We start from the raw sequence: 56,040 nt of genomic DNA on the forward strand, positions 1-56,040 counted from the left end.
AGATGTGTATAAGAGACAGATGCAGCACGGTGCAGACTGGTATCAGGGGCTGTCTGGCGGGCTCAGTACAGATGGCGGCACCAAGCTTTACGGGGTATCCGGATTGGTTGAACGCCCCGGGCTCTGGGAGTTGCCTATTGGTACCAGCGGTCGGGAAATTCTCGAGCGCGCTGGCGGCATGCGCCAGGGCCACACTCTTAAGGCCTGGTTGCCCGGTGGCGGCAGTACCGGTTTCTTGCTGCCGGAGCACCTGGAGTTACCCGTGGATTTTGATGCCATTGGCAAACACGGCAGTCGCCTGGGCACTGGGTTGATGGCCGTTGTCAGCGAACGCCAGAGCATCGTGGCCCTGCTGCGCAATCTTGAACAGTTTTTTGCTCGGGAGTCTTGCGGTTGGTGCACACCCTGCCGCGATGGCCTGCCCTGGACCGCGAAGATCCTCCAGGCCCTGGAGCGAGGTGAGGGTAAGCCAGGATACGTCGAGATCCTCGAGCAGCATACCGTAGGACTGAACTCGCCACGTACCTTCTGCGCCCATGCGCCGGGGGCAATGATGCCGCTGGAATCGGCAATCCGCCACTTCCGGGCCGAGTTTGAAGCCGGCGTTGCGCAAGCGCAGCTTGAAGGGGTGAACTGATGGCGACGATCCACGTGGACGGCAAGGCATACGAGGTGAGCGGGGCAGATAACCTGCTGCACGCCTGTTTGTCGTTGGGGCTCGACATTCCCTATTTTTGCTGGCATCCGGCGATGGACAGCATCGGAGCCTGTCGTCAATGCGCGGTCAAGCAATACAAAGACAAAGACGACACCGAGGGCAAGCTGGTGATGTCGTGCATGACCCCTTCAACGGACAACAGCTGGATTTCGATCGCCGACGAGGAAGCCAAAACGTTTCGGGCAGGCGTGGTGGAGTGGTTGATGACCTATCATCCCCACGACTGTCCGGTGTGCGAAGAGGGCGGTCACTGCCATCTGCAGGATATGACGGTGATGACCGGCCACGACCGGCGCCGATATGACTTTCGCAAGCGCACCCATCGCAATCAGTACCTGGGCCCCTTCATCGCTCACGAGATGAACCGTTGTATCAACTGTTATCGCTGCGTGCGTTTCTATAACGACTACGCCGGTGGCACAGATCTTGGCGTTTTCGGCTCCAGCAACAACCTGTATTTCGGGCGCCACCAGGAAGGCGTTCTGGAGAGCCCGTTCTCTGGCAACCTGACCGAAGTGTGCCCCACCGGCGTGTTCACAGATCAGACGCACTCTGATCGCTATGTTCGCAAGTGGGATATGCAGTTCGCGCCCAGCGTTTGTCATCAGTGCGCGGTGGGCTGCAATATCAGCCCGGGAGAACGCTACGGCGAGATTCGCCGCATTGAGAATCGCTATAACGGTGATGTTAACCGCTATTTCCTGTGCGATCGCGGGCGCTTCGGCTACGGCTACGTCAATCGCACCGACCGGCCGCGCCAGCCAGAATGGCGCAGCGAGCAAAGGCATAGCGGTCGTAACGAGCGCACCGATGAGGCGGATGAGATCGTTATTCTGGAAGTGGACCCGGCGCTGGATCGCGGCGCTGATTTGTTGCGCAACGCCCGGCGAGTCATTGGTATTGGCTCGCCACGAGCAAGTCTTGAAAGCAATCATCAATTGATACAGCTCGTGGGCCGGGACAATTTCTCTACCGGTATTGCTGCCGCAGAGCAGGCGTGCCTTGAGCGTATGGCCGAACTGGAAAGCACCTGCGGCCTGCCGATTCCCACGCTGCGGGAGGTGGAAACCCACGACGCCGTGTTGGTGCTGGGCGAAGACCTGATGCACAGTGCCGCGCGGGTAGCGTTAGCGGTACGTCAGGCGGCGCTCGCCATGCGCGACGCGCTGGCGGAAGAGCGGGGCATCCCGACGTGGAACGCCGAAGCCGTTAAAACGTTGGCCCAGGACAGCCGGCACCCGGTGTACATCGCCTATCCCGAGGCTACCGAACTTGACGAAATCAGCGCCGACAATTGGCAACTGGCTCCGGCAGACATCGCCCGCCTGGGATTCGCCATTGCGCATATTATTGACAGTAACGCACCCGCGGTAGCGGGGCTTGATGCGGCTCTGGCCGCTTCGGCGCAGACGGTGGCCGAACAGTTGATGGCAGCCAACAGGCCGCTGGTGATCGCCGGCGGCTCGTTGGAATCTACCCAGGTACTTGACGCTGCGGGCAGCATTGCCCGGGCATTGTCGCGTCGCACCAAGCGCGCTGGCTTTATGTTAATACGCCGGGAAGCCAACAGCACCGGCCTTGCCATTCTGGGCGGCCAACCGCTGGAGTGGGCTCTGGATGAGGTTGTTGAAGGCCGCGCGGACGCTCTGGTGGTCATGGAAAACGATTTGTACACCCGGATTCCGGATGCGCGTGTTGATGCAGCGTTGGACGCTGCCACCACTCTGGTGGTTCTGGATCACCAGCGCACCCGAACCTGGCAGCGAGCCAAGCTCGGCCTGTCGGCGGCGAGTTTTACGGAGGCAGACGGCACTCTGGTCAATCTGGAAGGTCGCGCCCAGCGGTTCTTCCAGGTTTTCGACCCGAGTCATCTGCGCCCGGAGTGTCGCATTCACGAAAGTTGGCGCTGGCTGCACGCCTTGCGCGCCAGCCTGGTTCGCCACGAGAACAGCACCATCACTCTGGACGAGGCCACAGAGGCCTGCGTTCGGGATTATCCGGCACTGGCAGGCATGTCTGCCGCCTCCCGGGAAGCGGATTTCCGGGTTGAGGGCGTCAAGTTAGCCCGGGCACCGCACCGTTCCAGCGGGCGAACGTCGATGCGCGCCAACATCGCGGTAAGCGAACCACGCACGCCTCAAGACCCGGACACGCCTTTCACCTTTTCAATGGAAGGCTACAGCGGTTTTGATCAGCCTCGTAAAGAAGTTCCGTTCGCCTGGGCCCCGGGCTGGAACTCGCATCAGGCGTGGAACAAGTTTACCGATGAAGTAGGCGGGCATCTGCGTGCCGGCGACCCTGGCTTTCGCCTGGTTGCCCCACGCCCCGGCGGCTATGACTATGCCAATGATGTTCCGGCAGCTTTCGAGCCGCGCCAGGACAGCTGGCAGCTACTGGTGTTGCCGAGACTGTTTGGGGGTGAGGAAACCTCCGCCCGTGCGACGCCTATTGAAGAACGCGCGAACGTGCCGAGTCAAACACCCAGTATTGGGTTGTCCCGCGAGGATGCAGCTCGGCTGGGGTTTGAACAAGGCGCTGCGCTGACGCTGGAGACAGACTCAGCGCGCCTGACCCTGCCGCTGCGTTGTGATCAGGGCCTGCCGAGTGGGTTGGTGAGTCTCCCTGCAGGAGTTTCCAGCGACTTCCGCAGCGGCGACTGGGCTCGTTTCGACGTATCCGGCGCGGCGCCTGGCCATGAGGAGGTTCGCCAATGAGCTGGACGATCGAGAGCCTGCGCCCGGACTGGTTAACGCCAATGGTCATAGATGTCGCCGTAGCCATGTTACAGGCGCTGGCGATTTTGCTTGTGGCGGTGCTGGCAGGGGCAATTCTTACGGTGGTGGAACGACGTTTGCTGGGCTGGTGGCAGGATCGCTACGGCCCCAACCGGGTCGGGCCCTTTGGCTCCATGCAAGTGATGGCCGACATGATCAAGATTTTCTTCAAGGAAGACTGGATACCGCCCTTCGCCGATAAGACGATCTTCGTGCTGGCGCCGGCCATTGCCATGGCGTCGCTGTTGCTGTCGTTCATGATTATCCCCATTACGCCGGGCTGGGGCGTGGCGAACTGGAATATCGGCCTGCTGTTCTTCCTTGCCATGGGCGGAATCAACGTGTATTCCGTGCTGCTGGGGGGCTGGGCCAGCGCTAACAAGTACGCGCTGATCGGCGCCATGCGCTCGTCGGCTCAAACCATTTCCTACGAAGTGTTCATGGGCCTGTCGCTGATGGGGGTTGTTGCCATGGCCGGATCCTTCAATCTGCGTGAGATCGTCAACGCCCAGCAGGGTATGTGGTACATCGTGCCCCAATTTCTGGGCTTTTGTAACTTTCTTATTGCGGGCTTCGCGGTGGTGCACCGGCACCCCTTTGATCAGCCGGAAGCTGAGCAAGAGCTTGCAGACGGCTATCATATTGAATACTCCTCCATGAAATTCGGCATGTTTTTCATTGGCGAGTACGTGGGTATGCTGCTGATTTCGGCGTTGGTGGTGACACTGTTCTTCGGTGGCTGGAATGGGCCGCTGCTGCCACCTTTTGTCTGGTTTGTGCTCAAGACCAGTGTTTTTTTGGGGCTGTTCATTCTGGTGCGGGCCTCGCTGCCCCGACCGCGTTACGACCGGGTGATGACTTTCGGTTGGGTGGTTTGCCTGCCGCTGACGCTGATCAACCTGCTGGTAACCGGCGCGGCGATACTGCTGGCTGCGCCGGGTTGAGCGCATTCAAACGGATCATCAACGAGGAGCAACTGCCATGTACAAGGGGCTTTTAAAAGGTACCTGGTCGCAATTGCGCACACTGGGCATGGTTTTCATGCACGGCTTTCGCAAGCGCGAAACCCTTAACTACCCCGAAGAAGAGGTTTATCTGTCGCCGCGCTATCGCGGGCGCATCGTGCTGACGCGGGATCCCGACGGTGAAGAGCGCTGCGTGGCCTGTAACCTGTGCGCGGTGGCCTGTCCGGTAGCCTGCATCTCCCTGCAGAAGGGCGAAAAAGAAGATGGCCGCTGGTACCCGGAATTTTTCCGTATCAACTTTTCGCGTTGTATCTTTTGCGGCATGTGTGAGGAGGCCTGCCCAACCTCGGCGATCCAGCTAACGCCAGATTTCGAGATGGGCGAATTCAATCGCCAGGAACTGGTATACGAGAAGGAAGACTTGCTGATCAACGGTCCCGGCAAGGACCACAACTACAACTTCTATAAGGTTGCAGGCTTGGGCATCGCTGGCAAAGGCAAGGGTGAGGGTGTTGTCGAGGAAGAGCCTATCAATGTCACCACGCTGCTTCCCTGAAAGGCAAGGAAGAAAAAGAGAGGAAAGCAACATGGAATACGCATTTTACCTGAGCGGTCTGGTCGCGGTGCTGGCAACGTTCGGCGTTATCAGCAATACCAACCCGGTGCACGCGGTGCTGTATCTGGTGGTATCACTGCTGGCCGTGGCCATGGTGTTTTTTGCCCTGGGTGCGCCTTTTGCCGGGGCGCTCGAGATTATCGTTTACGCCGGGGCGATCATGGTGCTGTTCGTATTTGTGGTAATGATGCTGAACCTGGGCCAGGAGACGGTGGCTCAGGAACGTCTCTGGCTGCAGCCGCGCACGTGGCTTGGGCCATCGCTGCTTGCCGTTGTTTTGCTTCTGACTCTGATTGATACGCTGTGGCGCGGCGACGCAGGCATGATGATTCATGGGGATGTGCTGAGTGCCAAGCAGGTTGGCATCGTTCTATTTGGCCCCTGGGTGTTGGTGGTGGAGCTAAGCGGTTTGCTATTGCTGGCAGCGCTGGTCACCGCCTCTCACGTAGGGCGCCTGCGCCAGATACGATCCGGGTCAGATTCCGCAACACACAAGGAGGCGCCATGAACGGTGTGCCCATGGAGCACGGCCTGGTGCTGGCGGCCATTCTGTTTGCGTTAGGGCTGGCGGGGCTTATGTTCAGGCGCAACATGATCTTCGTGCTGATGAGCCTTGAGATCATGCTCAACGCTGCCGGTCTTGCCTTTATCGTTGCAGGCTCAGCCTGGCAGCAGCCGGAAGGTCAGGTTATGTTTCTGCTGGTCATTACCTTGGCGGCGGCCGAGGCCAGCGTGGGCCTGGCACTGTTGATTCAGCTGCATCAGCGCTTCAAGTCTCTGGATATTGATGCGGTCAGCAGGATGCGCGGATGATGGAACTCATGACCTTACTCCCTTCAACCGGGTTTTTGCTTCCGCTGACGTTCCTGTTGCCGTTGGCCGGAACAATCATTCTGGCGTTTTCCCGAGGTAAGTTTAGCCACGGTGCAGTGACGTTTGTGGGCGTTGGCAGCATAGGGCTGGCCGCGCTGGTTACGGCGTTGCTGGCGCTGGGCTTTCACAATAGCCCAACCCAGGCTGACCCGCAGATCGTTACGCTCTGGACCTGGATGTCCGTAGGGGAATTTCAGCCCAGTGTCGGATTGGCTCTGGATGGGCTCTCGTTGACCATGCTCAGTATCATCACCGGTGTGGGTTTTCTGATTCATCTGTTCGCCGCCTGGTACATGCGCGGTGATGAGGGCGTTACGCGCTTCTACGCCTACATGAACCTGTTCGTGTTCAGCATGGTGCTGCTGGTGCTGGGTGATAATCTCCTACTGCTCTTTCTGGGCTGGGAAGGGGTCGGCATGTGCAGCTACCTGCTGATCGGTTACTACTACCAGAACAGCGCCAACGGCTGGGCGGGTTTCAAGGCCTTTATCATTACCCGTATTGGCGATGTGTTCCTGGCCATCGGCATGTTTTTGCTGTTTGCCAGGCTCGGTACCCTGAACATTGCCGAGATTCTTTCTCTGGCGCCGCAAGTATGGCAAGCCGGCGATTCGACGGTCGAGTTAGCAGCCCTGTTATTATTGGGTGGAGCACTGGGCAAGTCTGCGCAATTGCCGCTGCATACCTGGCTTGCAGACGCCATGGCTGGCCCCACGCCTGTGTCTGCCCTGATTCATGCCGCGACCATGGTGACCGCCGGGGTCTATCTGATTGCGCGTATGCACGGGGTGTTTGAGCTGGCGCCTGACGCGCTGTACCTGACCGGTCTGATCGGTGCCGTTACGTTGCTGGTGGCCGGTTTTGCTGCCTTGGCCCAGACCGACATCAAACGAGTGCTCGCCTTCTCTACCATGAGCCAGATCGGCTACATGTTTTTGGCGCTGGGCGTTGGCGCTTTCGACGCGGCTGTGTTCCATCTGATGATCCATGCTTTCTTTAAAGCACTGCTGTTCCTCTCTGCCGGCGCGGTCATCATCAGTTGTCATCACGAACAGGACATAAATCGCCTGGGCGGTTTGTGGCGCAAGCTGCCGCTGGCGTATATGGGCTTTATTGTTGGCGGTGCGGCGTTGGTGGCTTTGCCGCTTGTGACCGCAGGTTTCTACAGCAAGGATGAGATTCTCTGGCAGGCACTGGCGGCAGATCGCCAAGGCCTGCTGATCGCCGGATTGGTGGGCGCTTTCCTGACGTCGCTCTACACCACGCGGCTAATTATTGGCATTTTCCACGGTGAGATGAAAAGCGACGGTGCGCGCCAAGCCAAGGCCGGGCGTGGCCTGGCCCACGGGTTGCCGCTGATCATCCTGGCGCTGCTATCCACATTGCTCGGCGCCTGGATTACACCGCCGCTCAGCGGGGTACTGCCTGCCGGCCCAGGCGAAGGCGTGGAAGCAGGGCATACAGCACTTGAGCTGATGGCGTCTGCCACAGCGTTGATTGGCGTTGGTTTTGGGGTCTGGCTGCTGGCGTTCAGGCGCCAGTGGCTTGGGCGTATCACGCGCCAGGGCATAGGTGCGGGATTGTGGACGTTGTGGCACAACGCCTGGGGCTTCGATATTATTTTTGACTGGCTGTTGGTACGGCCCTATCGCGGCTTGGTGCGCTTGCTGAAGGGCGATCTTTTCGACGCTTTCTTCCGTTTGGTTGCCCAGGTTTTGCGCGTTGCGCATCTAGGGCTTTCCCGAACCCAGACAGGCAAGTTACGCGGCTATGCGGCCACCATGGTGGTTGGTGCAGCGCTGATTCTATTGAGCCTGGCGCTAACGTTCTAGGGATTGTGAACAACCCCGATAAGGAGATGCAACGCTTATGATACTGGTGTGGTTAATCGTGATCCCCTTCATCGGGGGGCTCCTGTGTTGGCAGACAGAACGATTAGGTGATAAGCCGACGCGCTGGATCGCGCTTGCCACCATGCTTATCGAGCTGTTTATCTCGCTTTGGTTGTGGACACATTACGATTTTCACCTGCCGGCGCTGGACGGCTCGACCACCCAGTGGGCGTTGGAATTCCGAGTGCCCTGGATTGAACGTTTTGGCATTGATTTTCACCTCGCCATGGACGGTCTGTCGCTTGTGTTGATCGCCCTGACCAGCTTTCTCGGCGTGTTGGCGGTGTTGTGTTCGTGGAACGAAATTGTTCGCCGGATCGGTTTTTTCCATCTTAACTTACTGTGGATTCTCACTGGCGTTGTCGGGGTGTTTCTGGCCATCGACTTGTTCCTGTTCTTCTTCTTCTGGGAACTGATGTTGGTGCCGATGTATTTCCTGATTTCTCTTTGGGGTCATAGTGGCTCGAAGGGCCAGACGCGCATCGGTGCGGCGATCAAATTCTTCATCTATACCCAGGCCAGTGGGCTTTTGATGCTGGTCTCCATCCTTGGATTGGTGTTCGCTCATCACGCCAACACCGGAGAGTATTCGTTCAGCTATCAGGTGCTGCTGGAGACCACGTTGTCGCCCACACTTGCCACGTGGTTGATGTTGGGCTTCTTCATTGCCTTTGCGGTCAAGCTGCCTGTGGTGCCATTGCACGGTTGGCTGCCAGATGCCCATGCGCAGGCACCCACCGCCGGCAGCGTTGATCTGGCTGGAATACTGCTCAAAACTGCCGCCTACGGTATGCTGCGTTTCGCCTTGCCGCTGTTTCCCGAGGCCTCCCAGGCATTTGCGCCCATTGCTATGGGGCTTGGGCTGCTCGGCATTTACTACGGTGCGGTGCTCGCCTGCGGGCAACAGAACGTTAAGCGCTTCGTGGCGTACACCAGTGTCGCCCACATGGGGTTCGTGCTGATTGGCATTTATTCCGGTTCTCTGTTGGCTTTGCAGGGTGTGATCGTCCTGATGCTGGCTCACGCCTTTTCCGCCGCGGGACTCTTTATTCTCAGCGGGCAGCTATACGAGCGCCTGCGAACCCGGGAGATGAACAAGATGGGCGGTTTATGGGGGCGGCTTGGCACTTTGCCGGGATTCTGGCTGTTTTTTATTGCCGCGTCGCTGGGTATACCGGTCACAGCCAACTTTATCGGTGAATTCATGGTGCTGTTCGGCACTTTTCCCGCGGCACCCTGGGTGGTAGTGCTGGCCAGCGTTGGTCTGGTGCTGGCTGCTATCTACTCTCTTATCCTGATGCAACGGGTGCACTATGGTCCGCCACAAAGCAAAACGCCGTTGAAGGGGTTGGATGCCCGCGAATTTGCCATGATGCTCAGCATCGTTGTGCTGTTGATATGGCTTGGTATTTATCCCCAACCGCTGCTTGATACAACCGAGGCTTCAATGAGCGAAGTGCAACAGGTGTTCGAGCCTTCGGGAACCGCCTTGCGGGAAGCGCCTAACGGGCCCGGAATGCCCATCACGCTGATGTCGGAGACCCGCTGATGCCTTTTGCTGCTGCTATCGCTTATCTGCCCATGATTCTGGTGGCCGCGACGGCGATCACGGTGATGCTTGGCATCGCCTGGCGCCGCGATCACACCGTCACGGTAGCGGTCAGCGTATTAGGTTTGGCGCTGGCCTTGATTGCTCAGGCATTTGCGTGGCGGGTCATTCCCGTGCACACGCCACTGCTCGACTTTGATGGGCTTGCGCTATTGGCCGGGTTGTTGATTCTGGCGTCGACCCTCGCGTGCGCGATTCTGGCTCACGTTTACCTTGAGTCTTTTCACGGCGCCCGTGAAGAGTTCTATATTTTACTCCTGTGCGCAGCCGCAGGGGGTCTGGTGCTGGCGGCAAGTCGGCATCTTGCCAGTTTATTTACCGGCCTGGAGCTCTTGTCCATGCCGCTTTACGGAATGCTCGCCTATGCGTTCCATGAGAAGCGCTCCCTGGAAGCGGGGATCAAATACCTGGTTCTCTCTGCCGCCGCCAGCGCCTTTTTGTTGTTCGGCATGGCCTTGCTTTACGCCCAAACGGGGGAGTTGCGGATCGATATTCTGATGGCGAGCCTGGATCAGAACGCAGGCGTATGGGGCCTGACCGGCATCGGCCTGATGCTCGTGGGGTTGGGTTTCAAGCTTTCAGTCGTGCCTTTTCATCTTTGGACGCCGGATGTTTACGAAGGTGGCCCGGGGCCGGCGGCCACTTTTCTCGCCACTGCCAGCAAGGTAGCGGTCTTTGCGTTAATGATGCGTTTGATGCTGTCGACGCCTGTCTTGCAAGGAGAATGGTTGCGCATGGTGCTCACCGGCCTGGCTCTGGCCAGTATGCTGGTGGGCAATCTGCTGGCGCTGACGCAGTCCAACCTCAAGCGCATACTCGGCTATTCATCTATTGCGCACTTTGGCTATCTTCTGATCGTGCTTGTGGTCGCGGACGGCCTTGCGGCGGAAACCGGCGGTGTTTATCTCATTACCTACATACTGAGCACTCTGGCAGCGTTTGGTGTGGTTGTTTTGATATCCGGCACGACCGGTGGCGAAGACGCATCGGCGCTGCACTACTATCGAGGTCTGTTCTGGCGGCGACCTTACCTGACCGCTGTGCTTACGGTATCCATGCTTTCATTGGCCGGTATACCGGCGACCGTAGGCTTCATCGGCAAATTCTATGTCATCGCCCTGGGCGTCGAAGCCCATCGCTGGTGGCTGGTGGGCGGTATCCTCATTGGGAGTGCTATCGGGCTTTACTACTACCTGAGAGTTACAATCACCTTGTTCTTGCCACAACCGGGTATGCGACGTCGCGACGTGTCCGATGATTGGGGTTTGCGGGCCGGCGGGTTGGTAGTGCTGGCGATAGCGGGTTTGGTGATCCTGTTAGGGGTCTATCCAACACCCATGATTGAGCTTGCCCGAGCTCTTGGAGACGTCACAATTCGTCTGCCGTAACCACACATGCGAACCCGTTTTTAGCGGGTCTTGGTTGGGACAGGTTCCAGATTCCCAATGGCTACTTCGAGTACTGCCCCGAATACCATCTGCTTTTCTTTACCCCCTCCTATGACTCTCCCCGGTAATCGTTGAACGGGGAGAATTCCGAGCAATCAGTAACTTCTGAGAAAATCTGGGTTTCATCTCCATCTACTGACGAAATATTGACGGTTTTTTAACCAAATAAACGACAAGCATCACATCGATAATCCTCTGCGTTTTGTACAATTTCGAAACTTAGACGATATATTGGTGTAAATATTATATGAAACGCGTCATTAAAATGTCACAGGCATGGATAGCCGCGTTTTCGTTGGGGATCCTGCTCACAGGGTGTGGAGGAGATTCTGATTCCGCCGATACCAGTACAAGTTCCGGGCTTTATAGCCCGGGCACCGCGGGCGTGGTCAGCAGACCGGCTCTTCCGGGAACAGAAAGGTCCGCGATCCTGAGTTGGAACGCACCCGAAAGCCGGGTAAATGGTGAGGGGATCAAAATGGCGGAGCTGGATGAGTACATCATTCGCTACGGCCAGGACGCCGATAATCTGGACCGGGAGATTGTGATCTCGGATGCGCAAGTGGATGCTCACATGACGCACAAGGTGAGTGGGCTGGGCAGCGGAACCTGGTACTTTACGATCCTGGTTCGGGACAACAACGGTTTGGTGAGTGCGCCCTCCGCCGTTGTTGACAAACAAATCAGATCCTGATCATCGGATCTGCAATTGGAAGTTTAAGTGTGAAAGAGGAGCCTTCTCCGGGGCTGGAGACAACAGAGATTTCACCCCGGTGTTTTTCCACGACGGTTTTCACAAACGAAAGCCCCAGTCCGGCCCCGTGAATGCCGGACATCTCACTGCTTTTCTGCCGACGGTAACGGTCAAACAGGTGGGGCAGTTCGTCTGCATCTATGCCAGTACCTTCGTCCGCGATGGTCAGGCACGCCTGATGCCCGGCACGAAATACCTGGAGGCTCACCGCTGAGCCTCCAGGGCTGTATTGCACAGCGTTGGTTAACAGGTTAATGACCGCCCGCTCAAGCAGCTCTGCGTTGCCTTTCAGCCATAGATCTTCGGTACCTTGCAGTTGCAATGAAATGCGTTTTTCCAGTGCCTGCTCGCTCACGCTGTCGCGGGCGTTTTCAACAATGGCCAAAAACTCGCACTCATAAAAGCGGGTTTCCGTCAGTTGCTCGGCCCGGGCCAACTGAACAAACTCCTCGGCCAAATGATAGCTTCGCCTTGCAAGCCGCCCCAGCTGTTCCAGCTGGTTTTTATCGATATGCGTAGGGTCGCGCTTTAACTGTTCGATCAGTGCCAATTGCGACACAAGCGGCGAGCGGACATCGTGAGAAATGAAGTCAATGGCTTCTCGGTGCTGACGTTGCTGTGCCCGCAGTTCGGAAATATCAGAAATGTTGGCAATGATGCCGTGTTGCCCTCGGTCTGGAAGAGCAAAGGGCGCGAAATGAATGAGAAAGTCTTTGTCCCGGAGTTGCAGATCCACCGTTCGGCTCTGCAGCAGCGTGAGCGTTTCCGATACGGTTTCATGCCAGGGTGGGGTTTCACGGGGGTCGTGGCCCGCCAGGAGTCGTGTCAAAGGAAGCCCCGCCAGGCTGGGCATGGGTTCCTTGAACCACTCTTCTATGTGACCGTTTGCAAAGCGTATGATGCCTAATTCATCGGTTACGATGATGCCATCTGGCATGCGCTCAAAGCTGCGGCGGATAAACTCCTGAGTTTGGTTCAGCCGGTCAGTGGCCACTTTGACGCGCTCAATACGCGCCGAAATATTTTCACTGGGCCTGAACATTCTTGTTGTCTTGCCTGAGCTTGAGAGTTTTAGCCGCTGCAAATAGCGTTGAATGGCGTCTCTGCTCAGATCGTTGGGCAGCGTCAGGCCCAGCGTGTAGCGGCTCTTACCCCGGATCAACTGAATCCAGCTTTGGTTTCCGTCATTTCGCCAGTGCCCTGGCTCCAGGTAATCCGGAACGTCGGCCAGTTCCATATTCTGGGCGGAAAGGATGTTCTCGTTCTCCATCAGCAGCCAGCCCTGCGGTTGGAAGAGCGCCTGAAAGTGCTCGAGAAGCTGTGTTAGCGGCCGTTTTGACGTATCTGGCAGTGCCACTCGCGGGCTGCGAACCAGTACGTCCAGTTGTCGATTGAGGAACTGATTGGTCATAGCCAGGCGCAAACCGCTGGCGATCGGGAACGCAATAAGTGGAATGATCAAAGCGTGGGCGATGGGCAGCCAAACCTGGAATGCGGTTAGCAACACAATACACACGCCAAGGATAGCGGCGCTGGTGGTTACGCAGGCCGTTAACGTGCGGGCAGGGCGCATGCGAGGCAGCAGAACCGCCAATGCGGCCAGTGTGACGATCGCCAGCACGATACCGGCCCACTCAGGCGCCGGTTTGATCAGGCGCCCCTGCTGGTTCGCTGAAAAGGTGTTGGCGTGGAACTCCACGCCGGACATCGGCCGGCTCAAGCCGGAAAAGGGCGTTGGTACACTGTCCCCCAATCCCGCAGCAGTCGCACCAACGAAAACGGTTTTGCCACCAAACACGTCCGGTGCTGGCGGGGTGTTCAGTACGTCGCTGTAGGAATACGTGGGCAGTGTGCCGGCACCGCCCACAAACGGAACGATACGATAGTGGTCGCGCACGTTTACAAAGGAGGGCAAATCGTGCGGGTCGTGTTGCCTGGGTTTGACCCCCGAGGCTGCGAGTCCAAGCGCAGGCCAAAGCTGACGCGCCATGCCGTTAAAGAGATAGAGCCCTCTGGCAATACCATCGTGATCGAGTTCGACGTGCACATGGCCAAGGCCGGCAGCCGCCGTGATCAGGTCACTAGTGGGGAACTGCTCACTCAGCAACAAGTGCGAACTTGGGGGCGACAGGTGCACCGGCAGAATAACCTTGCCGTGAGCCTCCATGGCGCGCTTCAGCCCGGCATCATCCCGAGACGGTTCGGTGAACAGCACGTCAAATACAATGGTTTCGGCCCCCGCTTTGTGGAGCTTTTCAACCAGGGCAGCATGGGTTTTCCGCGGCCAAGGCCAACGACCCTGCTGAGACAGGCTGAGATCGTCAATAGCGACGATCACGACGTTCGGTGACGGGGCGGCGGGGCTGGCAAGCATGGCAGAATCAAGAAGCCAGTAATCAATCCGTTGTGGCAGGGCCGTCGCTTCTGCTAGCAGAAATATCAACAGGAATGCCAAGCCGAGGGTCCATGGAGTCGTTTTTATTGGCAGCCAATCCCGGGTCATGAGTCCTGCTGTAGGTGTTTGTCGTTAACGATGTTATTCCAGGTACAACTCCCTCCCTGGTCCCCAGCGGCTTTGTAACGGGCCGTCAGAAAGCGCTTTCAAGCGAACAAAATACCGCCTTCCGGGAATAAGACGCAAGGCCGCTGTGGTATCTGGCAACGTGGCTTCTTTGATAATGTTGTTGAAACCCGGTTCTTCCGCAAGCTGCATTCGATAATTGGCGGCCGTATCAACCTTCTGCCAGAACACACGAACCTGGCTGTCGACATAATTAATGCTGATAATGCGCACCGGCGGCAGCGTTCCGTTTACGATCAGTTTACGGGGCTGTGTTGTTGCCACCGAGTTGCCACCCGCTTCCGTCACAACGCGCCAGTAATACTGGCCAGGGCTCAGGGGGCGTGAAGGCAAAGCCGTTGTTTCCGGTGCCCACTCGCTGGTCGCAACCAGATTCCCGAAGGCGTCGTCTTCTGCAATTTCAACTCGGGCTACTTCGTTTTCACCGTTGAGAGTCCAGCGAAACTCCGGCATGTCGTCATTTACGCTGCCGTCGTTTTCCGGCGTCAGCAAGCTGGCTGTGCGGGCCTTAAGGTTCACTTCTATCGGTAATATGCCTGGCATGCCTGCGGTACCTTGCGGATCAAGCGCCGCCAGATGAATTTCATACTTGCCGTTATCCAGACGACTGATGTCGAAGCGGCTTCCTTTGACTTCGCGGCTTTCAACCCAGCGTCCGCTGTCTGTTTCGAAGATGTCCAGGCGATAGTCAGTTGCAGCGCTTTGTTGCCAGGTCATCTCTGCGGGGAGCCGGGTGAGTATCGGAGGAAGCGGGCTGATGTCCGGTGCCGGCGGCATTCTGTGAATGCTCAATTTGTTGTTGCCGCCGCTGCTATTGCTGGCAACCGTTGCGCTGTAACCGGCGGGAATCCGCTGAGTCTGGTTGGGTGCGCCGAAATCAACCACGCCTTCGGTCACCTGTAAACGGGTGCCCTCCTGCCCGGTTTGCAATGAGAATGCCGTACCGCGAACGGCGGCAACCGCAGACGGCGTTTCAATTTCAAAGCGTGCGCCGCCCTCAATAACGGGTTTGACCCGGGTGTGGACTTCTCCGCGGTTGAGCCTGAGGCGCGTATCCACCATGCCGGTTTTACCGTACTGAGTCAGACGGTTGAATATGAGCCGTGAATTCGGTGAGAGACGAACTTCCGAGCCGTCAGCCAGTACAATGGTCGCAGCACCCGCGCTGGAGAACACCTCATCGCTCACGCGTATTAGCGTGCCGTTGGTCAGAGGCCTTTTTCGGCCGTCAATACCGGATATCAGTTGAACATTGCCAGAGACAGAGGCAGCCCGTGCAGGGTTGGGTTGTCTCTTCAGCCAGGATAGAGGGATACGAATACGATCACCCTCTCCCAGAGTCGCGTGATTTTCAATGGCGTTGTATTGAAGCAGTTGGCTCGAGCTGTAGCTTTTTAGCAGAAGATCGTTGGCGACTTCCGGAAAGCTCTCACCCGGTGTCAGCGTGTAAATCCACTCGGGTGCGGCGTTGCTGGCGACGCTTGTTAATGTTGGCGCAGACCCCCGGGTTATAGGCAGATCAGCACACACTGGCGTGCCCAGCGCCAAAAGAGCCAGCAAAAGGACTGCGTTGATAAAAGCAGGCATGCGGTGTTCAGTCATGCGGCGTTTGCGCTTCCATATCGGCTTTCATGGCTTCGAGACGATAGCCGCGCTGGTAGATTGTTTTGATGCGGAACCCGTTTTCCGGATTCAAACCCAAGCGACGTCTTAGCCGGCTCATGTGAGTGTCTACGGTTCGGGTGTTTATGTCCTTTGCCAGCCCCCACACTCTTTCAAGAAGCACCTCGCGGGTAAGCAGGCGGCCCTGGTTTTGAAATAGGAACAGGGTCAGATCAAAGTCTTTGTCGGTCAATGTAAGCGCTTCACCGTGGAGCGACACGGTTCTGTGCTGGGTATTGATGTCAAAAGGACCGTATTTAAGCACTTCTTTTTCATTGTCCGGATTGGCGCGGCGGGCCAAGGCGTTAATGCGAGCTACCAGTTCCGCAGCTCGAGCAGGCTTCGCGAGAAAGTCGTCCGCGCCTGCGTCCAGGGCATGAACAATATCGGATTCGCTGTCGCGCTGGGTAAGAAACACCACGGGAATTGGCCAGTTGATCTGAGCCCTTACGCTTTTGAGCACGTCAATGCCGGTCATGTCAGGAATCTGCCAATCAAGAATCATCAGGTCGTAACTGCGGTGCAATGCAGCGCTGAGAAAACTCTGGCCCGTTGGAAAGCTATCGCAGTGATGGCCACGCTCAGTCAGAATGGACTGTATGTGCTGCGCCTGTTCGTGTTGATCTTCAAGCAGAGCGATGCGCATTGCGCCTCTCCTGGAGTCTTGGGTGTTGTGTTGCGAGTCTGTGTCGCGGTGTGCGATATAGGATGTTCTTTCATATCAGATGATTATCACAAATTGCCGCAGAGCATTCAGTGTCGTTATGTAGATTTGCGTAAACGAATGGAAGGCTTTCCGTCATCGTCATCCAGTGTTTGTCGGCAGGCTGGGAAATTACTGCAGCCCCAGAACCAGCCTTTTTTACCTTTTCGTCTCACCAGCGGTGAAAAGCAGTGGGGGCAGGGGATGGGCTTTTGTCCGGTGCCGTCTTGCGGCGAGGCATCCTCAAGCGGGCGTGTTCCGCGGCAGTCGGGGTAACGAATGCAGGCGAAAAAGCGACCAAACTTGCCATCTCTCTCCGTCATCGGAGAGCGGCATTTCGGGCAGTTGGGCGCGTCTATTTTCGGCTCGGAGTCAGGCACATCAGCGGCAGGGCCGATAAAGCGACGGATTTCCGCTTTCAGGGTTTTGAGGAATTCCCGGGGATCGTCCTCACCCCTGCGAATACCTTCCAGGGTTGCCTCCCAAACCGCGGTTCTGTCTGGTTTGCTAACAGATTCCGGGAGCGCGCTGATCAGTGCTTTACCTTTGTCGGTAGCGCGAATGTAACGGCTGTCGCGGAACAGGTAGTCCCGTTTGAACAGGGTATCGATGATGTTTGCACGGGTGGCTTCAGTGCCAAGGCCGTCTGTCTCCCGAAGGGTTTTTCGCAGCTCTGGGTCGATTACAAAACGGGCAATGTTGGTCATTGCCGATAGCAACGTGGCATCGGTGAAGTGCTGGGGCGGCTGGGTTTTGCGCTCCTTTACGGTGGCCTCTTCGCAGAACACGGGCTCACCCGTATCCAGGTGCGGCAACGGGGGCTTGTCTGCCTCCTTTTTGCTGTCCCGCAATTTTAGCTCAAGGGCTTTCCAGCCAGGCTCGAGCACGGCGGTTTCTGTGGCGCGAAATCGGTGTGCGCCTACCTGCACGGTAAGCCGGCCTTCACGATGGATGGCGTCTGCTGAAAACTGCATCAGATAATAGCGACTGACCAGGCCGTAAATTTTCTGTTCGGCTTCGCTGAGTTTGCCATTAGGCGCCGTGCGACTGGTCGGGATGATGGCGTGGTGGGCATCCACTTTCTTGTCGTTCCAGGCCGACGTTTTGCGGCTGAAATCAGCGTTGGCGCAAGCTTCGGCCAGTTCGGAAGAAACACGACCAATAGCCCCGGTGACCTGTTCGCGCTGCGCATAATGCCCCTCGGGCAGGTACCGACAGTCAGAGCGAGGGTAGGTAATGAGCTGGTGCCGCTCGTACAGATTCTGGGCGGTATCCAGCACATCTTTTGCCCCCATGCGGAACAGTCGGCCAGCTTCTATCTGCAAGGCTGAAAGCGACAAGGGTAAAGGCGGCGCTTCGGGCCGGTCACGAAAGCGGGAGCCTGCAACCGAGCCGGGCCGGCTATGAATGCTGGCCGCAATCTGATCGGCTGTTGCGCGATCCAGCAAGCGGTTCTCTTCGTCCAGATGTTCCTGAAACTGTTCGTCCGGAAGCCAGCGGGCGATGAACGACTGCTGATCTGCCTCTTCTTCCTGCGCCTTGAAGCGGGCTTCGATACGGAAGTAGGGCTTGGGATCGAAGTTTCCTATGGTGTTGTCGCGCTCCACCACCAGCCCCAGCACCGGGGTTTGAACGCGCCCAACCGAATACACACCCTTTTGCCCTTGCTGCTGATAATGCAAGGTATAAAAGCGGGTGAGGTTGATGCCATAAAGCCAGTCAGCCCGCTGTCGGGCGAGCGCCGAATGCGACAGCCTGCGAAACTCCAGGTTGTCCCTGGGTTGCTGAATGGCTTTGGCGACCGCCGCCGGGGTCAGGTCGTTGATGAGTATTCGCTTTACGGGGGCTTCGCTTCCGAAATACCGTATTACTTCATCAACCAGCAGTTGGCCTTCTCTGTCTGGATCGCCGGCGTGAACAATCGTTGTCGCCTGTCTGATCAACGATTCCAAAGCGTTGAGTTGCTGGCGTACGCTGTCTTTAGGGGTTACCTGCCATTTATCCGGAAACATCGGAAGATCTTGCTGGGACCAGGCTTTCCAGGCCGGGTTGTAGCTGGCGGGTTCTGCGGGTTCCAGCAGGTGGCCAATGCACCAGCTTACGGTGGCGGCTTCATTACCCTCGCCGCAGCGGATCCAGCCTTGGCCTTTTTGATAGGGGCCAGGGAGGGCGGCGGCAATTGCTCTGCCGAGACTGGGTTTTTCGGCGATGTAGAGGAGCATGGTTCCGGTATGGTTTTGTGTGGGTTGGCTTGGGACGGGATGGGAATGTGGCGGTTTGGTAGTTGGGTGTCAAGGTTCGGGTAGCTCGTGTCTTCTGTAGTAGACTGTTTGTCATAGTTAACGCGGATGTGGGAGTTTATAAGCCATGAAAATTCAGAACACGATTGAAGCCAAACTGAACGAAGCGTTTGACGCCAAGGTTCTTCAGGTGGAAAACGAAAGCCACAAGCACAGTGTGCCGCCAAATTCCGAAACGCACTTCAAGGTGACCATGGTGTCACCGGCGTTTGCCGGACAGATGAAAGTGAAGCGGCATCAGGCTATTTACAAGCTGCTTGCGGAAGAGTTGGAAAGGGTAGGCGGGGTGCACGCGCTGGCGTTGCATCTATACGCTCCTGACGAGTGGGAGGCGTCTGGACAGGTGGTGCCGGCGTCGCCCAATTGTCTGGGTGGGTCCAAAGCCGATCCGCAGCCAGCGGCGTCAGGCGTTCAAGGTCACAGTGGAGGGCATTCATGAGTCAGTTTTTTCAGATTCATCCCGAGAACCCGCAAAAGCGATTGATCAATCAGGCGGTTGAGATTCTTCGCCGCGGTGGTGTCGCGGTTTACCCGACAGACTCGGGTTATGCCATTGGTTGTCACTTGGGGGAAAAGCAGGCACAGGATCGCATCAAGCGAATCCGAAGGCTGGATGACAAGCATAACTTCACGTTGGTGTGTCGTGATCTCTCTGATATCGGGGTTTATGCGAAGGTTGATAACACTCAGTACCGGCTTTTAAAAACGTTCACGCCAGGCCCCTATACGTTCATTCTGGATGCAACCGGCGAGGTGCCACGGCGATTGCTGCACCCGAAACGGCGTTCTATCGGTGTTCGGGTGCCGGATAATGCGATTGTTCAGGCTTTGTTGGGTGAGTTGGGCGAGCCTATTATGAGCAGCACGCTGATATTGCCGGGTGAGACGGATCCTATGACCGATCCAGAGAAGATTCGGGAGATTCTGGGGCACGACCTGGATCTGATTATCGACGGCGGCTTCTGCGGCACGGAACCCACCACGGTGGTGGACTTCACAGGGGCCGTACCCTCTGTTACCCGCGTTGGAAAGGGCGACCCGGCTCCGTTTGATGTTTGATGTTCACGCCCGGGTGTTCAGGTTGAAGGCGTAAGCGCCCCGATTTGCCGCAGCTTCAAACGGATCGGTAGGCGCTGAGCGGCGCAGGGTATCGTAGCGATGCACGAGATCCTGCAGGCCGTTGAACTGTTGGTTTTCACTGATCAGTGTGTCCAGCAGTGAATTGTTAACGCCATAGGCCTGGTTGAGCTTCAGGGCGTTATCCATGAAGTCCAGCGTTGGCTCGTTGACGCTCAGCCGACTGAAGGCGTCTGCAAAGTTTTTATTGACGTTCAGATCATTCTCGATGCGCGTGCGGGTGTCGTCTGCCAGCGTGCCGCCCACCTCAATTTTACCGGCATCACTTTTACTGACGCTTATTGCTGTGGCCGGGTTCAGGTTGTACTCGGCAAGTTTGTGCCGCAGCGTTTCTCTTATAAAGGCAAGATCCTGCCCTACAGTTTGCTTGTAATCTGCCAGCGGCAACGTCTGCGATTTCAGGCGGCCGGCATCACTCGCCGAGCCTCCCGACGACGTGAAGCGGTCATCGCCGGGGCTTGCGGGAGGCGTTGCTTCCACGCTGCCGGCACCTTTGGCCTTCTGGTCTTCTGCCCCCGTGGCGGGCCGGTTCTCCAGAGTTTGCTGGAAGCGGGTGCTGGCCTGAATCAGAGATGTCAGCAGTGACATATCGTTTTATCCTCCATTGGCTCGCGGCGCGCGTGCCAGAATATGCTTGTTAACAAGTTAATAAGCATATTCCGGGCCATCAGGATAGAGACGGCTGATCAGACGTTTCGGGTAACGTTAATGATTTTGAGATGGATATTGTTACGACCACGAATTGGCCACTCGATGGATTCGCCCACCGAAAGCCCGAGCAGTGCAGACCCTGCGGGTGCAAGAATTGAGATTTTACCTTCTCCGGTGCCCATTTCGTGTGGATACACCAGGGTCAGTTCCTGTTCCTGGCCGCTATCTTCATTCTTGAAGCGGACACTCGAATTCATCGTTACCACGTGTTCGGGCATTTCCGCGAGTGGCAAAAGTGTGGCGCGGCTCAACTCATCGTCCAGACCGTCTGCAATATCGGAATCTTTCTGTTTTTCGATCAGGGTTGTTAACCGATTAAAATCTTCTTCAGCAACCAGTATTGCCGGCATATCAGCCATACTAACCTCCAAGGCATAAATAAATAATTTGGAATTTCAGGATTTAGGCGCCGAATCCGGCGTTTTAAAAGCGGATTCAGCGAGAAACGAGAAAGGCAGACAACACACCAGCAGTACCTGCTTGTTGGCGGGCACTGTATTGATAAAAAGGAACGGACTCTGAGAAAAGTGTTCTCACAGGCTCACCTGATGCGTCGTTTCTGAATAAATAAAGGAGAAGCAGCAATATGGCCACTTCGGTCAATTTATAAGCTTTTGCCGGGTTCCACAAGCGAACCAGCGGAAAACGTAAGAAATAAAGCGTATAACGCCAAATTTGTTAGACTGACACCCTAGACATTTCACTCACAGCCCGCCCCAGGCAAGGAATTTCGTACCATGTCCAAATTATTTCCTTCTGTTGATCCCGACGGGTTGCTGGAATATTCGGTCGTTTTCAACGACCGTTCGCTAAACCATATGTCAGCACCCTTCCAGCAGGTAATGCGGGATATCTCCTCCACACTGCGGCAAGTATACAACGCCAAAGGCGCCGTGATTGTTCCCGGTGGTGGTAGTTTTGGCATGGAAGCCGTTGCTCGCCAGTTTGCCAATGATGAACATTGTCTGGTGGTTCGCAACGGTTGGTTCAGCTATCGCTGGTCGCAGATACTGGAAGCCGGCCGAATTACCGACAAGATAACCGTGCTCAAGGCCAAGGCTTTGGACGAAACGCCCCAGGCGGCCTATGCGCCAGTTCCCGCCGAGACAGTGGCAGAACGCATCAGGGCAGAAAAGCCCGCCGTTGTATTCGTTCCCCACGTTGAAACCGCTGCCGGCATTGTATTGCCAGACGCCTACCTGAAAACCATTGGTGACGCGGTAAAAGACGTCAACGGGCTGTTTGTGCTGGATTGCGTAGCCTCTGGCGCCCTGTGGGTTGATACCAAAGCCTGCGGCGTGGACGTTCTGATCACAGCGCCCCAGAAAGGCTGGAGCGCCTCGCCGTGTGCCGCGCTGATTACATTGAGCGAACGGGCCGTTGCCCGCATGGAAGAAACCACCAGCAGCAGTTTTGCGGCTGATTTGCGTAAATGGTCCCAGATAATGCAAACCTACGAGTCTGGCAGTCATGGCTATCACGCAACCATGCCTACAGACACCTTGGTGATACTGCGTGACGCCATGCTTGAGACTCTGAAAACCGGCCCGGAATTGCTCTACCAGCGCCAAACGGAGCTTGGCAAACAGGTGCGCGAGCTGTTTTACAGCGCCGGCTTCAACAGCGTTGCGGCGCCTGGTTTTGAGTCATCCAGCGTGGTGGTTCTGCACACCGACAACATAAACATTCACAACACCAGCCTCTTCCGCGAGCAGGGCGTGCAAGCCGCCGCTGGCGTGCCACTGATGTGCGACGAGCCAGAGGGCTTTCGAACGTTCCGGATCGGGTTGTTTGGTCTTGAGAAGCTGAATAACGTGGATCGAACGGTGAAGAATCTGCGGGTGGCTTTGGAGGCTATTCAGGGTTGAAGTAATGCGTCTCTCAGCTCGATGTCAAATTGTCTTGGGATTGACTCCGAATCGTCATAGTGCCGCTTTAAGGTGTGTTGAAAATACAATCACATCGGACACTCTGAGGCGGCTATGGACTTTCGAAAATCTCTTCTTGCTTTGGCTATCACGGGCTCAATCATCGCGCTGGCAGGCTGCAAAAACAACGGCGACAGCACTACGGCTACCGACGGCGCAGCCGGTAACAGCAATAAGCTGATTGAGCTGAGTGTATTGGGCACCTATGCCAGCGGCGCGTTCGACCAGAGCGCTGCAGAAATCGTTGCCCATGACGCGATCAATCAGCGCGTGTTCGTGATTAACGCTAACGATTCGAGCGTAGACGTGCTGGATATCAACGATCCGAAAATGCCAACCAAGCTTGGCACCATCGATGCCAGTGCAGAAGGCGCATCGGCTAACAGCGTTGCGGTATACGGCGCCCTTGTCGCCGTGGCTATTGAAGCGACGGTGAAACAGGACAACGGAAAAGTCGTGTTCTACAACACCACCGATCTGAACAAGGTAGGAGAGGTGACCGTTGGGGCGCTGCCAGATATGGTCACCTTTACTCGTGACGGCAAGGCCTTGCTGGTCGCCAACGAAGGCGAACCCAGTGGTGACTACGGGAACGACCCGGAAGGCTCCGTCAGCATCATCGATCTTTCCAGTGGTGCTGGCGCAGCGACGGTAACCACTGCAGACTTCACAACGTTTAACGCCCAGCGGGCAGACTTGATGGCGAAGGGCGTGCGAGTGTTCGGGCCGGGGTCTACCCTGGCTCAGGACCTGGAGCCGGAATACATCGCCGTATCCCTGGACAACAAAACCGCCTGGATCACGCTTCAGGAGAACAACGCGGTGGCCGAACTGGACATTGCCGCAGGTGAAATTACCGCCATCCTGCCACTCGGGTTCAAAGACCACAGCATTCCCGGCAATGAACTGGATGCCAGCAACAAAGACGACGGAATTAACGTCCGCAACTGGCCGGTGCTTGGCATTTACAGCCCGGACTCTATCGCCAGCTACGGCTATAACAGCGAGACCTATTATGTTACCGCCAACGAAGGCGACTCACGAGATTACGACGGTTTCAGCGAGGAATTCCGAGTTGCCGATCTGACTCTGGATGCAACTGCGTTCCCGAACGCCGCTGAGCTTCAAAAAGACGCCAACCTCGGGCGCCTGAACGTCACATCTACCCTTGGCTACGGAAGCTCGTGCGACCCGAGCAATCCTGCAAACGTGGCTCTCATCGGTGGTAAGTACGACACCGCGTACGTGGAGACGACCTGCGTTTACGAGAAGCTATACGCCTACGGTGCACGCTCCTTCTCGATCTGGTCGGCGGACGGCACCCAGGTTTTCGACAGCGGCAGCGAGTTCGAGCGCATAACCGCTAATCGGATTCCGGACAACTTCAACGGAAACAACGACGAAAATTCCTTTGATAACCGTTCCGACGACAAAGGTCCGGAGCCGGAAGCCATCACCACAGGGCAGATTGGCGACCAGACATTTGCCTTCATTGGCCTTGAGCGCGCCGGCGGCATCATGGTGTACAACGTGACGGATCCCCGGAAGCCGGAGTTTGTGCAATATCTCAACAACCGGAATTTTTCGGTATCACAAGCCGATCTGGAAAATGGAATGGCGGGGGATCTGGGGCCGGAAGGAATGGCGTTTATCCCGGCAGAGGACAGCCCTAACGGCAAACCTGTGCTGGTAGTGGGTAATGAAGTGAGTGGCACCACGACTCTTTACGGCATTGAGGTGGTTGTTTCTAAACCGTAATCTCGTTTCGTTTGCCAAGCAGGTTTTTGTCGTAGAGCAAGCGCTGTCATTCAACTAACGGAGTATCTTTTCCCCAGGCACAAAAAAAGGTCGCCACCCGGCGACCTTTTTATTCACCCGTTCTGCTATCAGGCAGAAGCGGGTGTCTTCTTCGTAGAGCTCTTACTTGCAGTCGGCTTCTTGGTGTTGACCTTGTGCTTGGTAGACTGCGCAACACTGGTCACTTCATCAGCGGCGTCAGCTGCGGCTTCAGACACTGTGTCCGATCCCTTAGCTACTTTGTGCTTGGAAGACTGCGCTACGCTGGTTACGTCATCGGCTGCGTCAGATACAGCTTCTGAAACCGCGTCGGCGCCGTCAGCCGCTTCTTTCTCGAGTTTTGAAGCGATGTCAGCTGCAAAGCTGCCCATGCGCAGGTTGAGGCTACGAAGCTGCTCGAACAGTGTCTCACTGTAGCCGTAGTAACGTGTGCGCAAGGATTTGACGCTGTATTCACGAGCGCCAGATTCCAACTTCTCAGCGTACGCGAAAGGCTTGGCAGATAGCTTCTTCTGTTGCTCTTCTGCGGCATTGATGCCTTTTTCGACAATTTCCTGAATCTGTTGCTGATACGTTTTAAGTTTACCCATTTTGATTCTCCTGGTTTGCTGGTGATCGCTTTGGTTGAAGAAGAATTCACCACGCGAATGTATTTGCGGGAATCCGTCTGACTTCAAGCTATGGATCTACAGTACGGTGAAAAATTAGAGTGTTCATACTAGAACGCAGAAAAATCAGAAAAGATAATAAATGGTTTTTTCGCCAGCTTGCGCCGAGCCTGGTGTTCGGAAAGTATTGGTACTCAAAACACGAACATGAAAAAGGGCAGCGAATGCTGCCCTTTTAAAAACGTAGTTCAGGTAGTGCAATCAGGCGCGGCGGCGACGGGCAGCCATCAAGCCAAGCAGGCCAGCGCCAAGCAGGCCAAGGGTGCCCGGCTCAGGCACTGTTGCGGTCACTTTTACATCATCCAGAAAGTTACCAATCGTGCCAGTCAAAGGATTCACAGAGGTGAACCTGATAGTCGTAGTTGTGTCTGCGGCTACGAACGAATTTGAAAATATGCTCCAACCATCGGTCGTGTGGTCGTCTAGGAGCCAGTCCAGCGAATTTGCACCCGAAATGACATCGAAAGAGAACGTCTCTTGGTCGTTAGCGCGCGCTCGATAGGCAAAGCTGATGTCGTAGGACTGGTTGGTAACGGTCACAAATTCCTGGTAAATGCTGAACGCAATACCTGAGCCAGGATGAGCATTCAGCTCGGCAAACTGGTCGCCCTCGGCGGCGGTTACGCCGTTATAGTCGTTCCAGATTTCGAATCTTTCATTATTGGCATCGGCTTCCCATCCTGCTATGTCAGTAAACGATTGCCAGCTGTTCGCAGAGATAACGTCATCTTCAAAACTGCCATTCTGAATAAGATTGGCACTGGCAGGTGCGGCAAGGACAAGAGAGAGGCTTAAAGCACTGAGCGCGGCGATGCGGTTGAATAAAGACATAAGTTCTTCCTTAACTACGTTGTTTTACAGGATGCTTAAAAAATGCAAACTTAATGCCAGAAAAATTTTATTCTTTTATTTCAACGTTCTGAAAGTTTCAAGCCGCGGCTGTGAGGAGGCATGTGTATATTTATCTGACACTCTCGATGGCTGGCAATTATGCTCTGGTCTGGGTGGCGCGGACCATTGCGGATGTGATTTAGGCTAATGTCAGTGTTTTCGGGGCTTGGCGTGCGTTGGTGCCGTTGTTGCGCGAGCTTGTCTTGGGACGATCGGTCATTATTGAGTGGCTCGCGAAGTCGCTCAATCGGACGGCTGATCGGCTTTGGCATCACACTGCGTGAAACACCGCTTGCGTTTGTCGGGCCACAGAGTAAGTCGGTCATCCCAGACGAGCGAGTGCCGGAAACAGGTCAATCATCCAGAGGGTTAATCGGGTCATCTGGCCGGTTAACACCATCACGCCCATGAAAATTAGCACCAAGCCTGCCAGCGCTCTCAACAGCCGGCTCCAACGACTGAGCCAGCGCACTCGCTCCCGAAAGTGCTCAATGAACAGCGCTGTTCCGAGGAACGGCAGTGCCAGGCCCAGCGAATACACCGCAAGATATAACATGCCCGTTTCGGCGTTGGCGTGGGTGGAGCTTAGGGCTAGTATGGCTCCGAGTATGGGGCCGATGCAGGGCGTCCAGCCGACGGCGAACGCCACGCCCAGCAAAAAGGCTGCCGTGGGGCGACCACCTTGCAGTGTTTGCCCCAGGCGCCAATCCCGTTGCAGCGAAGGCATGCTCCACCAGCCAAGCATGAACAGGCCCATCAGCACAATCAGTGCCCCTGCAACTACGTTGGCTTCCCGTCGGTAGGCCATCAGCCACTGCCCCAGGAGACTGGCGCTTGCGCCCAGCGCGACGAAAATCACGCTGAACCCGAGCACAAAACAAAAGCTCAGCCACAATGCTTTCAGACGATTGGAGGTTTCATTCACCGCTCCGCCGGTAACGACGGACAAGTAGCCGGGTACGAGGGGCAGTGTGCAAGGTGAAAAGAAGGACACCAGGCCGCCCAAAAATGCGGCCAGGATGCCCCAGGTTGCAAGATCTGGCATTCAAGAACTCCAAAATCGGTGGTTTTCCGGGTAGGGCTACTGGCTTTCTGTCTTTTGGTAATCCCGTTGTTCCTCCGTCCAGAGTGTTTTCAGGTAATCAATGACTGACTGGATCTCCTGAGCGGTCATCTGCTTCCCGAAGGCCGGCATCGTCAACCGATCGGATTTATTAAACGGGTGTCGCCACCCGTTCGCAATCATCTTAAATAGCATGGCATCGCTGTGGCGCCAGGTGTGGCCGGTTTCATCATGAGGCGGCGGGGGAATTTCCCCCTTCTCATCCGGTTTTTTCCAGTTGGCAGCGCCTTCACCCTGCCGTCCATGGCAAGCAGCGCAGTATTGCTCATAAATCTGTCTGCCCTGGGCGACTCCCGTCGGTGCACTTTCCGAACTCCCAGGCCCGCCCGAGGCGTCGGCAAAGACCGGCGCGGCGAGCAGGACTAGCGAGTAGACCCACTTATTCATGGACAGGCGTCCACTGGTCAGCGCCACCACGGGCAAGCAGGCTCCCGTTTGCCGTGCCCACCACAAGTCCTTGTGACGGCGAGAAGGCAAGGGCTGTTACGGATTGGGGAGTCTTCAGGCTTATCCAGGTTTCGCCACCATCTGCGCTGTGATGAAGCTGGCCCTCGATCACCGCGTAAACGTTTTCCGGGGCAGCCGGGTCATAGCCAATTGCGGAAACAGTGCCACGCAGGTCTCCCGCATCGCCCCAGAAGCAAAAACAGTCCATGGACCTTGAGACACCACGGGTAGTAGCTGCAAATAGCCAGCCACTTTCCATGCTGCCGGGCATGTCCGAGTGCAGGAATGCCAGCACCGGTTCCGGGGGACCGCTGTCCACTCTAACCCACTTGGCGCCACCGTCCCTGGACCGGAACATGCCATCCTTCCCAAGGTATGCGTAGAGCGTTCCGGGTTGTGTGGCGTGAGCGGCCATGGCAGTGACCCCGAGATCGGGCAAAGTATCGTTGAGGGACTGCCAGCTCTCACCGGCACTGTCGTACCGCCACACGCCCAGCCCCGGACCGGCTACGTAGATGCTTCCATCCGCACCTCTGGCCATGGAGGTGGGTTGAGCCCCCTGGTCGGTTGCCGGTAGCGCGATCTCGGTCAAAGTTCCGTCTTCAATGGCAAAGAGATCACTGCCCTGCAGCACCAGGAGGGCGCCTGATGAGCTGATCGTCAGAGAAGTCACTGGTTGGGCGTCGTCTGCAGATTGGGCTTGAGCCAGCGCTGGCAGCAAGATTGCCAGCGTGAGCAAGCACAACCTCCAGGCCGCCCTGGTCGTAGAATGAACAATCGCTCTCATGGGTCCAGCCTCAATAATCGTTGTGTTCGCGGAACACGCTTTGCTGGCCGTTGGCACGGAAGGCGATGACCTGGTAATCCTCCTTCTTGCCGGTTTCCATGCCGGGGCTGCCCTGAACCATGCCGGGCACCGAAAGCCCTAATGTATTGAACTGGGGGTTTTCCAGGTAAGCGACAATATCATCTGCTGGCACATGCCCCTCAATCACCACGTCACCGATCAACGCGGTGTGGCAGGAAGCCATTTCACGCGGCACGCCATATTGCTGCTTGATCTCGTTAATATTGTCGGTTTCTATAATGGTGGTCTCAAAGCCATTGGCCTTAAGATGTTCAGCCCAGGACTGGCAGCAGCTGCAACTGGGGCTCTTATAGATTGTGATGGCCGGACCAGATGTGTCAGCGGCGGCCATAGAGGTCGATGATTCGGTGGGTTCATCAGCCTGCATCGCCAGAGTGGTGGCGCCGGCGGCGAGAACGATGGCGGCCACACCGGTATACAGGGCAAGCTTTTTGGTCTTCATAGTAAATCCTCGATTGGTTTGGTCATGATCAGCACAAGGCCCGTGACGAACGAAAGCACGGATCTTTTTACAAAATCGTTGTAAGAAATAACGTCAATGACTTTGCCTCAATGGGCAAAAATACGAGTTACAACTCAGGAGTGGTGTTCTGGAGGGGGCGTAGTAGAGGCCAGGAACGGATCCTGATAAAGGGCCGCTCGGGCGGTCAATACCGGCTGGGAGCCGGTATCGGTTAAGCCTATGGATTTCTCAGGTAAGAGAGCGAAGCTGACGTTGACGCCACATTTGCTCAGCCCGCTGACGCTCGGACAGACCATATCCGGGACTGAGGCACAACTATCTTCAGTGTCTGATGAGGAGTTGGCGTTTTCAACCTGGGCTATCATCATGGAACCACAATCTGTCCTCTCAGCACTCACTTGGCTGTCCGCTATGTTGGCCATAGCTAACGCCGGCCCGCTTATCACCATAAGCAGTGATAGCAGCGCAGAAATGAATTGGCGGGTCGTTGCGGTCATCCTGATCTCAAGCACCAAGCAGTGAAGGTTCGAGGCTGTGACACACAGCTCGTCTTTGAGTTCACCAAATCCTAGCAGTTTTTTATTTCAATGACACGACTACTTCGGTGTCTGAATTAGTGAGGCAAATTCATTCTGGCGTTTATGATTTTTCAATTACGAGTCGTTCAAAAGCTATTGACCTTAAAGTTAACTTTAAGGTTATGGTTACGGCAGTGATTGATGACTCAGCTTAAGGTGAATGAATGAAAACGTTCAATATCGGCGAACTCTCTGCCCAAAGTGGCGTGGCCAGTCATGCGATTCGCTTCTACGAGCGGGAAAATCTCATGCCCGATCCTGCGCGAACCCAATCCAATTATCGCCGTTACCCCGAGGATGCGATCGCCAGGCTGCAGTTCATCATCCATGCCAAGCAATGGGGTTTCACTCTTGAGGAGATTCGTGAACTCCTGATGCTCCAGGATGCCAATGGTGACCGTGCAGAGGCCAAGCGCATTGCGAGCGAGCAACTGGAAAAGATCCGGCACCAGATCCAGAGTCTCTCCCGTATCGAGGCGGTTCTGTCGAAAACGCTGGAGGAATGTTCAGGGGAGGGTCCTATGGACGGTTGCCCGATCGTCGAGGCCATTGCCCAGGAAAGGTAGTGCGCCCGTTTATCGTTGGGATGAACTGATCCACGAGATGCTGGATTGGTTGCGCGGAGGAGCAAGGTCAGGATGCAAAAAATAGAGATTGGTATTGAAGGAATGTCCTGCGCGTCGTGCGTAAGTCGCATTGAGCGGGCTCTCACGACTCAGCTCGGTGTCTCGGCAGCACAAGCCAACGTTTCATGACAGACCTGGCACACAGCACCAGGAGATTAACATGATGACAAGTGATGCATGCGTGTTTGGAATGGCGGGAATGGGATTGATATCCCTTTTGCTCATCGTCGCCCTTGTGCTTGGCGTTGCTGCCCTCGTCAAGTACCTGTTCTTCAGTAAGAAAAATTATTCTGGAAGTGCGAGGAAGAACGCCAGAGGGGATCATGAACACCACTCTGAAACGTAACAGCCATTGGGAACCACCGGCAAATGAGGGAATCAGGTTGAGCGTAAAAACAAAGGTGGCCGGGGTCCTGCTCCTGCTGATCGTCTTTGCAGCGATCTACTGGATACTGCTGGAGACGGGAGCGCTTGCCACAGTGACCAACAAAGTTGCGTTGCGGGAATGGATCGATCAACTCGGCTATTGGGGGCCGGTGGGCATCATCGGCCTGATGATCATGGCCATCGTCCTGAGCCCGATTCCCAGCGCCCCGGTCGCCATGGTCGCCGGGGCGGTTTATGGTTCCTTCTGGGGGACGGTGTTCGTGGTTGTCGGGGCTGAGGCCGGTGCGCTGATAGCTTTCGCCATTGCCCGATCCCTGGGTTACGACGTTATACATCGCTGGAGTCGGGTGCGCCCGGTGTTGAACTGGCTAGGCAAGGACCGCTCTCAGGGTACTTTGATGCTAATTATTTTTGCATCAAGGCTGGTGCCCTTTATCTCCTTCGATGCGGTTAGCTATGCAGCGGGCCTGACACCGCTCGCTTTCTGGCGCTTCGTAGTCGCAACGCTGGCCGGTGTTATTCCGGCGGCCTATTTGATTACAGCATTTGGCGGATTGCTCATGGCGTCCGAGTCAGGGCTGGTGACGATAGTGCTGATTCTCGTCAGCGGCATTACCCTGTTGCCGGTTGTTGCGAAGCTGTTTTTTTCTCGACGCATAGGGCGTAAGAGCGTGCTCGAACAATAAAGTTTTGAGGAACTTATGCGCGCATGTCCAGTCTCAATTGACCGACGGGCCAGAGTGGAAAGACGAGGACGAGTCGTTTCTGTCTGCTTGGCGATGCCCACTGATTTGGGTTAGGGTGCTACGTGTTTCTCTACATGTGAAAGACACTTCATTCAGTTGTTCTGAAATCGGGATATTGACACGATGAAGAAGCGGTTTTTGGGATTAGCAGCAATGCTGCTCGTAGCTTCTTTCCTTTTTTCACAGGGAACTGCTGCGACCTCTTTTGAGGTGGAGCCCATGGCTGAGACTTGTGTTCTTTTGCTAGATGGCCCGGCGATGTCTGACTGCGCCATGCTGCAGGTTCAGGGTAGCTGTAGCGGCACGTGCCTTTCTTCCTATGTCACCAGATCTGTAATTCCGGATTTGCCACTATTATCGCTCTCTCCATACCCCAAGGCCTATTCTTCTCATTCCGGCCGTGTACTTTCAGGGCCAGACCCCTTTCCTCCGAAGTATTCATCAACCTTTTGAACCGTTGATCGCCTGGGGTTCCCGCGTCGAGCGACTGTCGTTCGACCTTGAGCGGTATACCGCCACGTAGTCAGTCACCCCTGACGGTTTTATTGCCTGATGAATACCTAAAAATGGGAACCTACTTGTGATGTCATTCTATTTGGAACACCCCGCGCAGCGCATTGCCATGCTTTGCCGTAGGCTTTCGATGACACTATTTTTGAGTTTGATTGCGACCTTGGTAACTGCGGCACCAACGATGGATCCGGGAATCAGCGCTCTCCAGGAAAAAGTCGGTTTTACGGTGATCGAACGCTTCTCCACGCCAGCGGACGGCGTAACCGGGTATGTTGTAAAGGGTCGGGATGGAAAAGCCGGAATAGTCTATGGCCTCGGTGACTACATTCTGTCCGGCGCGCTTTTGGAGAGTAACGGCAACGATCTGACCCGCCAATATGCCGCACGCTATATTCCGAAGCCGGCGTATGCCTCGGTTGCAGAGCAGCTTTCGCGGGATACCCACTTGGTGAGCGAGGGCGGGAAGGGTGCCCCCGAGGTATACGTATTCGCGGATCCCAATTGCATTTTCTGTCACAAGTTCTGGCAGCAGACCCGGAACTGGGTATCGGAGGGGAAAGTCAGGTTGCACTGGGTCATGGTTGGTTTTCTCAAGCCCTCCAGCCAGGGCCTGTCTGCGGCAATCATGAGCGCAGAGGACCGAGCCGGCGCGCTGCAGGCGTTTGAAGAGAATTTCGGCAAGAGCGGTAACGGCAGCGGAGTTTCTGAACTCACCCCCATCCCGGCTGACCTCCAGGAGGCGCTCGGACAACACAGCCAGTGGATGGTCGAATTGGGTTTCAATGGAACACCAGGGCTACTGTTCAAGAACACGAGCGGCCAATGGCGAGGCCAGACAGGTGTGCCCAAGCAGGAAGCGCTGGGCAGGATGCTGGGAATCACTGAGTAATGGATCAGCTTCCCTTTTTGCTCATCGCCGGCCAGATCCTTATGGCGATTGTGGCAGGTTTGCTGCTGAACTTGACGCCCTGCGTTCTGCCCGCGATTCCCATCAAGATCCGGACCATTCTGCGGGAGGCTGGCAGTCAGCGGTCACACCGTATACTGGCTGCACTGGCATTCACAGCCGGAACACTGACCTTTTTCCTGACGCTGGGCGGCCTGACCGCACTGCTGCAGTGGAATTGGGGTACCTTGTTCCAGTCGACGGTCTTCGTCGCCATCCTGGTTGCGCTGCTGGTCGGGTTTGCGATGGTCACCTGGCTGGACCTGCCGATTCCGATTCCCACGTTTGCCGCTACGATGCACGGCAGGCGTTACTTTGAAGCTTTCGTGTCGGGTCTGTTGAGTGCCATTCTGGCTGCACCTTGCGCCGGGCCTTTCCTGGGTGGCGTTCTGGCCTTTGCCGTTACACAACCGGCACCAGTGATCATGGGAATATTTGTCAGTATCGGGCTGGGACTGTCTCTACCCTACGCCGTGCTGATGCTCAAACCCGAGTGGCTGAGTCGAATACCCAGGACCGGTCCCTGGACTCTGGCTATTCGTGAATCGCTTGCGCTGGTTTTGCTGGCTGCTGCCGTCTTTTTCAGCGCGAGCCTCGTCCCCAAGGCGGTTTACCCATGGCTATGGTCAGCCTGGCTGGCTTTTGTCCTCATCTGGGGTATCCGCCGCTTCATCCAGGGTAGCGGAGCCGTGCGTGTGATCGCCGCGACGGCATCAGGCCTCGCGCTTACGACAGTGGTGGTTTTCGCAGGGCCTGCAGATAATGATGAGGGCGGGCTGGCCTGGCAACCCTACTCAGCGCAACTCCTGAAAGAAACACAAGCCCGGGGCGATCCCCACTTGCTGGAGTTCACCGCGGACTGGTGCATTAACTGCAAAGTACTGGAACGCACGGTGTATCAGGAGCCCGCTGTAGCCGAAGCCGTGCGGCGCGCCAACATGGTGCCCATACAGGTCGATGTGACAGCGAGTGATTCTGAAAAGGACGCATTGTTGACTGCGATGTCGGGGCAGGCTTTGCCTTTCGCAGCGGTCATCGACGGTGATGGCGTCGTTATCGCGCGTTTCACGGGTCTCTTTGACACCGACAGCCTGGTCGCAGCCATCAAACGCACCGAAAAATCACAACGTTAGACACTGGAGATGAATCATGGTGACCCGACCCAAAGCATTGCTAGCCAGCGTAGCGGTTCTACTGATCGCAACCGGGGCCGCATTCATGTTGATCGATACCAATCCTGGAAGTGCCACCAGCACTATCCAGACTGCACCGGGCAGTTCTTCAGTCCCGGTTCCGGCTGCCCGTACGGGGCTGGCGAGTTCTTCCGATAAGGTGCGCCTGAAAGTTGTTGAAGGGAATAAAGCATTGGCTGATGATACCGGGGAAATTCTTCTGACACTGGACATTCAGCCGGGTTGGCATGTGAACGCCAATCCGGCGTCCATGGAATTCCTGATTCCCACCGTCGCCAGCTCTTCAGTCAACGGCGAGTTGCTTGAGATTCAGACCCGGTATCCACGCGGTCGGGTCAGCGACATTACGCTTGGTGACATTGCTCTCGAAGTATACGACGACGACGCGAACATTCGGCTGTTGCCCGACGAAAAACAGACAGCCATGTTGAAAGAAGCAGGTAAGCTCGACATGACGGTACGAGTACAGGCCTGCAGTGACGAGGGCGTGTGCCTGGCACCGGCTGACCTGCCTCTTACCCTGAATCTGAACGATACCAACACACAATGACCCCAGGGTTTTCTTCCAAAATGGAATCAAACGGAGAACAACTGTGAATAACATAATAAGAGTATTCCTGATTTCCGTGGTTGCCTTGGGGAGCCTCAAGGCTTATGCCCACTCCATGGAGGATGTTGAAGCGGCGCTAAATGAAAAAGAACGGTATGCTCAGTTTGTCGATCAACCAGCCCCTCCGTTTAAGCTGACCGAAAGCGACGGAAAAGCCCTCTCCCTGGCGGATTTAAAAGGCAAAACCGTTGTGCTCAATTTTCTCTACACGCGCTGTACGGAGGCCTGCCCTTTGCACATGAACCTGATCCGGCAGTTGCAGACCGGGGTAGAAGACGAGGGGCTGATCAAAGAGGTGGTCTTCATCACCATCGCCACGGATCGCGAGGACGTCGCCGGGACCCGGGATAACATGCGCGCTTATGGCAAAAATTTCGGCCTCAACCCCGGCAACTGGCACTTTCTCTACCGGGCCAGCGACGAACCGCCCGGGTTGACGTCGGAGCTTGCCCAAGCTTACGGCGTTCGATTCACGGACACGGGAGACGGAGTCCAGGTACATGGTGTAGTCACTCACGTGATCGATCCAGAAGGACGGATGCGTGCCCGTTTTCACGGTTTAAAATTCCAGCCTGAACATCTGATGGCCTATCTCAAGGCCATCGCCATAGGCCCCAATGCTGCAACTGATGAGGGGTTCTGGAGCCGACTGCACACGCGTATTGAAGGCCTGATGCAGAGCAAGTAGTCCCTGTGGGCAGCAACGAAGCAGGAGACCAACAACCGTTAACGGGAGCAACCTTTGATGTGGCAGCAACCTACACCTGTAGCCTGGGTACTGGCGGCAATGCTCGCTTTTGCTATTTCATTAACCCCCTCCGTTTCGACTGCGGGGAAAGTTCCAGGTTCGGTCGGTCCTCAGGGTTTTCTGATCTGGGAAACACCCCGAAATCTGCCCGAGCTCGCATTTGAAGATAAAAAAGGCAAGCCTTTAACGCTGGCAGATTTGCACGGCAAAGTGGTGTTGCTCAATATTTGGGCGACCTGGTGTGCGCCCTGTCGTGAAGAAATGCCGACGCTGGATTCACTTCAGGCTCAGTTGGGGGGCGAGCAATTCGAAGTGGTCGCTCTGTCGATTGACCATGCGGGGCGCGGTGCTGTTGAGAAATTCTATCGGGAAACCAGTATCAAGCATCTTCGCATGTATATCGATCCGTCTACACTGGCTGCTTCAACTCTTGGTATAGAGGGCGTTCCAACGACGTTGCTCCTTGATCGCGAAGGCCGTGAGATCGGCCGCCTGGTTGGAGCTACGGAATGGGACCGCCCGGCCATGGTTGATTTTATCACTCGTACCATCGTCGAGGTTTCACATTGAACGTAACCCAAACTTAATGAAAGTCCTCAATAAAAGCCTTGACCTTAAAGTTGACTTTAAAGATACCGTCTGTGCTGAACCTTGAACAACAGCGAAAGCAAAGGAGAATGAACTGATGACATTGCAACTTGGAGAAACCGCTCCCGATTTCACCGTGGAATCCACCGAAGGAAACATTAAGTTTCATGAATGGCTTGGCGACAGTTGGGCCGTCTTATTTTCACATCCCGCCGACTACACACCGGTCTGTACTACTGAGCTGGGTGCCTTTGCCAAGCGCAAGGACGAATTCGCCAAGCGCGGCGTCAAGCTGATCGGCGTATCCGTCGACCCACTCGATTCCCATAACGACTGGGCAAAAGACATCGAGAGTACTCAGGGTACAGGGCTTAACTACCCCCTCCTTGCAGACAAGGATCGGGTGGTCGCGAATCTTTATGGAATGATCCATCCAAAAGCCGACCCCAAGCTAACCGTTCGTACGGTTTTCATTATCGACGCCGCCAAGAAAATACGTCTGACGCTGACATATCCACCCAGCACAGGGCGCAACGTTGACGAGATCATGCGAGTTATTGACTCACTTCAACTGACTGACAACCACAAAGTTGCCACGCCGGTTGACTGGAAAAACGGAGATGATGTGATCATCGTTCCGTCGCTTTCCAATGAAGAAGCCAAGGAGCGGTTTCCTGATGGGTGGGATGAGCAGACGCCGTATCTGCGCGTTACGCGTCAACCCGGTCGGAAATAATACAGAATCTGCCAACTGAGCCTCGCGTGCTGCTGATTAAAACCCGGGCGCACGCCTAGCGGAAGCGCTGAAGTCAGTGCTTCTGTGTCCTCAAATCGATTCCGCAGCCGCCCTAACAAGCACGGTACAGATCCATAGGGTTTGCCTGGGGGCAGCGGAGAACAGCTTCATTGGAGAGAGGTAATGACGACGGCTTTTTCGAGAATATCCCGGGAATATGATGATCTTTGGCTCTTGACCGAAGGTTACCGAGACTGGATGCTGAAAAAGATTCTTGAGCATTTGAAAATTCACACAGACAGTAAGTTCGCAGACCTGGGAGGTGGATCCGGTTTATTCACGCACCTTCTAAAGGAGGGTGTACCGCTTGAATCTGACGCTATATGCGTGGATCCCTCCGAAGCCATGCTCTTGAACGCCGGACAATACAGAGGCCTCCAGACATATTGTGAGTCTGCTGAAGTGTTCGCCCAAAGGCAGATGCCGCTGAACCGGATCCTTATCAAGGAATCGATCCATCACATCCGGAATCGTCAGGGTTTCTGGAAAGAAATAAGCTCCGGTTTAACGCCCAATGGCCGTATCTTGGTGGTGACTCGGCCAAGCCTACCCGGATTTCCTCTTTTCAAGCGGGCGATGACTGCTTTTTCAGAGAGTCAGCCGGAACTTGAAGTTCTTCTCGACGAAATATCTACCTCTGGCCTGAGCGCTGTCACGAACACGGAGGAGTACCACGTCGAAATCCCGAAGGAGCGCTGGTATACAATGCTTCGGGCCCGGTTTATGTCAAGCCTGACAAGCTTTACTCCCGATGAAATTGAGCAGGGCATTCTGGAAGTCGATGGCCAGCTTGATGGAGACCAAATTCGTTTTACTGATCGTGTGTTCTTTGTGGTGATTCAGCACAAGACAAAATGATTATGGTGAAGCGTGTGTATCCAGTAAAAAGTGAGAAACTCGCCGACCGGATATTACATGACGAGGTGCTTGCGCAAGTCGACCGAATATTCGGCAAAGATCCATTTTTATGAAGAGGAATCTGAGAACCAACGCTTAACTATCCAAAAATCGATCCGATAGCGATTTCATTGGGCCCGTTGCAAATCCATTGGTATGGCCTGATGTACCTTGTTGGCTTTCTTGCAGCCTGGTGGTTGGGCCGTCCATCAATTGGGGTTGAGCACCGAAGCAGTCGAAACGCTGATCTTTGCCCGTAAGCAAAACTTACCATTTTTCGGCTCACGGACTTTGTCACACCACTGGTGTCAATTGGCCTGGGGCCATGGTGTTCCCCAATATGGGGCCGGCCGCCACGCCACCCGTCGTCACTGTATGAGTTCACGCTGGAAGGTGTTGTGCTGTGTTGTGCTGTGGTGGTTCTCAGGCCATCCTCGCGGGAATGGCACAACGTCCGGCTTATTCCTGTTGCTCTACGGGGTTTTCCGCTTTTTTGTCGGTCAGAATGTGGAGATTGGGGCGGAATATTGTGGATCGACAAGGATGCCGGAATTCGTTAAAGATGATCTAAAACAGATGGTTAAGTCTTGATATGTATTGATACGAAATGGTTACTGGTGCCCTCGGCAGGACTCGAACCTGCTACCTTCCCCTTAGGAGGGGGACGCTCTATCCAGATGAGCTACGAAGGCGCTTCTTTCAGAAGGTCGGTATGATAACGGCCTGAGGCTTATGGCTCAAGGTGTTACCGTGTTTTCTGCCGTGCTGGGAGTGTGCTTTGTCTGATTCGTTCTCGCTAAGCGTTATTGTGCCAGTCTGGATGGAAGCGGCGGGCATTGTGGCGGCGCTTGAAGCTCTGTCACCGCTGCGCGCAGAGGGGTATGAGGTGATTGTGGTGGACGCGGACAGCACGGATGGCACAACCAGGTTGGCAATCCCGCTTGCGGATCGGGTGGTTCAGTCGGGAAAGGGAAGGGCCGTTCAAATGAATGCGGGCGCCTCTGTTGCTAACGGCAGTGTTCTGGTGTTTTTGCACGCGGACACCCGTCTTCCTGAAAATGCACTGAATTGCCTGAGTGAGTTTTTTAACAGTGACAAAGCCTGGGGCCGTTTTGATGTGCGCCTGAGTGGCCGGGGCGTGATGTTCAGGGTTGTTGCCTGGTTTATGAATCAGCGCTCGCGGTTAACGGGTATTTGCACAGGCGATCAGGCTCTGTTTGTGCGCAGGGAAGTTTTTGAGGCTCTGCGCGGATTTGATAGCCTGCCGATCATGGAAGATATTGAGTTTTCCAACAGGCTGCGCCTGGTTTCCCGCCCCTTCTGTATTGACGAACCGGTTGTTACCGACAGCCGGCGCTGGGAACAGCGAGGTGTGTGGCGCACGATTTTTCTGATGTGGCGTTTACGCTGGCGCTACTGGCGTGGTGAATCCCCGGCAACGCTTGCTCATTCCTACCGTATGGATGTTCGTAATGGCTCAGACTGAATTTCTCAATGCGCTGGTGATGCAGTTCGCCAAGTGGCCGGAAGCGGGCCGGGTAAAAACTCGTCTTATTCCTGCGCTGGGTGTGTCCGGGGCGCTGGATGCGCACTTAACGCTTACCCTGGCTGTGCTGGATAATCTGTGTGGCGCCGGTTTTTCTGTGCAGTTCTGGTGGGACAGGGAGGTTGAATCTGTGCCGGTGGATGCGCAGGCAATTGTCCGTACTCTTGAGCACAGAGGCTTGGCGCAGCATATACAGCGGGGGGCGAATCTGGGCGACAGAATGCTGGATGCGCTTGAAAGTGGTCTTGAGTCTCACGCTGCCGCTATGATCGTGGGCAGCGATTGCCCGTCAGTTGAACCCGCGTATGTGCATCTGGCCGTGACCTGCCTGCAGGAATACGATGTTGTTTTAGGGCCGTCTGATGACGGTGGTTACGTGTTGATTGGCTCGCGCCGGGTGCTTCCGGGCATGCTCGACGGTATTGAGTGGGGCACGGAAGCTGTCCTTGAGCAAACCTGTGCGCGACTGAAGGAACTGGGGCTCAGCGTTGGTTTGCTGGAGCCCCGATGGGATGTGGATGAGCCGGAGGACTGGGCGCGCTTTCAGCGCCTCCCTGTCGACACGTAGCGGCCGTTTTTACTTATCGGTAACGGGTGGTTGTTGCAGAATAAGGTCGCGGGCGTCCTTTGCGCTCAACCCTTCGCCACCCGTGTTCACGAGCAGCGCCCGGTCTCTGTTCAATACGGAGTCCCTGAAGGTGGTTTTCAGCTCATCGAGACTGACGGCTTTAACGGCTTTTGCGAGCCTTTCTCGTGAGTCAAACCCCTCTTCGCCACGATCAATCTCGCGCCAATAGCGCCCTGAAATCTCTCCCAATTGACGATCCTGCTCCATAATGCTGCTGATCACTGCCCGCTTTTCCTGGGCCAGGCGCTCGTCATCCAAGTTGGCAAGGGTCTCATTGTAGCCTTTGGCGAACTCGCGAATGGCCTGGTCGATGGCGTTCGGACTGGCGGTAGGGGATTGAACCACAAAGCCAAGGGCCGGGGTTTCAAGCATTTCGAAGGGTGTTGCGTACACAATGTAGCCAAGCTGGCGCGTGGTGCGGATATCTTCATAAAACGGGCTGCTTATAATCTGCGCCAGCAGGCGGAACCGCGCGCGCTCTTCAAAGCTGGTGTTCTTGCCCTGGGTGTAAAGCGTGTACCCGGTATCCGGATGTTCTACGTTCAAAGAGACGACGATTTCTTCCGGCGGCAGCTTGCGCACCTGACTGCGCGCAACCGTTGCAAAATCGCTTTTGTTCAACACAATCGCATCAATCTGCTGGGCCAGGTTAAGTGCGTAAGCTTCGGTCAGGTTGCCATGAACCAGCAGTACCGGGTCAATTTTCGAGAGCAACGTCCCTGCGAATGATCTGAGTTCTTCGAGGGTTACGGTTTTTGCAGCCTGCAGCTGTTCGTCCGTGCTCCAGGTGTCTTCGAGCAGCGTGGATTGAATGAACTCGGACGTCTGTGCAACTGGCCGGTCTTTGGCTTTGTTCTGCAAACTGTCCATCAGGTTTTGCCGGGCGATATCAAAGCGCTGTCGGGTAATCTGCGGTGCTGCAACCTGCATGAGGATGCGGTTCATCAGGGTGTTCAGTTTGTCGCTGTAGCCGCCAACCCGCACAGTGATGCCGCGCAAGTGCGGATAGATGCTGTAATCCAGCCCGGCAAGACGCGCGGAATAGGCCCAGGCGTTCAAGTTGTTGTTGATGCTGTCAACCAGAAGACCTGTCAGTACATGGCTGCGGGCCGATGCGCGCACAGCGGGTGTGCGTAAGCTCAAAAATACGTTGGCCTTGGGTGTGTCAAAACGCGTGTCCCGGGCAAACCAGATTGCCATGCCGTCGTTATTGCCCAACCATTCGGGTTTGTCCATGGTTTTACCAGGCACCATGGTCAGATTCTCAGGCACAAACGGGTTGGGCGCAGGAAGATGAAGCGCCTCGGCCAATGCGATGGGTGCCTTGGTTTTGAGTGCTTCGGTATCCAGTGGTTCAATCTGCCAGGGTGTTTCGTACCACTTGGTAAAGTTGGGGTTTTTGAGCTCGAGCTGTGGCGCCAGCAAATAGGCCATCACGTTATCCGGTGTCAGCATTGAAAGAATATCCCGATACTGATCCGGCGCGTAACGCTCCATTAGCCAGGGCGCACTGAGAATATCTTCTGCCGGGTAGTCCTGGAGCTGGCTCGACAGTCGCATTGCCTCTTGAAGGGGTTCACCTTGCTCGCGAAAGCGAAAATCGATTCTTGCCAGTCGCTGCATTTCTTCAAAACGCTGCTCGCTAATGCCTTGCTCGCGAATGATGTCGATGTACCGAAAAACCAGTGACAGAATGTCTTCTTGCCGATTCAGGCCCTCAGGTGTAAGCGCAATGCTGATGTCCAATGTGGCCGCTTCGCCCGTATCCATGCCAATACCGGCGGACAGGTTATCTGCCAGGCCGTTCTTCTTCAGCACCTCCAAGAGGCTGCCTGGTCCTTCGTGGCCAAGCAGGTTGGCAATGTAACTGACGGGCTTTGTGCGGTAGTTTTCCTGCTGTGATGGAATCGGGAATGACAACGACAGGCTGCGCACATCCTTGATGGCTTGCACCGTCACCTCTGCAGGCAGCGCATCGGCTTCAAGCAATTTGGCGCTATGAACCCTTGATTTCAGATTGCGGTTCTCAATGGCACCAAAACGCGCCCGTACCATAGCTTCCAGCTGGTCCAGCGGCTGCGGGCCGTAAACCGCAAGGGTCATCAGGTTGGCGGAGTAACGGGCTTTCCAGAACTCAATCAGGTCAGGCCGAAGCGGATGGGTGTCGGTGTTTTCCAGCGTGGTCAGATTACCGACCGCGAACTGATGAAAAGCGCCTTGCGGGTTGCTGGCGGCCTTTTTGACGGAGTAGAGGCGGCGGCCATCTTCTTTTTGTTTGGAGCTGAACTCAGAGTTCACAGCGTTACGTTCGCGGTCTACAAGCTCGGCGGTAAACAGAGGCGCCGCAAACTGCTGCGAGAACCGATCCAGCGCAGATTCCAGGTAATTGGCCTGAATATCGAAAAAATAGTTGGTGTTGCGAAACGCGGTAAAGGCGTTATGACTGCCCCCGTGGCTTTTGATGAACTGTTGGTACTCTCCGGGCTCAGGGTACTTTTCCGTGCCCAAAAACAGCATGTGCTCGAGGAAGTGTGCAATGCCCTCCCGTTCTTTTGGATCATCGCCACTGCCAACCGCCACGTTCATGGACGCCGCGGCTTTGTCTGCGTTCTTGTCGGATATCAGAATGGCTCGCAAACCGTTATCCAGTTCAATGAAGCGGTATTCGTTGTTGTCGTTCGGGCTTTTTTGTGGCGTTTGTGCGGCGGTTGCAAACGAACTGACAAATAATAGCAAAAGCAGTGCAAACGCATTTGCCGTCAGCACCGGTATTCTGGCGTTTAATTGGGTACCAATACGCATAAGGCCTCTGCTATTTGTTAGGGAGCGTCTGAAAGGTTTCAGTGCATCATTGTTTTGCGGGTGTTTTCTGGCTGTTGATCCAGAGTTTTGCGGGCCAGGTCCGCGGCTTTCTCTCCATCAAGCTGGCCTGACGCAATCCGTTCGAGCACGGTTGCCATAATGGCAACGGATTGGCGGTAATCGGCAAACTCTTCCTGAAATGCACTGTCGATTGCCTGGTAAACCGCCTGGATTTTCTGTTCACGGTCACCGGAATTTTTCGCCGTGTCGTTGATCGCTTTGAGGCACGCACGGGCAATGGTGATGTAACGTTCAGTATTGGGATTGTCGTTCGGCATTATCGGGTTTCCGGGTATCGCTGGGTCTGTGAAAAGGACTGACGCCTAAAGAGGCAACAAGTTCCGGATTATCGCATTGCTGGCAGGCTGTTTCATTGCATTGCAGTAATTCATCGTCAGGGAAGGCGGGCGCCAATTACTGTGCTAGTCTCAAAAGCGTTGTGTCGGCGAAAAATACAGGCGCGACGGATTTTTTTAGAGTAAAGGCTCTATTTAAAACAACGGGTTACAGAGTAAAAACTCTAAAAAAGACCGATACATGAAAGTTGCATTTAAGTACAATGCCGGCCAATCAAGGCCGTTATTAGACTTTGGTCGAATAAGGCCGACGTAAATATTGAACAGACAACAACAGAGCAACAGGCAGGGTGGATTATCAATGAACTATTTCCTGACCGGTGGTACCGGGTTTATTGGCCGTTTTCTTGTGGAAAAACTTTTAGCACGGGGCGGCACCGTGCATCTGCTGGTGCGTGAGCAATCTCTGGACAAGCTTGACGCACTCATACAGCGGTGGGGCGTAGACGAATCCCGTGTTAAGGCGGTAGTTGGCGATTTGACGAGCGAAAATCTGGGTATTGATACCAAAACCCTTAAAGCCCTGACAGGAAAGATTGATCATTTTTTCCACCTGGCCGCTGTCTACGATATGGGCGCTGACGAAGACGCCCAACAGGCCACGAACATTGATGGCACCAAGGCGGCAGTGAATGCCGCTGAAGCAATGAAGGCAAAGCACTTTCACCATGTTTCGTCTATCGCGGCTGCTGGCCTGTTCAAGGGTATTTTCCGTGAGGATATGTTTGAGGAAGCGGAAAAGCTGGACCATCCGTATCTGATGACCAAGCACGAATCGGAAAAAGTTGTGCGTGAACAGTGCAAAGTGCCATTTCGCATTTATCGTCCGGGCATGGTTATCGGCCACTCGAAAACCGGGGAAATGGACAAGGTTGACGGCCCTTACTATTTCTTCAAAATGATTCAGAAAATCCGCCGGACCCTGCCTCAGTGGATGCCGACTGTGGGTATAGAAGGGGGCCGCCTGAATGTTGTTCCCGTAGATTTTGTGGTCAATGCGTTGGATCACATAGCGCACCTGGACAGCGAAGATGGCAAGTGTTTCCATTTGGTGGATTCTGACCCTTACAAGGTGGGTGAGATTCTTAACATTTTCTGTGAAGCCGGCCACGCGCCTAAAATGGGCATGCGCATCGACTCCCGCATGTTCGGTTTCATTCCGCCCTTTATTCGTCAGAGCCTTAAAAACCTGCCGCCGGTGAAACGTTTAACCAGCGCTGTGCTGGAGGACATGGGCATTCCGCGCTCAGTGCTGTCCTTTATCAATTACCCCACCCGTTTCGATGCCCGCGAGACTGAGCGCGTGCTGAAGGGAACGGGCATAGAAGTGCCCCGTTTGGCGGATTATGCACCGGTGATCTGGGACTTTTGGGAACGTCATCTCGACCCTGATCTGTTCAAGGACCGCACTCTCAAGGGTACGGTGGAAGGCAAGGTGTGTGTGGTAACCGGCGCTACGTCGGGTATTGGCTTGGCAACGGCTGAAAAACTGGCGGAAGCGGGCGCTATTCTGGTGATTGGAGCCCGCACCAAGTCGAAACTGGATGAGGTGACCGCGTCTCTGGAGGCGAAGGGCGGCAGTGTGCACGCCTACCAATGTGATTTCTCCGATATGGAGGCGTGCGATCACTTTGTGAAAACCGTTCTGGACAACCACGGCCATGTGGATGTGTTGATCAACAATGCCGGGCGCTCCATTCGTCGTTCGTTGTCGTTGTCGTTTGACCGGTTCCATGATTTTGAGCGCACCATGCAACTGAACTACTTCGGCTCTGTGCGGTTGATCATGGGATTTGCACCGTCGATGTTGGAGCGTCATCGCGGCCATGTGGTTAATATTTCGTCTATTGGTGTGCTTACCAACGCACCGCGGTTCTCTGCTTATGTGGCGTCTAAATCGGCGTTGGATGCATTCAGTCGATGCGCGGCTTCGGAGTGGTCAGACCGGAACGTGACGTTCACCACCATCAATATGCCGCTGGTGAAAACGCCGATGATCGCACCCACCAAGATTTACGATTCGGTGCCAACGCTTACGCCGGAAGAGGCGGCGGAAATGGTGACGAATGCGATTATTGATCGCCCAAAGCGTATCGCAACGCGCCTTGGTATTTTCGCAGAAGTGTTGCACGCACTTGCGCCGAAGATGGGCGAAATCGTGATGAATACGGGCTACCGTATGTTCCCGGATTCATCCCCTGGAGTGGGGGGCAAGTCAATTGAGAGGCCGAAGGTGTCCACGGAACAGGTGGCTTTTGCCGCGGTTATGCGGGGCATTCACTGGTAAGCCGCGTTCTTGCAGCTTTGAATCAAAAAAACCCGCGTTGCGGGTTTTTTTGTGGATGACGTTCACCCGATTAAAGTCGGTGCTATTCGGCTTCATCCGAAATCACAGGTGGCGGAAACCCGCCCAGGTCGAGCCAGCGATTGACGATCCCGCAGAACAGGTCGGCTGTCTTTTCGGCATCGTAGGCAGCAGAGTGCGCTTCTTTATTATCAAACGGAATGCCGGCCAGTTTGCAGGCCTGAGCCAAAACCGTGTGGCCATAGGCCAGGCCTGCGAGGGCGGCGGTGTCGAACGTAGAAAAGGGGTGAAACGGATTCCGATTGATCTCCGCTCGCCGTGCGGCCGCAAATACGAAGTTGTGATCGAAGGTGGCGTTGTGCCCCACCAGCACCGCGCGTTTGCAATCGTGTGCCTTGACGGCCCTGCGGATGGGGCTGAAGATTTCGCTCAGGCCCTCACGTTCGGGCACAGCTTCCCTGTCCGGATTCCACGGGTCAATGCCGGTAAAATCCAGCGCAGACTGCTCCAGATTGGCGCCTTCAAACGGATCAATCTGTTGCAAATGGGTTTCACCCCTTTGCAATCTGCCGTCATCATCCATGGTGATCATCACCGCGGCTATTTCCAGCAGAGCATCCCGGTCTGGATTGAACCCGCCGGTCTCAACATCGACAACAACGGGTAAAAAACCGCGAAATCTGCGGGACATTGGGTGCGATTGTCTGTTTTCGTCAGTCACTAAAGCTCCGGTCGTGGCCGTTTGTCAGGAAGTGTGGGTACGTTTATGCCAAGCGCCAGTTAATGGTTTCGCCAGCTTTCAACGGAACGATGGTACCACCGGCTAACGGTAATTCATCCGGCATTGTCCAGGGTTTCTTCACCAGGGTAATAGTATCGGTATTTCGCGGCAGACCATAGAAATCCGCGCCGTTCAGGCTGGCGAAGGCTTCAAGTTGATCCAGAATGCCGAGTTCTTCAAAAATGTCCGCGTACAGTCCGATTGCGCCGTAGGCGGAGTAACAACCGGCGCAGCCGCAGGCGGCCTCTTTTTTGTCACTGGAGTGTGGCGCGGAGTCGGTTCCCAGAAAAAACCGTTTATCACCGCTCGCGATGGCATCCCTGAGGGCTTGCTGGTGCCGGTTGCGCTTGAGAATTGGAAGGCAGTACAGGTGAGGGCGTATGCCGCCTACCAGCATGTGATTGCGGTTGTACATCAGGTGCTGAGGCGTGAGCGTTGCGCCCAGATTGTTACTCTGGTGATGGCGTATAAACTCGGCAGAATCGGCGGTTGTTATGTGCTCAAGCACAACCCGGAGATTCGGAAACGCGTCCAGAGTAGGCGCCAGAACACGCTCAAGGAATACCTTTTCCCGATCGAAAATATCGATGTCTGCATCGGTCACTTCGCCGTGAACGAGCAACAGCATGCCGCATTCGGCCATGGCCTCAAGCACCGGATAGATATTGCGGATATCCTGCACGCCGGAGGCAGAGTTGGTGGTGGCTCCGGCGGGATAGAGCTTCGCAGCGACAATGCCGTCGGCACTGGCCTCAAGGATGTCCGCGCGGGTTGTCGATTCCGTGAGATAAAGCGTCATTAATGGCTGGAAACCCGTACCTGTTGCCGCAGCCAATATGCGATCCCGGTATGCGGAGGCTTCAGCGGCGTTGGTAACCGGCGGGTTGAGGTTGGGCATGATGATCGCTCGCCCGAAACAGGCCGCGGTTGCCGGCACAACGTCTTTGAGAACATCGCCGTCGCGCACGTGGAGGTGCCAGTCGTCGGGGCGCACAAGTGTTAGCTGTTCGGTCATTGGTTGGTTTCCGCACTACCTTCAAAAGGGCTAATAAAGAGGCGTGAAAGACGCGTTCACCGTGGAAGGCGCTTTGATCCTGGAAAATTTGGGAAATTATAGCAGAAGGCGCCGGTGATTGTTTTTCCTGTGTTGGACTAAAGAACGCTGCATGCGTGCCGTTAAACAGGGAAACCACGAAACAGACGTGGACCCTCGGTATCACGGCTATGGCGCTCTTATGGCAATCGGCTACTCCAAAAAAACGCTGAACCTGTTGGCAATGCTCGTGCTGGGCACCATTATGCCGGGATCTGGTATGGCCGGAAACTATGGCGCGGGAATCTCGAACAGTCAGTGGTATCTTGCAGAATCCGTTTTTGAATGTTCTCTGGTGCATGAGGTACCGGGTTACGGTCGGGCTGTTTTTCGTCGTCGGGCCGGAGAAGATCTGTCGTTCTTTCTTGAATCCGATTCTCGTCTTATGCGTCCCGGGCGAGGCACTCTGGTTGTCGAGGCACCTGCGTGGAGACCGGGTGTCGCGCCAAAGCCCGTGGGTGCGGTCGATGTGTCTGAAGGGCACCGGCAGGTATCTCTTGAGGCCCGTCAGGCGGTGATTATTGCGCAAAGCCTGCTGAACGGTATGCGCCCAACGGTTACTCGTGCCTCCTGGTACGATGGCAGCCCGGTTCGAGTGCAGGTTTCCAACGTTAATTTCAGTGGCCAGTACCAGCGTTACCGGTTGTGTACTGCGAATCTTCTGCCGGTCAACATTGATCAGATCGGGCGTTCACGAGTGGCGTTTGCCAGCGGTAGCAAATCGCTGTCTGAGGCAGATATGGATCTGCTGGACGATATCGTTGCCTATCTCATGGCCGATTCCACGGTTGAGCGAGTGTTTGTTGACGGGCATAGCGACAGCCTTGGAAGCCGAATTGATAACAGGGCATTGTCTGAGGAACGTGCCAACGTGGTGGCGGATTACCTGAAAGCCCGTGGAGTGGATCCCGACCTGATTACGGTGAGGGCTCACGGAGATCGATACCCGGTATCCAAACGACCGGCCGACAACCGTCGCACAACCATCCGATTGCAGCGCGAGGGCGAACGCCCCGGATTGCAGCAGGCCAATGGCTACGGCGGCGTGTCTGCTGGCTAACATGACGGCCTGAGCGCGGGGTTTTTTATAACCAGATCAATAAATCGAGCTCAGAACCTCCAGGTGGGTATTCACGCTCTGTGCCAGCGCCTTGAGGTTATAGCCACCTTCCAGCGTCGAAATGATCCGGTCGTTACTGTGTTCGCGCGCCACGTCAGCCGCCATTTCGGTTAGCCAACGATAATCCTCGGTTTCCAGATTCAGTTCCCCCATCGGGTCGAGACGATGGGCGTCAAACCCGGCTGAGATCAGCACAAGCTGGGGTTTGAATGCATTCAGACGCTTGACCCACTCCGCTTCGACCCGTTCACGGAACCCGGCCGCAGAGCAGCCCGCTTCAATGGGAATGTTCACGATGTTATCGGCCTGACGGTGCACGTGCGAGTGAGGATAAAAAGGATGCTGGAAGCTGGAGCACATCAGTATGCGCTCATCTCCGCTCACAATGTCCACCGTGCCATTGCCCTGATGCACATCAAAATCAATGATGGCGACTCGCTCAAGATGATGAAAGTTGAGCGCGCGCATAGCCGCAAGGGCGATGTTGTTGTAAAAACAGAACCCCATGGATTTGCTGCGCTCAGCATGATGGCCCGGGGGCCGCGCACAGATGAACGCGTTGGTAACCTGGCTGCTCATGACCATATCCACTGCCTGAATATTGGCACCGGCAGCCAGCTTCGCCGCCCGCAGTGTGTCGGGCATCATGGCGGTGTCGGGATCGGTGAACACCCGGCCACGGGTAGGCTGCATCATGTCGAGTTGTTGCAGATACCGCTCGGGATGCACGCTTAGAAGTTGATCGCGGGTGATCTCTTCGGGCCGCACCCAGTCAAGCTTTTCAGCAAGTCCGGTGTCGGCGATGTAACTGATGATGGCTGCCAGGCGGGCAGGGCTTTCCGGATGCTCCGGCCCCATGTCGTGTTTCATACAGTCATCATGGGAAAAAAATGCGGTGGTCATAAGTCTCGAAACGCCCCGACTACGCTGGTATTTCTTTCAATCCTATCAGGGATATTCCCATGGTGCCGCGTTTCTTTGGTCCTACAGTGGTAATAGGCATTTCACATGGGCTCGTCTATGCCTAAGATAGAGCGAACACAGATTTAAGGAGGGTCAGCTTGAGCACCCGATACCTGGAAAGCCTGTTCAATCCGGCTTCTATAGCGGTGATAGGGGCGTCGGAGCGGTCCGACAACCTTGGCGGTATGGTGCTGCGAAATCTGATGAGTGGCGGCTATTCGGGCCGGCTTCTGGTGGTCAACCAGAATGATTACGACAACGTGCATGGCGTGCCGTGTGTCAAAAAAGTCTCGAAAATGGCGTTTTCGCCCGATCTTGCGATTATCTGTACGCCACCGGATACGGTGTCCAAAACCATAAAGCGCCTTGGCGAAGCCGGGGTCCGTACCGCGATTGTGATGACAGGGGGTATGTCCCGCACCCACAGCAAAACCGGTCAGCCCCTGATGTATTCTGTGCGCGAAGCGGCCAGGGCGGCAGGCATCAGGGTGCTGGGCCCGAATACCATTGGCCTCATCGTTCCGGCAAGGAACCTGAACGCCACCTATGCGCACATGGGGGTTCTTCCGGGGCGCGTGGCGTTTGTGGGCCAGTCGGGCACCATCGCCAGCTCGGTCATTGACTGGGCCTTTGCCCGTGGGGTTGGTTTCTCATACTTCCTCACCCTGGGCGACGGTATGGACATAGATCACGACGATCTGATTGATTACCTCGCCCAGGACACCCAGACCCGCGCCATTCTCATGCACATCGAACACATTCCAAACCCCCGGCGTTTCATGTCCGCTGTGCGAGTGGCATCCAGAACCAAACCCGTGATTGTTGTGAAATCCGGCCGAGTGCCGGAATCCGAGTGGTTAACCCATGTGTTGCCGGATGGCATTATGCGCAGTGATCCCATTTACGATGCCATGCTGCAGCGTGCGGGTGTGCTGCGAGTTGACGGGCTTGGGCAGATGTTTGACGCGCTCGAAACGCTCACCCGCATGCGCCCGCTGCGCAGAGAATCCCTTGCGATTATGGCGAACGGGGTGGGCCCCGGGGTGCTGGCGGTTGATCGGTTGGCCGATCTGGGCGGTGAATTGGCCAGCCTGTCTGAACCCAGCATTGCGGCCCTGGCGGAGTTATTGCCTCCTTACTGGCGGCGCAAAAACCCCATCGATCTCAATTACGATGCCTCCCCGGCGTTGTATGGAAAAGCGATCAAGATTCTGGCCAAGGATCCCAAAATAGCCAATGTTCTTGTGATGTACGCGCCCAGCCTGACGGAAGACAGCCTGCAGATTGCCGACGCCGTTGTGCAGGCTGCGAAAGGCACGCGGCTGAATATCTTCACCTGCTGGCTTGGCCAGAGCACGGTGATGGAAGCCCGGGACGAGTTTTATCGTGCCGGCCTGCCATCCTTTTTTAATCCGGAGAAAGCGGTTGTCGCCTTTATGCAGCATGTGCGGCATCAGCGTGTTCAGCGCCTGCTCACGGAGACGCCTGAATCCTTTACCGATCACTTTGCAGACCACACCAAAATCCGGCGCGTTGTGGTGAATGCGCTTCGCTCGAATCGCACCCATTTGTCGAGCCAGGAAGCTCGGGAGGTTGTGCGCGATTACGGCATCAACACCATTGAAACCGTCTATTGTGACGATGTAGAGGAAGTTCTCGAGGCGTTTTCCATAGAGCGCCGGCCGGTAGACGTGACAATTATACACGAGGAGGCTTGCCACCCATTCGCAACGCTCACTGTTTCCCAGCGCCGCTACAAGGGCGCGGTGCAGAAACTTAGCAGTGAAGCAGCGATTATTGAGACCTGTCGGTTTTTGATGGATGAATATCAGAAACATTTTCCCGACAGTGGGTTTCTTGGCTTTGCCATGCAGCGGTCTTATCAGCACGTAGGAGGCATTGAATTCAGCGTAGGTATCACACGAGACGCCCAGTTCGGGCCTTTAGTGGTCTGTGGAGCCTCGGGTGCTCATATTAACGTGATGACGGATCGGCAGATTGCACTGCCACCATTGAACATGGTTCTTGCCCGCGAACTGCTGCGTCGCACTTATATGTACAAGCTGCTCAAAGAACACAGCCTGAGGCCTGAATCGGATATCCGGGCGGTCTCCGAAACGCTGGTGACGCTGTCCCAGATTGTGATTGATATCCCCGAGATCCGCGGGTTGGAAATTTCACCGCTGTTATTCAACGAGCAAGGTGCGGTTGCCGTTAACATTGCGATCAATCTGTCTGAAACCCCCGGTCGGCCAATTATTCAGCCTTATCCGAGAGAGCTTGAGGAGTGGCTGATGCTGCCCAAGTCGGGGCGCAGGGTGGTTATCCGCCCGGCGTTAGCAGAAGACGAACCATCGCATCGGGTGTTCCATGAGCTGCAGTCTCCGGAATCCATTCGCTACCGGTTCTTCCAGTATCGCAAACATTTTTCCCGGGAAGACGTCGCGCAAATGGTACAGATCGACTACGACCGGGAAATGGTGTTTATTGCCAATGCGCCGAAAGAGAACGGTGAAGGGGACGAAACGCTCGGTACTGTCAGAACCTGGACAGACGCAGACAATCTGCAGTGTGAATTCGCAGTGATGGTGCACGACAAAATGAAAGGTGAGGGCCTGGGCGTTGCCTTGATGCAGAAGATGATCGATTACTGCCGCGCTAGAGGTACGGTAGAAATGGTCGGCGACGTACTGGCCGATAATCGCCCGATGCTGCAGTTGGCCGAGCACATGGGCTTTGAGATCAAGTACAACCTTGAGGAAGAAGTGATGGATCTGCGGCTGGTGCTGAACGAGCCGGACAAGGACTGGCAGAAAGAGCGATTGGGCGCGAGCACCCACTGAGGCGTTTGTGTAAAAGGCCCCAGTGGGTGCTCATTCCCACAAATGGCTAAGCTTCGACGATGGCCGAGCGATCTTCACCGCCCATGGCTTCCAGCAACCCGGGAATCAGCTTCGATAATTCCAGGGTCATCAGCGTGAAGGCGGCATCAAACTTTGCAACCGCATCGTCCACATCCACGTCGTCGAGTTGGTCCTGAAGCGTTTCGCTAAATTTCAGTCGGCGGATGCCCATTTCCTCATCCAGAACAAAAGACACGTTGTCGTCCCAGGTCAGGGCCAGCTTGGTGACTTCCATTCCCGCGTCCAGATGGTTACGAATTTCGTCCGCTTTCAAGTTCAGACCTTTGCAACGAACAACGCCGCCGTCTTCCGAAGGGTCTTTCAGCTCACATTCATCGCCTAGCACCACGGTGCCGGGCAGGTCGATGGTTTCGTTCAACCAACCCGTGAAAGTGAAGATCGGAGACTGTTCCAGAACCGGCGGGCGTACGGGCAGAGAACCCAGGCTTTTGCGCAGAGTTGAGGCCAGGTCTTCTGCTTGTTTTGCGGAGCCGGCATCGACAACCAGTACGCCATCCTGCGGTGCCAGGTACGCAAAACAGCGGCGGTTTCTTGAAAAGGCCTGGGGCAGCATTTCCAACATCACCTGTTCTTTGATTTCGTCTTTTTCCTTACGCCGAACTTTACGGCCCTGTTCGATTTCTATGGCCTCGGCTTTGTCTTCAACCGCATCTTTGATGACGGGTCCCGGCAGAATTTTTTCTTCCTTGCGCAGGGCGATCAGGTGATAACCATTGGCACTGTGAACCAGTTGCTCACCGTGTTTGCCAAGGGGCGGTACCCAGCCTTGGCGAGCGGTTTCCTGTGGGCCGCAGGGCTTGAATGCATCGCCGCCGAGCTTTTCTTCCAGCTCTTCAGCAGAGATATCAAACGGTTTGGTAAAACGGAAAACGCGGGCATTGCGAAACCACATCAGGTTGGATCCTTGTCTTTCATATTTGCATGATCTCCACGAGCACTGTTTTAACGATAAAACCGACGACGCCGGCCCCAAGCACCGTAAACAGCGCGAGAGTGCCAAACTTTCCGGCTTTTGATTTTTTTGCCAGATCCCAGACGATAAACCCCATCCAGCCAATAAGGCCGGTCAGAAGCACCAGCATGGCGATCTGGGAAAATACGGCTTCAGTCATGATTTGCTCCGAACTCAATCCGGATTACTGTTCATCCCGCAGGAAAACCCAGTTGTTGGCGTCGGACTGGTCTTCGCTGAAATAATAGCCATCAAGGTCAAAACCCTTGAGCTTGTTCGCATCGGTAATACGATTCAGGACGGCGTAGCGGCACATCAGGCCGCGGGCTTTCTTGGCGTAGAAGCTGATTATTTTGTACTGGCCATTCTTCCAGTCCTTGAATTGGGGGGTGATCAGTCTGCCTTCAAGGTCTTTCTGCTTCAAGCTTTTGAAGTATTCGTTCGAGGCCAGATTTACCAGCACTTCATCGTCGTTCTTCAACAGCTGGTTTATTGCCTGGGTGAGGCGAGCGCCCCAGAACGCGTACAAATCTTTGCCGCGCTTGTTTTCAAGCTTTGTGCCCATCTCCAGCCGATACGGCTGCATCAGGTCGAGAGGTTTGAGAATGCCGTACAGCCCGGACAACATGCGCAGATGCTTCTGGGCGAAACTGAAATCCTGTTCACTGAAGCTTTCCGCATCCAGCCCTGTGTAAACATCGCCCTTGAACGCAAGAACCGCCTGGCGGGCATTCTTTGAGGAGAAGGGCGTATGCCAGCTTTGGAAACGCTCGGCGTTCAACTGGCCCAGTTTGTCGCTGATGCTCATCAGGTTGCTGACCTGGTGAGGTTCCAGTTCCTTGAGCTGGTCAATCAGCTCGCAGGCGTCTTCCAGAAAGTCCGGTTTGGTAAAGGTTTCCGTTGCCAGCGGGCTCTCATAATCGAGGGTTTTAGCGGGAGAGATAACCATCAACATGTCAGATAATTCCTCATTGCAGAAACGTAAGTAACTGATCCCGGTTAAATGGCCAGTCAAGTTCATGCCCGGTGTCGGTCCGCCGGAGCACGGGGATTCGAGTGCCGTAACGCTGCACCAGATGTTCTGATTGCGCGATATCCACCACGTCCACGGGAATGGGCACGGGCATAGGCGTACTCACCAACAGGGCTTCTGCCAGCTCACACAAATGACATTGGGTCGTGGTGTAAAAAAGCAGCTCCATTATGTTGCTTGGGCGTTTACTTGTTGGCCGCTTACGCCTTTGCTGTCACTGCCCATCAGGTACAGGTAAACCGGCATCAGCTCTTCGGGTGTCGGATTTTTTTGAGGGTTTTCTGCCGGGTAGGCGTGGGCGCGCATACTGGTTCGGGTTGCGCCGGGATTCAGGCAGTTCACTCGCACGTTATTGCGTTCGTCGTCCAGCTCATCGGCCAGAAGCTGGCTCAAGCCTTCGACTGCAAACTTGGATACCGCATAAGCACCCCAATAGGCCTTGGCCCGACGGCCAACACCGGACGACGTAAAAATAACCGACGCGGCATCTGACTTGCGCAGCAGGGGAATCATTGCCCGGCTCAGCAGGAACGGCGCTGTCGCATTCACGTGCATGACCTTGTTCCAGGTTTCCGGATCGTACATTTCCACAGGGCTGCGATCACCAAGAATGCCGGCGTTGTGCAACAATCCGTCGAGCTTCCCAAAGTTGTCTTCAAGGGTCATGGCCAGTTCTTCATAGTCTTTTACGGCCGCGCCTTCAAAATTCATCGGTACAATGGCCGGCTTAGGGTAACCGGCGGCTTCGATTTCATCGTAAATCGACTCCAGCTTGCTCACCGTGCGTCCCATAAGAACGACCGTAGCCCCGTGAGCCGCGTAGGTTTTTGCCGCTGTGCGGCCAATTCCGCTGCCAGCCCCGGTTACGATTATGATTCGATCTTTCAAAAGGTCAGCGGGTGCCTGGTAATCTTGCATAACCTGTCTCCGTATCAGGCCGGGGGATTTTTAGGGTGCGTCAACGTGCGTTAAAACGGGTCAGTATCCGAATCATTATAACAGCTTTGCGAGATCGTTTACGGTGTCAGCGATGATATCCGCTCGCCATAGATCAACGGTTTCAGGCTCCTCAATGTAGCCATAACGCACGGCAATCGTTTTCATGCGGGCATTGCGGCCAGCTTCAATATCCCGTTCGTGGTCGCCTACGTACACGGCTTGGGCCGGGTCTGCACCGATCTGCTCGCAGGCAAGAAAGAGCGCGTCCGGAGCCGGCTTTCGGTGAGTGACGTGATCCGGGCAGACCAGCGAGGCGCAGCGCGTATCCAGGCCAAGCGCTTTAACCAAAGGTGCGGCAAAACGGAGCGGTTTGTTGGTAACAATACCCCAGGGAATTCCCCGGTGTTCCAGCGACCGGAGCAGCGCGTCCATGCCCTCAAACAGACGGGTTTCAACGGCAATGCCTGCCTCGTACAAATCCAGAAAAGCGCCGTGTTTTTCGAGGTAATCCGGATCTTCTGGCTCGAGCCCGAAACCCACTCTGACCATCGCACGGGCACCATTGGAAACAGAGCGGCGTATGTGGTCCGCCGGCAGCGCGGGGAGCCCGTGCTGCCGGCGCAGGTCGTTAAGGCAACGGATAAAATCCGGTGCTGTGTCGATCAACGTGCCATCGAGATCGAACAGAACGATTGAGGGGTGATCAGTTTTCACGAATATCCCGTGCATGCATCAGGTAGTTTACATCCACGTCCCGGCCCAGCTTGTAAGAGCGGGTAATGGGGTTGTAGGTCATGCCGGTCAGTTCACGCACGTCCAGCCCCGCGTGGCGCAGGTAATCAGACATTTCGGACGGACGGATAAATTTCTTCCATTCGTGCGTGCCCTTGGGGAGCATGTTCAGAACGTATTCAGCCCCGACAATGGCAAACAGGAACGATTTCGGGTTGCGATTGATGGTAGACACAAACAGGTGCCCGCC

Annotated in this window: 57 protein-coding genes and 1 tRNA gene (1 of these 58 only partly in view); 32 read left to right on the forward strand and 26 right to left on the reverse strand. The window is 55.5% G+C overall.

The annotated features are described in order from the left end of the window. The 10 genes from ENI00_RS06120 to ENI00_RS06165 all read left to right on the forward strand — a co-directional run. On the forward strand, positions 1–637 hold a 637-nt coding region (locus tag ENI00_RS06120; protein ID WP_304100386.1), incomplete at its 5' end, for an NADH-ubiquinone oxidoreductase-F iron-sulfur binding region domain-containing protein. Then, positions 637–3,432, forward strand: a complete 2,796-nt coding sequence (gene nuoG / locus ENI00_RS06125) for an NADH-quinone oxidoreductase subunit NuoG (protein ID WP_304100388.1) — start codon at positions 637–639, stop codon at positions 3,430–3,432. The genes ENI00_RS06120 and nuoG, both read left to right, overlap by 1 nt. Next, on the forward strand, positions 3,429–4,436 hold the full coding sequence (nuoH, locus tag ENI00_RS06130; protein ID WP_304100391.1) for an NADH-quinone oxidoreductase subunit NuoH: 1,008 nt from the start codon (positions 3,429–3,431) through the stop codon (positions 4,434–4,436). Before nuoG ends, nuoH begins: the two co-directional genes overlap by 4 nt. A 37-nt stretch (positions 4,437–4,473) precedes the next feature. After that, the gene (nuoI, locus tag ENI00_RS06135; RefSeq protein WP_304100393.1) at positions 4,474–5,013 is read left to right on the forward strand and encodes an NADH-quinone oxidoreductase subunit NuoI; all 540 of its coding nucleotides are present in this window, start codon (positions 4,474–4,476) and stop codon (positions 5,011–5,013) included. Between the two features lie 31 nt (positions 5,014–5,044). After that, positions 5,045–5,581: an NADH-quinone oxidoreductase subunit J gene (gene nuoJ / locus ENI00_RS06140; protein ID WP_304100396.1), complete on the forward strand. Its 537-nt coding sequence runs from the start codon at positions 5,045–5,047 to the stop codon at positions 5,579–5,581. Continuing rightward, a complete protein-coding gene (gene nuoK, locus ENI00_RS06145) occupies positions 5,578–5,886 on the forward strand; it encodes an NADH-quinone oxidoreductase subunit NuoK (protein ID WP_304100398.1) in 309 nt (102 codons plus the stop codon). The genes nuoJ and nuoK overlap by 4 nt, the downstream gene beginning before the upstream one ends. Then, positions 5,886–7,778 carry an NADH-quinone oxidoreductase subunit L gene (gene nuoL / locus ENI00_RS06150; RefSeq protein WP_304100585.1) on the forward strand — a complete coding sequence of 631 codons (1,893 nt, stop codon included), beginning with the start codon at positions 5,886–5,888 and terminating at the stop codon, positions 7,776–7,778. Before nuoK ends, nuoL begins: the two co-directional genes overlap by 1 nt. A gap of 37 nt (positions 7,779–7,815) precedes the next feature. Further along, a complete protein-coding gene (gene nuoM / locus ENI00_RS06155) occupies positions 7,816–9,387 on the forward strand; it encodes an NADH-quinone oxidoreductase subunit M (RefSeq protein WP_304100400.1) in 1,572 nt (523 codons plus the stop codon). Further along, positions 9,387–10,835 carry an NADH-quinone oxidoreductase subunit NuoN gene (gene nuoN, locus ENI00_RS06160; protein WP_304100403.1) on the forward strand — a complete coding sequence of 483 codons (1,449 nt, stop codon included), beginning with the start codon at positions 9,387–9,389 and terminating at the stop codon, positions 10,833–10,835. Before nuoM ends, nuoN begins: the two co-directional genes overlap by 1 nt. Before the next feature lie 307 nt (positions 10,836–11,142). Further along, a complete protein-coding gene (locus ENI00_RS06165; RefSeq protein ID WP_304100405.1) occupies positions 11,143–11,589 on the forward strand; it encodes a fibronectin type III domain-containing protein in 447 nt (148 codons plus the stop codon). Here the strand turns inward: ENI00_RS06165 and ENI00_RS06170 are convergent. The 4 genes from ENI00_RS06170 to ENI00_RS06185 form a co-directional block, all read right to left on the reverse strand. Further along, positions 11,579–14,152 carry a CHASE2 domain-containing protein gene (locus ENI00_RS06170; protein WP_304100407.1) on the reverse strand — a complete coding sequence of 858 codons (2,574 nt, stop codon included), beginning with the start codon at positions 14,150–14,152 and terminating at the stop codon, positions 11,579–11,581. The genes ENI00_RS06165 and ENI00_RS06170 overlap by 11 nt on opposite strands. Before the next feature lie 33 nt (positions 14,153–14,185). Continuing rightward, positions 14,186–15,832 (reverse strand): FecR family protein, encoded by a 1,647-nt coding sequence (locus ENI00_RS06175; protein WP_304100411.1) that lies wholly within the window; start codon positions 15,830–15,832, stop codon positions 14,186–14,188. Next, a complete protein-coding gene (locus ENI00_RS06180) occupies positions 15,825–16,538 on the reverse strand; it encodes a response regulator transcription factor (protein ID WP_304100414.1) in 714 nt (237 codons plus the stop codon). The genes ENI00_RS06175 and ENI00_RS06180 overlap by 8 nt, the downstream gene beginning before the upstream one ends. Positions 16,539–16,654: 116 nt before the next feature. Then, a complete protein-coding gene (locus ENI00_RS06185) occupies positions 16,655–18,817 on the reverse strand; it encodes a DNA topoisomerase III (protein ID WP_304100417.1) in 2,163 nt (720 codons plus the stop codon). A 145-nt stretch (positions 18,818–18,962) separates the two neighbouring features. Here ENI00_RS06185 and ENI00_RS06190 point away from each other — a divergent pair, with 145 nt between their 5' ends. Next, the gene (locus ENI00_RS06190; protein WP_304100420.1) at positions 18,963–19,334 is read left to right on the forward strand and encodes a BolA family protein; all 372 of its coding nucleotides are present in this window, start codon (positions 18,963–18,965) and stop codon (positions 19,332–19,334) included. Then, a complete protein-coding gene (locus ENI00_RS06195) occupies positions 19,331–19,954 on the forward strand; it encodes an L-threonylcarbamoyladenylate synthase (protein WP_304100422.1) in 624 nt (207 codons plus the stop codon). The genes ENI00_RS06190 and ENI00_RS06195 overlap by 4 nt, the downstream gene beginning before the upstream one ends. A gap of 3 nt (positions 19,955–19,957) precedes the next feature. Here ENI00_RS06195 and ENI00_RS06200 read toward each other — a convergent pair whose 3' ends face one another. After that, on the reverse strand, positions 19,958–20,620 hold the full coding sequence (locus tag ENI00_RS06200; RefSeq protein WP_304100425.1) for a hypothetical protein: 663 nt from the start codon (positions 20,618–20,620) through the stop codon (positions 19,958–19,960). 98 nt (positions 20,621–20,718) lie between these two features. Then, positions 20,719–21,102: a nucleoside diphosphate kinase regulator gene (gene rnk / locus ENI00_RS06205; protein WP_304100428.1), complete on the reverse strand. Its 384-nt coding sequence runs from the start codon at positions 21,100–21,102 to the stop codon at positions 20,719–20,721. 378 nt (positions 21,103–21,480) lie between these two features. Between rnk and ENI00_RS06210 the strand changes: the two genes are divergently transcribed. Further along, positions 21,481–22,611, forward strand: a complete 1,131-nt coding sequence (locus ENI00_RS06210) for an aminotransferase class V-fold PLP-dependent enzyme (protein ID WP_304100431.1) — start codon at positions 21,481–21,483, stop codon at positions 22,609–22,611. 114 nt (positions 22,612–22,725) lie between these two features. Next, positions 22,726–24,429 carry a choice-of-anchor I family protein gene (locus ENI00_RS06215; protein WP_304100433.1) on the forward strand — a complete coding sequence of 568 codons (1,704 nt, stop codon included), beginning with the start codon at positions 22,726–22,728 and terminating at the stop codon, positions 24,427–24,429. Positions 24,430–24,557: 128 nt separating this feature from the next. Here the strand turns inward: ENI00_RS06215 and ENI00_RS06220 are convergent, their stop codons facing one another. The 7 genes from ENI00_RS06220 to ENI00_RS06250 form a co-directional block, all read right to left on the reverse strand. After that, positions 24,558–25,058 (reverse strand): hypothetical protein, encoded by a 501-nt coding sequence (locus ENI00_RS06220; protein WP_304100436.1) that lies wholly within the window; start codon positions 25,056–25,058, stop codon positions 24,558–24,560. Positions 25,059–25,337: 279 nt separating this feature from the next. Continuing rightward, positions 25,338–25,967: a PEP-CTERM sorting domain-containing protein gene (locus ENI00_RS06225; RefSeq protein ID WP_304100438.1), complete on the reverse strand. Its 630-nt coding sequence runs from the start codon at positions 25,965–25,967 to the stop codon at positions 25,338–25,340. 382 nt (positions 25,968–26,349) lie between these two features. After that, positions 26,350–27,072 carry a cytochrome c biogenesis CcdA family protein gene (locus ENI00_RS06230; protein ID WP_304100441.1) on the reverse strand — a complete coding sequence of 241 codons (723 nt, stop codon included), beginning with the start codon at positions 27,070–27,072 and terminating at the stop codon, positions 26,350–26,352. 36 nt (positions 27,073–27,108) lie between these two features. After that, positions 27,109–27,537: a c-type cytochrome gene (locus ENI00_RS06235; protein ID WP_304100444.1), complete on the reverse strand. Its 429-nt coding sequence runs from the start codon at positions 27,535–27,537 to the stop codon at positions 27,109–27,111. Further along, positions 27,530–28,336 carry a hypothetical protein gene (locus ENI00_RS06240; protein ID WP_304100447.1) on the reverse strand — a complete coding sequence of 269 codons (807 nt, stop codon included), beginning with the start codon at positions 28,334–28,336 and terminating at the stop codon, positions 27,530–27,532. The genes ENI00_RS06235 and ENI00_RS06240 overlap by 8 nt, the downstream gene beginning before the upstream one ends. Before the next feature lie 58 nt (positions 28,337–28,394). Next, positions 28,395–28,907 (reverse strand): DUF411 domain-containing protein, encoded by a 513-nt coding sequence (locus tag ENI00_RS06245; RefSeq protein WP_304100449.1) that lies wholly within the window; start codon positions 28,905–28,907, stop codon positions 28,395–28,397. Positions 28,908–29,041: 134 nt separating this feature from the next. Beyond that, positions 29,042–29,425, reverse strand: coding sequence for a hypothetical protein (locus ENI00_RS06250; protein WP_304100451.1), 384 nt, complete (start codon positions 29,423–29,425; stop codon positions 29,042–29,044). A 245-nt stretch (positions 29,426–29,670) separates the two neighbouring features. On the opposite strand from ENI00_RS06250, the gene ENI00_RS06255 reads away from it, so the two are divergent. The 13 genes from ENI00_RS06255 (at position 29,671) to ENI00_RS18625 (ending at position 38,147) form a co-directional block, all read left to right on the forward strand. Then, positions 29,671–30,072, forward strand: coding sequence for a heavy metal-responsive transcriptional regulator (locus ENI00_RS06255; protein ID WP_304100454.1), 402 nt, complete (start codon positions 29,671–29,673; stop codon positions 30,070–30,072). A gap of 102 nt (positions 30,073–30,174) precedes the next feature. Next, on the forward strand, positions 30,175–30,261 hold the full coding sequence (locus ENI00_RS06260) for a hypothetical protein (protein ID WP_304100587.1): 87 nt from the start codon (positions 30,175–30,177) through the stop codon (positions 30,259–30,261). 31 nt (positions 30,262–30,292) lie between these two features. Further along, positions 30,293–30,478 (forward strand): hypothetical protein, encoded by a 186-nt coding sequence (locus ENI00_RS06265; RefSeq protein WP_304100457.1) that lies wholly within the window; start codon positions 30,293–30,295, stop codon positions 30,476–30,478. Then, positions 30,456–31,205, forward strand: coding sequence for a TVP38/TMEM64 family protein (locus tag ENI00_RS06270; RefSeq protein WP_304100460.1), 750 nt, complete (start codon positions 30,456–30,458; stop codon positions 31,203–31,205). The genes ENI00_RS06265 and ENI00_RS06270 overlap by 23 nt, the downstream gene beginning before the upstream one ends. 643 nt (positions 31,206–31,848) lie before the next feature. Beyond that, a complete protein-coding gene (dsbG, locus tag ENI00_RS06275) occupies positions 31,849–32,667 on the forward strand; it encodes a thiol:disulfide interchange protein DsbG (protein ID WP_304100463.1) in 819 nt (272 codons plus the stop codon). After that, positions 32,667–33,857 carry a protein-disulfide reductase DsbD family protein gene (locus ENI00_RS06280; RefSeq protein ID WP_304100466.1) on the forward strand — a complete coding sequence of 397 codons (1,191 nt, stop codon included), beginning with the start codon at positions 32,667–32,669 and terminating at the stop codon, positions 33,855–33,857. The genes dsbG and ENI00_RS06280 overlap by 1 nt, the downstream gene beginning before the upstream one ends. Positions 33,858–33,873: 16 nt before the next feature. Next, a complete protein-coding gene (locus ENI00_RS06285) occupies positions 33,874–34,467 on the forward strand; it encodes a protein-disulfide reductase DsbD domain-containing protein (protein WP_304100469.1) in 594 nt (197 codons plus the stop codon). 43 nt (positions 34,468–34,510) lie between these two features. Then, positions 34,511–35,215: an SCO family protein gene (locus ENI00_RS06290; RefSeq protein WP_304100472.1), complete on the forward strand. Its 705-nt coding sequence runs from the start codon at positions 34,511–34,513 to the stop codon at positions 35,213–35,215. Positions 35,216–35,272: 57 nt separating this feature from the next. Then, positions 35,273–35,845, forward strand: a complete 573-nt coding sequence (locus ENI00_RS06295) for a TlpA family protein disulfide reductase (protein ID WP_304100589.1) — start codon at positions 35,273–35,275, stop codon at positions 35,843–35,845. A 115-nt stretch (positions 35,846–35,960) separates the two neighbouring features. After that, the gene (locus ENI00_RS06300) at positions 35,961–36,599 is read left to right on the forward strand and encodes a peroxiredoxin (protein ID WP_304100475.1); all 639 of its coding nucleotides are present in this window, start codon (positions 35,961–35,963) and stop codon (positions 36,597–36,599) included. 183 nt (positions 36,600–36,782) lie between these two features. Further along, positions 36,783–37,517 carry a class I SAM-dependent methyltransferase gene (locus tag ENI00_RS06305; RefSeq protein WP_304100478.1) on the forward strand — a complete coding sequence of 245 codons (735 nt, stop codon included), beginning with the start codon at positions 36,783–36,785 and terminating at the stop codon, positions 37,515–37,517. Positions 37,518–37,720: 203 nt separating this feature from the next. Next, on the forward strand, positions 37,721–37,816 hold the full coding sequence (locus ENI00_RS06310) for a hypothetical protein (RefSeq protein WP_304100591.1): 96 nt from the start codon (positions 37,721–37,723) through the stop codon (positions 37,814–37,816). A 115-nt stretch (positions 37,817–37,931) separates the two neighbouring features. After that, the gene (locus ENI00_RS18625) at positions 37,932–38,147 is read left to right on the forward strand and encodes a prolipoprotein diacylglyceryl transferase family protein (RefSeq protein ID WP_349740379.1); all 216 of its coding nucleotides are present in this window, start codon (positions 37,932–37,934) and stop codon (positions 38,145–38,147) included. A gap of 24 nt (positions 38,148–38,171) precedes the next feature. Here ENI00_RS18625 and ENI00_RS06315 read toward each other — a convergent pair. Then, positions 38,172–38,248: transfer RNA gene (locus tag ENI00_RS06315), tRNA-Arg, on the reverse strand. 86 nt (positions 38,249–38,334) lie between these two features. Here ENI00_RS06315 and ENI00_RS06320 point away from each other — a divergent pair. Both ENI00_RS06320 and ENI00_RS06325 read left to right on the forward strand, forming a co-directional pair. Next, positions 38,335–39,042, forward strand: coding sequence for a TIGR04283 family arsenosugar biosynthesis glycosyltransferase (locus ENI00_RS06320; protein ID WP_304100482.1), 708 nt, complete (start codon positions 38,335–38,337; stop codon positions 39,040–39,042). Then, positions 39,029–39,670: a TIGR04282 family arsenosugar biosynthesis glycosyltransferase gene (locus ENI00_RS06325; protein ID WP_304100484.1), complete on the forward strand. Its 642-nt coding sequence runs from the start codon at positions 39,029–39,031 to the stop codon at positions 39,668–39,670. The genes ENI00_RS06320 and ENI00_RS06325 overlap by 14 nt, the downstream gene beginning before the upstream one ends. A 9-nt stretch (positions 39,671–39,679) precedes the next feature. Here the strand turns inward: ENI00_RS06325 and ENI00_RS06330 are convergent, their stop codons facing one another. Further along, a complete protein-coding gene (locus ENI00_RS06330; protein ID WP_304100487.1) occupies positions 39,680–42,532 on the reverse strand; it encodes an insulinase family protein in 2,853 nt (950 codons plus the stop codon). A 38-nt stretch (positions 42,533–42,570) separates the two neighbouring features. Next, positions 42,571–42,870 carry a hypothetical protein gene (locus ENI00_RS06335; protein ID WP_304100491.1) on the reverse strand — a complete coding sequence of 100 codons (300 nt, stop codon included), beginning with the start codon at positions 42,868–42,870 and terminating at the stop codon, positions 42,571–42,573. 379 nt (positions 42,871–43,249) lie between these two features. Here ENI00_RS06335 and ENI00_RS06340 point away from each other — a divergent pair, with 379 nt between their 5' ends. Continuing rightward, complete coding sequence (locus ENI00_RS06340; protein ID WP_304100494.1) at positions 43,250–45,235, forward strand: SDR family oxidoreductase; 1,986 nt, start codon at positions 43,250–43,252, stop codon at positions 45,233–45,235. Between the two features lie 82 nt (positions 45,236–45,317). Here the strand turns inward: ENI00_RS06340 and rnt are convergent, their stop codons facing one another. Both rnt and pyrC read right to left on the reverse strand, forming a co-directional pair. Continuing rightward, positions 45,318–45,974, reverse strand: a complete 657-nt coding sequence (gene rnt, locus ENI00_RS06345) for a ribonuclease T (RefSeq protein ID WP_304100498.1) — start codon at positions 45,972–45,974, stop codon at positions 45,318–45,320. Between the two features lie 43 nt (positions 45,975–46,017). Further along, entirely contained in the window at positions 46,018–47,049 is a 1,032-nt protein-coding gene (gene pyrC, locus ENI00_RS06350) for a dihydroorotase (protein WP_304100502.1), read from the reverse strand. A gap of 262 nt (positions 47,050–47,311) precedes the next feature. On the opposite strand from pyrC, the gene ENI00_RS06355 reads away from it, so the two are divergent. Beyond that, positions 47,312–48,187, forward strand: coding sequence for a flagellar protein MotY (locus ENI00_RS06355; RefSeq protein ID WP_414674223.1), 876 nt, complete (start codon positions 47,312–47,314; stop codon positions 48,185–48,187). A gap of 36 nt (positions 48,188–48,223) precedes the next feature. Here the strand turns inward: ENI00_RS06355 and ENI00_RS06360 are convergent, their stop codons facing one another. Next, entirely contained in the window at positions 48,224–49,150 is a 927-nt protein-coding gene (locus ENI00_RS06360) for a histone deacetylase family protein (RefSeq protein ID WP_304100508.1), read from the reverse strand. Positions 49,151–49,308: 158 nt separating this feature from the next. On the opposite strand from ENI00_RS06360, the gene ENI00_RS06365 reads away from it, so the two are divergent. Further along, positions 49,309–52,053 (forward strand): GNAT family N-acetyltransferase, encoded by a 2,745-nt coding sequence (locus ENI00_RS06365; RefSeq protein WP_304100511.1) that lies wholly within the window; start codon positions 49,309–49,311, stop codon positions 52,051–52,053. A 46-nt stretch (positions 52,054–52,099) separates the two neighbouring features. On the opposite strand, the gene rdgC is transcribed toward ENI00_RS06365, so the two are convergent. From rdgC to ubiG, 7 genes are all read right to left on the reverse strand, one after another. Then, positions 52,100–53,026, reverse strand: a complete 927-nt coding sequence (gene rdgC / locus ENI00_RS06370; RefSeq protein ID WP_304100514.1) for a recombination-associated protein RdgC — start codon at positions 53,024–53,026, stop codon at positions 52,100–52,102. Between the two features lie 19 nt (positions 53,027–53,045). Beyond that, the gene (locus ENI00_RS06375) at positions 53,046–53,246 is read right to left on the reverse strand and encodes a DUF2788 domain-containing protein (RefSeq protein ID WP_304100516.1); all 201 of its coding nucleotides are present in this window, start codon (positions 53,244–53,246) and stop codon (positions 53,046–53,048) included. A gap of 24 nt (positions 53,247–53,270) precedes the next feature. After that, entirely contained in the window at positions 53,271–54,041 is a 771-nt protein-coding gene (yaaA, locus tag ENI00_RS06380; RefSeq protein ID WP_304100519.1) for a peroxide stress protein YaaA, read from the reverse strand. 13 nt (positions 54,042–54,054) lie between these two features. Next, positions 54,055–54,288 carry a glutaredoxin family protein gene (locus ENI00_RS06385; protein WP_304100522.1) on the reverse strand — a complete coding sequence of 78 codons (234 nt, stop codon included), beginning with the start codon at positions 54,286–54,288 and terminating at the stop codon, positions 54,055–54,057. Then, the gene (locus ENI00_RS06390) at positions 54,288–55,037 is read right to left on the reverse strand and encodes a YciK family oxidoreductase (RefSeq protein ID WP_304100525.1); all 750 of its coding nucleotides are present in this window, start codon (positions 55,035–55,037) and stop codon (positions 54,288–54,290) included. The genes ENI00_RS06385 and ENI00_RS06390 overlap by 1 nt, the downstream gene beginning before the upstream one ends. Before the next feature lie 75 nt (positions 55,038–55,112). Further along, the gene (locus ENI00_RS06395; RefSeq protein WP_414674221.1) at positions 55,113–55,772 is read right to left on the reverse strand and encodes an HAD-IA family hydrolase; all 660 of its coding nucleotides are present in this window, start codon (positions 55,770–55,772) and stop codon (positions 55,113–55,115) included. Continuing rightward, positions 55,762–56,040: the 3' portion of a bifunctional 2-polyprenyl-6-hydroxyphenol methylase/3-demethylubiquinol 3-O-methyltransferase UbiG gene (ubiG, locus tag ENI00_RS06400; RefSeq protein ID WP_304100531.1), read on the reverse strand. 438 nt of this gene lie beyond the right edge of the window; only the last 279 of its 717 coding nucleotides appear in the window; its start codon lies beyond the right edge, outside the window — the gene reads right to left on this strand; the stop codon is at positions 55,762–55,764. The genes ENI00_RS06395 and ubiG overlap by 11 nt, the downstream gene beginning before the upstream one ends.

Origin of the sequence: Marinobacter antarcticus (assembly GCF_011049865.1) — a bacterium.
Classification (GTDB): domain Bacteria; phylum Pseudomonadota; class Gammaproteobacteria; order Pseudomonadales; family Oleiphilaceae; genus Marinobacter; species Marinobacter antarcticus_A.

Bases quoted from the DNA above. Each gene is read 5' to 3' on its own strand.
- ENI00_RS06250 (WP_304100451.1), bottom strand. From the start codon at position 29,425: ATGACCGCAACGACCCGCCAATTCATTTCTGCGCTGCTATCACTGCTT.
- ENI00_RS06175 (WP_304100411.1), bottom strand. From the start codon at position 15,832: ATGACTGAACACCGCATGCCTGCTTTTATCAACGCAGTCCTTTTGCTG.
- rnk (WP_304100428.1), bottom strand. From the start codon at position 21,102: ATGGCTGATATGCCGGCAATACTGGTTGCTGAAGAAGATTTTAATCGG.
- ENI00_RS06165 (WP_304100405.1), top strand. From the start codon at position 11,143: ATGAAACGCGTCATTAAAATGTCACAGGCATGGATAGCCGCGTTTTCG.
- nuoM (WP_304100400.1), top strand. From the start codon at position 7,816: ATGATACTGGTGTGGTTAATCGTGATCCCCTTCATCGGGGGGCTCCTG.
- ENI00_RS06360 (WP_304100508.1), bottom strand. From the start codon at position 49,150: ATGACCACCGCATTTTTTTCCCATGATGACTGTATGAAACACGACATG.
- ENI00_RS06330 (WP_304100487.1), bottom strand. From the start codon at position 42,532: ATGCGTATTGGTACCCAATTAAACGCCAGAATACCGGTGCTGACGGCA.
- ENI00_RS06235 (WP_304100444.1), bottom strand. From the start codon at position 27,537: ATGAATAAGTGGGTCTACTCGCTAGTCCTGCTCGCCGCGCCGGTCTTT.
- ENI00_RS06180 (WP_304100414.1), bottom strand. From the start codon at position 16,538: ATGCGCATCGCTCTGCTTGAAGATCAACACGAACAGGCGCAGCACATA.
- dsbG (WP_304100463.1), top strand. From the start codon at position 31,849: ATGTCATTCTATTTGGAACACCCCGCGCAGCGCATTGCCATGCTTTGC.
- nuoI (WP_304100393.1), top strand. From the start codon at position 4,474: ATGTACAAGGGGCTTTTAAAAGGTACCTGGTCGCAATTGCGCACACTG.
- ENI00_RS06270 (WP_304100460.1), top strand. From the start codon at position 30,456: ATGAACACCACTCTGAAACGTAACAGCCATTGGGAACCACCGGCAAAT.
- ENI00_RS06325 (WP_304100484.1), top strand. From the start codon at position 39,029: ATGGCTCAGACTGAATTTCTCAATGCGCTGGTGATGCAGTTCGCCAAG.
- ENI00_RS06220 (WP_304100436.1), bottom strand. From the start codon at position 25,058: ATGGGTAAACTTAAAACGTATCAGCAACAGATTCAGGAAATTGTCGAA.
- ENI00_RS06295 (WP_304100589.1), top strand. From the start codon at position 35,273: ATGTGGCAGCAACCTACACCTGTAGCCTGGGTACTGGCGGCAATGCTC.
- nuoK (WP_304100398.1), top strand. From the start codon at position 5,578: ATGAACGGTGTGCCCATGGAGCACGGCCTGGTGCTGGCGGCCATTCTG.
- ENI00_RS06230 (WP_304100441.1), bottom strand. From the start codon at position 27,072: ATGCCAGATCTTGCAACCTGGGGCATCCTGGCCGCATTTTTGGGCGGC.
- ENI00_RS06385 (WP_304100522.1), bottom strand. From the start codon at position 54,288: ATGGAGCTGCTTTTTTACACCACGACCCAATGTCATTTGTGTGAGCTG.
- ENI00_RS06260 (WP_304100587.1), top strand. From the start codon at position 30,175: ATGTCCTGCGCGTCGTGCGTAAGTCGCATTGAGCGGGCTCTCACGACT.
- nuoL (WP_304100585.1), top strand. From the start codon at position 5,886: ATGGAACTCATGACCTTACTCCCTTCAACCGGGTTTTTGCTTCCGCTG.
- ENI00_RS06210 (WP_304100431.1), top strand. From the start codon at position 21,481: ATGTCCAAATTATTTCCTTCTGTTGATCCCGACGGGTTGCTGGAATAT.
- ENI00_RS06170 (WP_304100407.1), bottom strand. From the start codon at position 14,152: ATGACCCGGGATTGGCTGCCAATAAAAACGACTCCATGGACCCTCGGC.
- yaaA (WP_304100519.1), bottom strand. From the start codon at position 54,041: ATGTTGATGGTTATCTCTCCCGCTAAAACCCTCGATTATGAGAGCCCG.
- ENI00_RS06225 (WP_304100438.1), bottom strand. From the start codon at position 25,967: ATGTCTTTATTCAACCGCATCGCCGCGCTCAGTGCTTTAAGCCTCTCT.
- ENI00_RS06195 (WP_304100422.1), top strand. From the start codon at position 19,331: ATGAGTCAGTTTTTTCAGATTCATCCCGAGAACCCGCAAAAGCGATTG.
- ENI00_RS06255 (WP_304100454.1), top strand. From the start codon at position 29,671: ATGAAAACGTTCAATATCGGCGAACTCTCTGCCCAAAGTGGCGTGGCC.
- ENI00_RS06390 (WP_304100525.1), bottom strand. From the start codon at position 55,037: ATGCAAGATTACCAGGCACCCGCTGACCTTTTGAAAGATCGAATCATA.
- ENI00_RS06185 (WP_304100417.1), bottom strand. From the start codon at position 18,817: ATGCTCCTCTACATCGCCGAAAAACCCAGTCTCGGCAGAGCAATTGCC.
- rdgC (WP_304100514.1), bottom strand. From the start codon at position 53,026: ATGTGGTTTCGCAATGCCCGCGTTTTCCGTTTTACCAAACCGTTTGAT.
- ENI00_RS06190 (WP_304100420.1), top strand. From the start codon at position 18,963: ATGAAAATTCAGAACACGATTGAAGCCAAACTGAACGAAGCGTTTGAC.
- nuoN (WP_304100403.1), top strand. From the start codon at position 9,387: ATGCCTTTTGCTGCTGCTATCGCTTATCTGCCCATGATTCTGGTGGCC.
- ENI00_RS06265 (WP_304100457.1), top strand. From the start codon at position 30,293: ATGATGACAAGTGATGCATGCGTGTTTGGAATGGCGGGAATGGGATTG.
- pyrC (WP_304100502.1), bottom strand. From the start codon at position 47,049: ATGACCGAACAGCTAACACTTGTGCGCCCCGACGACTGGCACCTCCAC.
- ENI00_RS06310 (WP_304100591.1), top strand. From the start codon at position 37,721: ATGTACCTTGTTGGCTTTCTTGCAGCCTGGTGGTTGGGCCGTCCATCA.
- ENI00_RS06340 (WP_304100494.1), top strand. From the start codon at position 43,250: ATGAACTATTTCCTGACCGGTGGTACCGGGTTTATTGGCCGTTTTCTT.
- nuoH (WP_304100391.1), top strand. From the start codon at position 3,429: ATGAGCTGGACGATCGAGAGCCTGCGCCCGGACTGGTTAACGCCAATG.
- ENI00_RS18625 (WP_349740379.1), top strand. From the start codon at position 37,932: ATGAGTTCACGCTGGAAGGTGTTGTGCTGTGTTGTGCTGTGGTGGTTC.
- ENI00_RS06245 (WP_304100449.1), bottom strand. From the start codon at position 28,907: ATGAAGACCAAAAAGCTTGCCCTGTATACCGGTGTGGCCGCCATCGTT.
- nuoG (WP_304100388.1), top strand. From the start codon at position 637: ATGGCGACGATCCACGTGGACGGCAAGGCATACGAGGTGAGCGGGGCA.
- ENI00_RS06285 (WP_304100469.1), top strand. From the start codon at position 33,874: ATGGTGACCCGACCCAAAGCATTGCTAGCCAGCGTAGCGGTTCTACTG.
- ENI00_RS06355 (WP_414674223.1), top strand. From the start codon at position 47,312: ATGCTCGTGCTGGGCACCATTATGCCGGGATCTGGTATGGCCGGAAAC.
- ENI00_RS06300 (WP_304100475.1), top strand. From the start codon at position 35,961: ATGACATTGCAACTTGGAGAAACCGCTCCCGATTTCACCGTGGAATCC.
- ENI00_RS06375 (WP_304100516.1), bottom strand. From the start codon at position 53,246: ATGACTGAAGCCGTATTTTCCCAGATCGCCATGCTGGTGCTTCTGACC.
- ENI00_RS06200 (WP_304100425.1), bottom strand. From the start codon at position 20,620: ATGTCACTGCTGACATCTCTGATTCAGGCCAGCACCCGCTTCCAGCAA.
- ENI00_RS06280 (WP_304100466.1), top strand. From the start codon at position 32,667: ATGGATCAGCTTCCCTTTTTGCTCATCGCCGGCCAGATCCTTATGGCG.
- ENI00_RS06335 (WP_304100491.1), bottom strand. From the start codon at position 42,870: ATGCCGAACGACAATCCCAATACTGAACGTTACATCACCATTGCCCGT.
- nuoJ (WP_304100396.1), top strand. From the start codon at position 5,045: ATGGAATACGCATTTTACCTGAGCGGTCTGGTCGCGGTGCTGGCAACG.
- ENI00_RS06215 (WP_304100433.1), top strand. From the start codon at position 22,726: ATGGACTTTCGAAAATCTCTTCTTGCTTTGGCTATCACGGGCTCAATC.
- ENI00_RS06305 (WP_304100478.1), top strand. From the start codon at position 36,783: ATGACGACGGCTTTTTCGAGAATATCCCGGGAATATGATGATCTTTGG.